The 57,671-nt window shown below is 37.0% G+C and carries 42 protein-coding genes, 1 tRNA gene and 1 pseudogene (2 of these 44 cut by a window edge); 26 read left to right on the plus strand and 18 right to left on the minus strand.

All coding sequences use genetic code 11. The features are described 5' to 3' along the window. Both V3565_RS04575 and V3565_RS04580 read right to left on the minus strand, forming a co-directional pair. Positions 1 to 179, minus strand: partial view of a DUF2087 domain-containing protein gene (locus V3565_RS04575; RefSeq protein WP_455478022.1) — the start only. It extends 721 nt beyond the left edge of the window; 179 of the gene's 900 nt are visible here — the first part of the coding sequence; its start codon is at positions 177 to 179; its stop codon lies beyond the left edge, outside the window. Positions 180 to 434: 255 nt separating this feature from the next. Beyond that, positions 435 to 1,523, minus strand: a complete 1,089-nt coding sequence (locus V3565_RS04580; RefSeq protein WP_455478023.1) for a DUF3792 domain-containing protein — start codon at positions 1,521 to 1,523, stop codon at positions 435 to 437. A 549-nt stretch (positions 1,524 to 2,072) separates the two neighbouring features. Between V3565_RS04580 and pyrF the strand changes: the two genes are divergently transcribed. After that, positions 2,073 to 2,930, plus strand: coding sequence for an orotidine-5'-phosphate decarboxylase (gene pyrF, locus V3565_RS04585; RefSeq protein ID WP_455478024.1), 858 nt, complete (start codon positions 2,073 to 2,075; stop codon positions 2,928 to 2,930). A gap of 253 nt (positions 2,931 to 3,183) precedes the next feature. After that, on the plus strand, positions 3,184 to 4,680 hold the full coding sequence (gene hisS / locus V3565_RS04590) for a histidine--tRNA ligase (protein WP_455478025.1): 1,497 nt from the start codon (positions 3,184 to 3,186) through the stop codon (positions 4,678 to 4,680). 131 nt (positions 4,681 to 4,811) lie between these two features. On the opposite strand, the pseudogene V3565_RS04595 reads toward hisS, so the two are convergent. Next, positions 4,812 to 5,335, minus strand: a pseudogene (locus tag V3565_RS04595) (redoxin family protein). Between the two features lie 189 nt (positions 5,336 to 5,524). On the opposite strand from V3565_RS04595, the gene V3565_RS04600 reads away from it, so the two are divergent. Beyond that, a complete protein-coding gene (locus tag V3565_RS04600; RefSeq protein ID WP_455478026.1) occupies positions 5,525 to 5,683 on the plus strand; it encodes a hypothetical protein in 159 nt (52 codons plus the stop codon). A gap of 31 nt (positions 5,684 to 5,714) precedes the next feature. On the opposite strand, the gene fumC is transcribed toward V3565_RS04600, so the two are convergent. Next, positions 5,715 to 7,112 (minus strand): class II fumarate hydratase, encoded by a 1,398-nt coding sequence (gene fumC / locus V3565_RS04605; protein WP_455478027.1) that lies wholly within the window; start codon positions 7,110 to 7,112, stop codon positions 5,715 to 5,717. A 225-nt stretch (positions 7,113 to 7,337) separates the two neighbouring features. Here fumC and groES point away from each other — a divergent pair, with 225 nt between their 5' ends. The 3 genes from groES (at position 7,338) to V3565_RS04620 (ending at position 10,023) form a co-directional block, all read left to right on the plus strand. Continuing rightward, positions 7,338 to 7,634, plus strand: a complete 297-nt coding sequence (gene groES / locus V3565_RS04610; RefSeq protein ID WP_455478028.1) for a co-chaperone GroES — start codon at positions 7,338 to 7,340, stop codon at positions 7,632 to 7,634. Between the two features lie 59 nt (positions 7,635 to 7,693). Further along, the gene (groL, locus tag V3565_RS04615) at positions 7,694 to 9,337 is read left to right on the plus strand and encodes a chaperonin GroEL (RefSeq protein ID WP_455478029.1); all 1,644 of its coding nucleotides are present in this window, start codon (positions 7,694 to 7,696) and stop codon (positions 9,335 to 9,337) included. A 350-nt stretch (positions 9,338 to 9,687) separates the two neighbouring features. Continuing rightward, complete coding sequence (locus V3565_RS04620; protein WP_455478030.1) at positions 9,688 to 10,023, plus strand: zinc ribbon domain-containing protein YjdM; 336 nt, start codon at positions 9,688 to 9,690, stop codon at positions 10,021 to 10,023. A 249-nt stretch (positions 10,024 to 10,272) separates the two neighbouring features. Here the strand turns inward: V3565_RS04620 and V3565_RS04625 are convergent, their stop codons facing one another. The 4 genes from V3565_RS04625 to murJ form a co-directional block, all read right to left on the minus strand. Next, positions 10,273 to 10,851 carry a NifU family protein gene (locus tag V3565_RS04625; protein WP_455478031.1) on the minus strand — a complete coding sequence of 193 codons (579 nt, stop codon included), beginning with the start codon at positions 10,849 to 10,851 and terminating at the stop codon, positions 10,273 to 10,275. Positions 10,852 to 10,909: 58 nt separating this feature from the next. Next, on the minus strand, positions 10,910 to 11,401 hold the full coding sequence (locus V3565_RS04630; protein WP_455478032.1) for a universal stress protein: 492 nt from the start codon (positions 11,399 to 11,401) through the stop codon (positions 10,910 to 10,912). 59 nt (positions 11,402 to 11,460) lie between these two features. Further along, a complete protein-coding gene (trpS, locus tag V3565_RS04635) occupies positions 11,461 to 12,531 on the minus strand; it encodes a tryptophan--tRNA ligase (protein ID WP_455478033.1) in 1,071 nt (356 codons plus the stop codon). Between the two features lie 77 nt (positions 12,532 to 12,608). Then, positions 12,609 to 14,180, minus strand: a complete 1,572-nt coding sequence (gene murJ, locus V3565_RS04640; RefSeq protein ID WP_455478034.1) for a murein biosynthesis integral membrane protein MurJ — start codon at positions 14,178 to 14,180, stop codon at positions 12,609 to 12,611. Positions 14,181 to 14,872: 692 nt separating this feature from the next. On the opposite strand from murJ, the gene V3565_RS04645 reads away from it, so the two are divergent. Together V3565_RS04645 and V3565_RS04650 are read left to right on the plus strand one after the other, a co-directional pair. Beyond that, positions 14,873 to 15,718, plus strand: a complete 846-nt coding sequence (locus tag V3565_RS04645; RefSeq protein WP_455478035.1) for a TIGR01459 family HAD-type hydrolase — start codon at positions 14,873 to 14,875, stop codon at positions 15,716 to 15,718. Further along, complete coding sequence (locus tag V3565_RS04650; protein ID WP_455478036.1) at positions 15,718 to 16,740, plus strand: bifunctional riboflavin kinase/FAD synthetase; 1,023 nt, start codon at positions 15,718 to 15,720, stop codon at positions 16,738 to 16,740. Before V3565_RS04645 ends, V3565_RS04650 begins: the two co-directional genes overlap by 1 nt. A gap of 228 nt (positions 16,741 to 16,968) precedes the next feature. On the opposite strand, the gene V3565_RS04655 is transcribed toward V3565_RS04650, so the two are convergent. Then, positions 16,969 to 17,298: a TIGR01244 family sulfur transferase gene (locus V3565_RS04655; RefSeq protein WP_455478037.1), complete on the minus strand. Its 330-nt coding sequence runs from the start codon at positions 17,296 to 17,298 to the stop codon at positions 16,969 to 16,971. 495 nt (positions 17,299 to 17,793) lie between these two features. Then, positions 17,794 to 18,594 (minus strand): hypothetical protein, encoded by an 801-nt coding sequence (locus V3565_RS04660; protein ID WP_455478038.1) that lies wholly within the window; start codon positions 18,592 to 18,594, stop codon positions 17,794 to 17,796. 406 nt (positions 18,595 to 19,000) lie between these two features. Here V3565_RS04660 and V3565_RS04665 point away from each other — a divergent pair, with 406 nt between their 5' ends. The 17 genes from V3565_RS04665 to V3565_RS04745 all read left to right on the plus strand — a co-directional run bounded on the left by V3565_RS04665 (position 19,001) and on the right by V3565_RS04745 (position 38,720). Beyond that, positions 19,001 to 19,312 (plus strand): TrbC/VirB2 family protein, encoded by a 312-nt coding sequence (locus V3565_RS04665; RefSeq protein WP_455478039.1) that lies wholly within the window; start codon positions 19,001 to 19,003, stop codon positions 19,310 to 19,312. After that, a complete protein-coding gene (locus V3565_RS04670; protein ID WP_455478040.1) occupies positions 19,313 to 19,624 on the plus strand; it encodes a type IV secretion system protein VirB3 in 312 nt (103 codons plus the stop codon). It abuts the gene before it with no gap. A 5-nt stretch (positions 19,625 to 19,629) separates the two neighbouring features. Continuing rightward, positions 19,630 to 21,984 carry a VirB4 family type IV secretion/conjugal transfer ATPase gene (locus V3565_RS04675; protein ID WP_455478870.1) on the plus strand — a complete coding sequence of 785 codons (2,355 nt, stop codon included), beginning with the start codon at positions 19,630 to 19,632 and terminating at the stop codon, positions 21,982 to 21,984. Continuing rightward, positions 21,981 to 22,418: a type IV secretion system protein VirB5 gene (locus V3565_RS04680; RefSeq protein WP_455478041.1), complete on the plus strand. Its 438-nt coding sequence runs from the start codon at positions 21,981 to 21,983 to the stop codon at positions 22,416 to 22,418. The genes V3565_RS04675 and V3565_RS04680 overlap by 4 nt, the downstream gene beginning before the upstream one ends. Beyond that, positions 22,405 to 23,373 (plus strand): type IV secretion system protein, encoded by a 969-nt coding sequence (locus tag V3565_RS04685; RefSeq protein WP_455478042.1) that lies wholly within the window; start codon positions 22,405 to 22,407, stop codon positions 23,371 to 23,373. The genes V3565_RS04680 and V3565_RS04685 overlap by 14 nt, the downstream gene beginning before the upstream one ends. A gap of 196 nt (positions 23,374 to 23,569) precedes the next feature. Beyond that, a complete protein-coding gene (locus V3565_RS04690) occupies positions 23,570 to 23,884 on the plus strand; it encodes a type IV secretion system protein VirB7 (protein WP_455478043.1) in 315 nt (104 codons plus the stop codon). Next, positions 23,874 to 24,542: a virB8 family protein gene (locus V3565_RS04695; protein WP_455478044.1), complete on the plus strand. Its 669-nt coding sequence runs from the start codon at positions 23,874 to 23,876 to the stop codon at positions 24,540 to 24,542. Before V3565_RS04690 ends, V3565_RS04695 begins: the two co-directional genes overlap by 11 nt. Further along, positions 24,539 to 25,405: a P-type conjugative transfer protein VirB9 gene (virB9, locus tag V3565_RS04700; RefSeq protein ID WP_455478045.1), complete on the plus strand. Its 867-nt coding sequence runs from the start codon at positions 24,539 to 24,541 to the stop codon at positions 25,403 to 25,405. Before V3565_RS04695 ends, virB9 begins: the two co-directional genes overlap by 4 nt. Next, complete coding sequence (virB10, locus tag V3565_RS04705) at positions 25,398 to 26,561, plus strand: type IV secretion system protein VirB10 (RefSeq protein ID WP_455478046.1); 1,164 nt, start codon at positions 25,398 to 25,400, stop codon at positions 26,559 to 26,561. Before virB9 ends, virB10 begins: the two co-directional genes overlap by 8 nt. Next, on the plus strand, positions 26,558 to 27,628 hold the full coding sequence (gene virB11, locus V3565_RS04710; RefSeq protein ID WP_455478047.1) for a P-type DNA transfer ATPase VirB11: 1,071 nt from the start codon (positions 26,558 to 26,560) through the stop codon (positions 27,626 to 27,628). The genes virB10 and virB11 overlap by 4 nt, the downstream gene beginning before the upstream one ends. Before the next feature lie 67 nt (positions 27,629 to 27,695). Then, complete coding sequence (locus tag V3565_RS04715) at positions 27,696 to 27,902, plus strand: antitoxin VbhA family protein (protein WP_455478048.1); 207 nt, start codon at positions 27,696 to 27,698, stop codon at positions 27,900 to 27,902. A gap of 10 nt (positions 27,903 to 27,912) precedes the next feature. After that, the gene (locus V3565_RS04720; RefSeq protein WP_455478049.1) at positions 27,913 to 29,577 is read left to right on the plus strand and encodes a BID domain-containing T4SS effector; all 1,665 of its coding nucleotides are present in this window, start codon (positions 27,913 to 27,915) and stop codon (positions 29,575 to 29,577) included. A 122-nt stretch (positions 29,578 to 29,699) separates the two neighbouring features. Beyond that, positions 29,700 to 31,619, plus strand: a complete 1,920-nt coding sequence (gene traG, locus V3565_RS04725; RefSeq protein WP_455478050.1) for a Ti-type conjugative transfer system protein TraG — start codon at positions 29,700 to 29,702, stop codon at positions 31,617 to 31,619. A gap of 406 nt (positions 31,620 to 32,025) precedes the next feature. Then, positions 32,026 to 33,144, plus strand: a complete 1,119-nt coding sequence (locus V3565_RS04730) for a BID domain-containing T4SS effector (RefSeq protein ID WP_455478051.1) — start codon at positions 32,026 to 32,028, stop codon at positions 33,142 to 33,144. Positions 33,145 to 33,464: 320 nt separating this feature from the next. Further along, positions 33,465 to 34,811 carry a BID domain-containing T4SS effector gene (locus V3565_RS04735; RefSeq protein ID WP_455478052.1) on the plus strand — a complete coding sequence of 449 codons (1,347 nt, stop codon included), beginning with the start codon at positions 33,465 to 33,467 and terminating at the stop codon, positions 34,809 to 34,811. Positions 34,812 to 35,313: 502 nt separating this feature from the next. Beyond that, positions 35,314 to 37,041, plus strand: coding sequence for a BID domain-containing T4SS effector (locus V3565_RS04740; RefSeq protein WP_455478053.1), 1,728 nt, complete (start codon positions 35,314 to 35,316; stop codon positions 37,039 to 37,041). 1,268 nt (positions 37,042 to 38,309) lie between these two features. Further along, positions 38,310 to 38,720 carry a flagellar protein FlgN gene (locus tag V3565_RS04745; protein ID WP_455478054.1) on the plus strand — a complete coding sequence of 137 codons (411 nt, stop codon included), beginning with the start codon at positions 38,310 to 38,312 and terminating at the stop codon, positions 38,718 to 38,720. 589 nt (positions 38,721 to 39,309) lie between these two features. Here the strand turns inward: V3565_RS04745 and V3565_RS04750 are convergent. From V3565_RS04750 to V3565_RS04785, 8 genes are all read right to left on the minus strand, one after another. After that, the gene (locus V3565_RS04750) at positions 39,310 to 42,573 is read right to left on the minus strand and encodes an autotransporter outer membrane beta-barrel domain-containing protein (protein WP_455478055.1); all 3,264 of its coding nucleotides are present in this window, start codon (positions 42,571 to 42,573) and stop codon (positions 39,310 to 39,312) included. Positions 42,574 to 43,392: 819 nt separating this feature from the next. Further along, entirely contained in the window at positions 43,393 to 45,060 is a 1,668-nt protein-coding gene (locus V3565_RS04755; protein WP_455478056.1) for an autotransporter outer membrane beta-barrel domain-containing protein, read from the minus strand. Positions 45,061 to 45,217: 157 nt separating this feature from the next. Further along, on the minus strand, positions 45,218 to 47,509 hold the full coding sequence (locus tag V3565_RS04760) for an autotransporter outer membrane beta-barrel domain-containing protein (protein WP_455478057.1): 2,292 nt from the start codon (positions 47,507 to 47,509) through the stop codon (positions 45,218 to 45,220). Between the two features lie 1,210 nt (positions 47,510 to 48,719). Continuing rightward, a tRNA-Gln gene (locus V3565_RS04765) sits at positions 48,720 to 48,793 on the minus strand. Positions 48,794 to 48,877: 84 nt separating this feature from the next. Further along, positions 48,878 to 49,636, minus strand: a complete 759-nt coding sequence (locus tag V3565_RS04770; protein WP_455478058.1) for an iron ABC transporter ATP-binding protein — start codon at positions 49,634 to 49,636, stop codon at positions 48,878 to 48,880. Next, positions 49,633 to 50,583, minus strand: a complete 951-nt coding sequence (locus V3565_RS04775; protein ID WP_455478059.1) for an iron chelate uptake ABC transporter family permease subunit — start codon at positions 50,581 to 50,583, stop codon at positions 49,633 to 49,635. Before V3565_RS04775 ends, V3565_RS04770 begins: the two co-directional genes overlap by 4 nt. Further along, positions 50,576 to 51,532 (minus strand): ABC transporter permease, encoded by a 957-nt coding sequence (locus V3565_RS04780; RefSeq protein ID WP_455478060.1) that lies wholly within the window; start codon positions 51,530 to 51,532, stop codon positions 50,576 to 50,578. Before V3565_RS04780 ends, V3565_RS04775 begins: the two co-directional genes overlap by 8 nt. A 99-nt stretch (positions 51,533 to 51,631) precedes the next feature. Continuing rightward, positions 51,632 to 52,558 carry a siderophore ABC transporter substrate-binding protein gene (locus tag V3565_RS04785; protein ID WP_455478871.1) on the minus strand — a complete coding sequence of 309 codons (927 nt, stop codon included), beginning with the start codon at positions 52,556 to 52,558 and terminating at the stop codon, positions 51,632 to 51,634. 200 nt (positions 52,559 to 52,758) lie between these two features. Here V3565_RS04785 and V3565_RS04790 point away from each other — a divergent pair, with 200 nt between their 5' ends. Then, a protein-coding gene (locus tag V3565_RS04790) for an autotransporter outer membrane beta-barrel domain-containing protein (RefSeq protein WP_455478061.1) crosses the window boundary here: on the plus strand, positions 52,759 to 57,671 show its 5' portion. It continues 1,249 nt past the right edge of the window; only the first 4,913 of its 6,162 coding nucleotides appear in the window; its start codon is at positions 52,759 to 52,761; its stop codon lies off the right edge, out of view.

The raw sequence follows: 57,671 nt of genomic DNA on the forward strand, positions 1-57,671 counted from the left end.
TTACCATTACTGTTAACTGGTGCCAACAGCGTGGGTTCATGCAAAACTAGATAGGCGCTTTCAGATAGGTGATCCCATAGTGTTATCACAAAACGAACATCATCCGATAATGAACCAGCGTCAACCCAAGCAAAATCAATCTTGCCCCATGAACTTATCGTTTCTCTATCGAGCTTCAAAAAATTCTTCTTTACAAAAGTGATATATCTTGCATTGTTGTGCAGATCGACCAAGGGATGTAAAGTCATCAATTGTGATAAGATGAGGATGATATTTCTGCAGGTACTTTTTTGTAGTGATATTGCTATTTACGCAGTGGCTGCTTGATGTATTTGATTGGATCTGCAAGATAGATCTCAGAAAGTTTATAACCAAAAAGCTGCAATGGTTTTGCAGCTTTTTGATATGTTTGATACTTTATTAAGGCAAAGTGTTTATGGTTTGAAAGAATCTTTACGACTTTTGTACCCATAATAGCCAAAAACACTTGAAATTATAGCTCCAATCAAGCCTCCTAAGAAGCCCCACCATCCAAGATGAGATGCTGTTTTGACGGTTTTGTCTGCAATATGACGAGTGTCATTTATTGGCATGTCTAATTTTTTAGAGAGTATATTTGCTTGTTGCTCTAAGACTTTTATTGCCTGTTCAGTTTTTGCTTCTGCTGTGTGATACAGGTGAAGTGCACGGTTGGCGATTGTTTGTGCATCGGTGCGTGTCATTCCATTGTTTATGAGGCCATTGATGATGTCACTTTGATTAATTTTTGTTGTAATGCTTCGTGCATAATCAGAAAGGCGATCGCTTAGATTTTTCAAGTAGGTGCGATAGCGAGAAGGATCATTCTTGAAAGCTGTTATCGTTGTATCAATCTCTTTTAGGGCTTTTTGATAGGATTGCTTTAAACGGTCAGGATTGAGAGCAGGGATCTCACTTTTATCGAGAACATTGCGCAATTCGCTGTGTAGTTTGTTAAAATCGATTTCTTCGCCATTCTTTGTACGTAAAAAATTTTCGAAGCTTTTACTGTTTAATTTTGAGAGAAGAGGAATGGCATCTGTTTCTAGGTTAGTGATGTCTTGTTGTGTGGCAGCCATATTCTCTGAGATGGCCTTTGCTCCCAAATTTACGGAACCTGATACAAACAGGATTGTTTGGAGCGCCATGAGAAGTGTTAACAGAGCCCAAGTTAAAAAGCCGTGAAATGCTCCCGAGGCTTCTGCAAAACGTCCAGCAACAAAACTTCCCCCTGCAAGGCTGAGGAGCATAACAAGAAGGGATCCAATGCCAACGGATAGAAAGGTTCCTTCAAAAGGGGATGAAGAGTAAAAGTCAATCTGGGTTAAGCCTAAAGCAGCGACCAGAAATGATAAGCAGATCGAGCTGGCAAGGGTTGTGACAAGTCCAGCAAAGACTGCTGACCATGAAATGGGTACGTGAAAAAGGGGATACTGTTCTTCCAAAGATGGTTCTTTGAGAAAATGCGTATCAAATGATATATCTCCTGGAATACGGGTTTCCATGTGTTTATCTCCTTGAATAATGCCGGAGATACAATGTCTGAGACATCAAATTTGTTCCAAAAAGGGACAATAACACACCAAAACAGACGAAAAATTAAAAAATGTAGAAAATAAAGGAAGATCATTCTGGTCAAATTTTAGAAAGTGGAAAGCACATTGCTATAAATGGAACAACTTCAACAATCGTTTTGCTCCTCAGCCCTATAGGAGAAAGTTTTGTTAACAGACTCGTTGCAGAACAATCAGGCATATTTTTAATGCTTGATCACAAAGTATTAACATACAAAAATAGAGCAGTTTTTTGAAATCTATTCTCTTATTATAAATGTCTGATGTTTTCTCAAAAAGTTTACAGATTCCTATCTATATTCAGTGAAAATGAAAATATAACCAATGAATCCTTCTTTCTGTTATCATAAAATTTTAAAATATTTTTTATGAACCGATTATAAACTAAAACAGGTTACCCATTATTTGATAGATTAATCCTCTTTTAGTTGTGTAAGAAAATTTGTAGGAAAATTTAGAGAGACCGTTTTGGAGTATGGAATGTTTCGTTCAAATTTTTTTAAAAACCGTGAAATATATGGACCGCTTTGTATTGGTTTTGATCCTAGTCCTCAGGTTTTACAATCATGGAAGTTAAACCCTGATTATAAAGGTCTAAAAGATTTTTGTGATATTCTCTTGGAAGCAGTTGTTGGTTGTGTAGGTATTATAAAACCGCAAGCAGCATTTTTTGAATTATATGGTCCTGAAGGTCTTCAGGTTCTTAAGGAACTTATTGAAAATGCACATAAACAAGGTTTGTTAGTTATTGTTGATGCAAAAAGGGGTGATATTGGATCGACTGCTGAAGCTTATGGTCAAGCTTGGCTCGGTTCACGCAGTGCCTTCAAAGCTGATGCTATAACAGTTAATGCTTTTCTTGGTTTTGATGCTCTGATTCCTCTTATAAAGATTGCTGAGGAAACAGGAACAGGGGTTTTTGTGGTTGTTCAATCCTCTAATCAAGAAGGAAAGTGCATTCAAAACGCGCTTATCAGTGATAAAACACTCTCTGTTTATCTTGCACAGTGCATTTGTAATTATAATGCTAAGTCACAGCACATGCCTCATAATATTGGCACAGTTGGTGCAGTTATAGGAGCTACGTTGGGATGTGAATCAAAAAACACAATCGGAGAATTAAAAAATAGTTTGTTTTTAGTTCCTGGTATTGGTGTTCAAGGTGGAACAATAACAAAGCTAGTACACCAATTTCCTCAAAATTTGTGGCAAAATGTTATTCCTTCAATATCACGATCTGTTACAGATGCTGGTCGAGGTGTTGTTGATTTAAAAAAGATAATCAATCACTTTGCTGAGCAATCTAAAAGTTCTCTCATTTCCTGTGGGTCTTTGTAGGCTGGGTACACATGAAACTATAAAATAGCGATTTTAGTATTCGTATGAAGTTTACATTTTGATTTTAAATGTACAAAATATTTTATAGTAAATACCTATTAATGTTTCAACTAATGTTGAAATGCATTGTCTTTTATTCCGCAAAAGCGTGTGCATGTTTCATTACAGCCTGTCTACAAAACCTATTGCAGTGTGCTTTTCTATAAGATAGACACGAGTTATCTGTGAATGTATATTGCTGCTAGAGAAAAATATGTCATCAAAACAAGAAAAAACTAAAGCTCGTTTACCACGTGGTTTTGTCGATCGTACAAGGGCACAGTTGTATGCAACTGAAATAATGATTGCTCAGATTCGTGAAGTCTATGAATTATACGGTTTTGAAGCGCTTGAAACACCAATTTTTGAATATACAGATGTGTTAGGTAAGTTTTTACCTGATTCAGATCGTCCAAATGCAGGCGTTTTTTCTTTACAAGATGATGATGAGCAATGGATGTCTCTACGCTATGATCTTACTGCGCCCCTTGCCCGCTATTTTGCAGAAAATTTTGAAATTTTGCCAAAACCATATCGTAGTTATCGCCTTGGTTTTGTTTTTCGCAATGAAAAACCTGGCCCTGGCCGATTTCGACAATTTATGCAGTTTGATGCTGATATTGTTGGAACACCAACAGTAGCAGCGGATGCAGAAATCTGCATGATGGTAGCGGATAGTTTAGAAAAATTAGGGATCCAATCGCACGATTATGTTATTCGCCTTAATAATAGAAAAATTCTTGATGCTGTTTTGGATAAAGTTGGCTTGATGGGAAATGAACAGGCTGAAAAACGCTTAACTGTTCTCAGGGCAATTGATAAATTAGATAAATTTGGTTCTGAAGGGGTGCGTTTGCTGTTAGGGCAAGGCCGTTTGGATGAAAGTGGTGATTTCACGAAAGGAGCGGGGCTTGCAGATTCAGAGATTGATTGTATTCTTGCTTTTATTTCTGCTGGGGCTGAAACAGCGGATAAAACAATTGATACTCTTAAACAAGTAGTGGGTGATCATTATCAGGGGTGTGAGGGAATCCACGAACTTGAAGAAATGCAAATGATTTTGACAAAAAATAGCTATCAAAATCGCATCAAGATTGATCCATCGGTTGTGCGTGGATTGGAATATTATACTGGGCCTGTTTTTGAAGCTACATTGCTTTTTGATGTTTTCAACGATGATGGGCAAAAAGTTGTCTTTGGATCTGTTGGTGGTGGTGGACGCTATGATGGGTTGGTTTCACGCTTTCGTAGTGAAAATGTTCCAGCAACAGGATTTTCAATAGGCATATCGCGCTTGATATCAGCTTTGCAAAACTTAGGAAAGATGCCTGTTAGGGATATTATTGGGCCAGTTGTGGTGCTCATGATGGATAAAGAGCCAGAGGCTGTGGCACGGTATCAAAAAATGGTGATGCAGCTACGAAATGCGGGAATTCGCTCTGAACTCTATTTAGGATCTGCAGGGATTAAAGCACAAATGAAATATGCTGATCGGCGTCATGCTCCTTGTGTTATTATACAGGGAGCACAAGAACAAAAAGATGGGAAAGTACAAATCAAAGATTTAATTGAAGGTGCGCGTTTATCGCACGAAATTCAAGATAATCAAACGTGGCGTGAAAGTCGACCAGCACAAATAATGGTTGATGAAGATCAATTGGTCAAAGCGGTACAAAACATCTTAACAACCCAAAATTTACAAAAGTTTTAGTTCTTCAAATATCCGATTTATATCACCACAAGGCAAAACTATTCGGCAAGTAAAAATCTAAAAAATAGAAACGGCACAAATTTTTACTTACCAAAAAACTTGTGCCTGTTTTATATAATTTTGGTTCAGAATTAGCTTTGCAGTGTTTTTAAAACATTTTGTGGTGAAGAGACTTCATAAGGATCTGTGGTACAATTATCAGAAAATCCTTCTTCTTCAAACCATTGTTCAATGATTCCATCATTAATCACAGCTGCATAGCGCCATGATCGCATACCAAAACCGATATTATCCTTAGCAACCAGCATTCCCATTTTACGTGTAAACTCCCCCGATCCATCAGGAATTAATTTTATGTTTTTGATATTTTGGGTTTTCCCCAAGAGTTCATGACGAAGGCATCATTAACAGAAAGGCAATAAATTTCATCAATGCCAACTTTTTGAAATTCACCGTAGAGTTTTTCAAAATCAGGAAGCTGAAAGTTTGAGCAGGTAGGTGTAAAAGCTCCAGGAAGAGAAAAAAGGATAACCCGTTTTCCTTTAAAATAGTCATCGCTCGTGACACTTTGCCATCTGTAAGGATTGTCTCCACTAACTGATTCATCATGTACACGTGTATGGAAGGTTACGTTGGGAACTTTTCGTCTTATCATAGGTAGGCTCCTGCATTTTTTGAGAAATTGTGTACTAAATAAAGTTTTTTTGTTTTAACAGGAACTGGGAAAAATACAATATATTACGATAATTTTACAAGTATTTCATACAAGGGGCGAGGAAAAGCATTCATTAAAATTAATGAATGCTTTTTTTTAAATTGAACGAAATGATATGAAGGTGTGTCTATGGTTATGAGTATAGTCTTAGCAAATGGTTTTATCTTGATTAGTATGAAGGTGACTAATGCAAAGACAAACAAAACTTGCCAAAACCTGCAAAATCCTCCAATTTCTGCAGCAGATAGCTCTTTTATTATTCGATATGCACCACCAATTTGGTCGTGAATGACTTGATATTATTGCATAGGGATTTTTCTCAAGCTGTTTTTTGTGGGTGGATCATTTTTTTGGGATCAACCAGTCTATCATAATCATCTCCAGAAACACCGGCTTTTATGGCTTCAGCACGTAAGGTTGTATCGTTATTATGTGCTGCTTTTGCAATTTCAGCAGCTTTTTCATAGCCAATTTCTGGTGCAAGAGCTGTTACCAACATGAGAGAGCGTTCCATAAGAGAGTGAATGTGGACACGATTAGCACGTAATCCTTGAATGCAATGCATGTCAAAAGAACGCATACAATCACCAAGCAGAGTAATTGACTGCAGAACATTATAGCCAATTACGGGTTTATACACATTCAATTCAAAGTGTCCTTGGCTTGCAGCAAATGTTACACTGGTATGATTACCAAAGACTTGGCATGCAACCATGGTCATGGCTTCACATTGTGTAGGGTTTACTTTCCCTGGCATAATGGAAGATCCTGGTTCATTTTCTGGGAGGGTAAGTTCACCCAAGCCTGAGCGTGGCCCTGATCCCAAAAATCGAATGTCATTGGCAATTTTAAAAAGATCTGCTGCTAATGCATTCAAGCTTCCATGAAAATGCGCAAGCGCTCCATGATGCGCAAGCGCTTCAAATTTATTGCTGGCAGTTTTGAAAGCTATCCCGGTAAGATTGCTTATTGTTTCAGCAAATGCAACATCAAATCCCTGCGGTGCATTAAGACCTGTTCCAACGGCTGTACCTCCTTGAGCCAGCATCTGAACATCAATAAGAGCTGCTTCAATACGTTGGCGATTGGCTTCTAATGCTGCTCGATATCCTGAAAATTCTTGCCCTAAGGTTAGAGGTGTTGCATCCTGAGTATGGGTGCGTCCAATTTTGATGATATCAGCAAATTCTTCTTCTTTTCTTTTTAAAGTAGTAATAAGAGTTTCAAGAATTGGAAATAAGTGTTGGCGTGTTTGTAGTGTGGTGGCAATGTGAAGCGCTGTGGGGAAGGAATCATTTGATGATTGGCTCATATTGACGTGATCATTAGGGTGAACAGGTGCTTTACTGCCTAACTTACCTCCCAATAGCAGGTTAGCATGGTTTGCGATTACTTCATTGACGTTCATATTGCTTTGTGTACCAGAACCTGTCTGCCAGACAGAAAGTGGAAAATGCGTATCGAATGTACCGGAGAGTACTTCATCGGCAGCAGTAATGATTGCTTTTCCAATGTTTTGTGGGAGTTTCCCTTTGTCCATATTTACAATTGCTGCGGCTTTTTTAATAAGGCTTAAGGCATAGATGATGGTGAGAGGTTGTTTTTCTGTGCCAATATTAAAATTATGTAGAGAACGTTCAGTTTGTGCTCCCCAATAGCGGTCTTGACGTACTGAAATCGTTCCAAAGCTATCAGTTTCCTGACGTGTTTCTACCATGGTAAAATCCTTTTATGTTTACTGATTAATAAAAAAGTAGATAACGCAAAATAGAAAAAAGAGGCAAGACTTTGAAGTCTTTTTAATATAAATTATTTTACGAAGAATTCTTGACATTGGAGGGCAGCGATTTTATATCTTGGATGTTATTAGCACTCGTGCCTGATGAGTGCTAATAGGGACTTAAAGATTAATTTAGTTTATTAAGTTTTAAGGATTTTAAACATGGCTAACATACAATTCCGCCCACTTCACGACCGTGTCGTTGTTCGTCGGGTTGAATCTGAAAATAAAACTGCGGGTGGGATCATTATTCCAGATACAGCTAAAGAAAAACCTCAAGAAGGTGAGGTTCTTGCTGTTGGTAATGGTGCTCTCGATGACAACGGAAAGCGTGTGCCTTTAGAGGTTAAAACAGGAGACCGTATCTTATTTGGAAAATGGTCTGGAACCGAAGTAAAGATCAATGGTGAAGACCTCTTAATCATGAAAGAATCTGACATTATGGGAATTATGGGGTAATTCAGCCTCTTAATTCTTTCATGTTGTACTAGTTGAAGACAATTTCAAGGAGAAATTAAATGGCTGCTAAAGAAGTCAAGTTTGGCCGTGAAGCGCGTGAGCGTTTATTGCGTGGCGTTGATATCCTTGCTAACGCTGTTAAGGTAACACTCGGCCCTAAAGGTCGTAATGTGGTAATTGATAAATCGTTTGGTGCACCTCGCATCACAAAAGATGGTGTATCGGTTGCAAAAGAAATCGAACTGGAAGATAAGTTCGAAAATATGGGAGCGCAGATGCTGCGTGAGGTTGCTTCCAAAACTAATGATATTGCTGGTGATGGAACAACAACTGCTACCGTTTTAGGGCAGGCTATTGTCCAAGAAGGTGTAAAAGCTGTTGCTGCAGGCATGAACCCAATGGATCTTAAACGTGGGATTGATGCTGCTGTTGAAGAAGTGGTGGCAAATCTTTTCAAAAAAGCAAAAAAAATTCAAACTTCAGCAGAAATCGCACAGGTGGGAACAATTTCCGCTAATGGTGCTGCAGAAATTGGAAAAATGATTGCTGATGCCATGGAAAAAGTTGGTAATGAAGGTGTCATTACCGTGGAAGAAGCAAAAACTGCTGAAACAGAATTAGAAGTTGTTGAAGGAATGCAGTTCGACCGTGGGTATCTTTCACCTTATTTTGTCACAAATGCTGATAAAATGGTGGCTGATCTTGATGATCCTTACATTCTTATTCACGAAAAGAAATTGTCTAATCTGCAATCTCTACTTCCTGTTCTTGAAGCTGTTGTTCAGTCTGGAAAACCACTGCTCATTATTGCTGAAGATGTGGAAGGTGAAGCTTTGGCAACGCTCGTTGTCAACAAGTTGCGCGGTGGTTTAAAAATTGCTGCTGTGAAAGCTCCAGGATTTGGTGATCGTCGTAAAGCAATGCTTGAGGATATTGCAATCTTAACATCTGGTCAGGTTATTTCAGAAGATGTTGGTATTAAATTGGAAAATGTCACTTTGGATATGCTTGGTCGTGCGAAGAAAGTGAATATTTCTAAAGAAAACACAACAATTATTGATGGAGCTGGACAAAAAGCTGAAATTAATGCACGTGTAAACCAAATTAAGCTCCAGATCGAAGAAACAACTTCTGACTATGATCGTGAAAAATTGCAAGAAAGACTTGCTAAACTCGCTGGTGGTGTTGCTGTTATTCGTGTTGGTGGTGCAACAGAAGTTGAAGTTAAAGAAAAGAAAGATCGTGTTGATGATGCCTTGAATGCAACACGTGCTGCTGTAGAAGAAGGCATTGTGGCTGGCGGTGGAACCGCGTTGTTACGTGCTGCAAATGCTTTGACTGTTAAAGGAAGCAACCCTGATCAAGAAGCTGGTATCAGCATTGTTCGCCGTGCGCTTCAGGCACCAGCACGTCAGATTGCAACAAATGCAGGTGAAGAAGCAGCGATTATTGTTGGCAAGGTACTTGAAAATAATTCAGACACATTTGGTTACAATACTGCAACTGGTCAATTTGGTGATTTGATTTCTTTGGGAATTGTTGATCCGGTGAAGGTTGTTCGTTCTGCTCTCCAGAATGCTGCTTCAATCGCAAGTCTTCTCATTACTACAGAAGCAATGGTTGCTGAGGTACCAAAGAAAGACACTCCAATGCCTCCAATGCCTGGCGGCGGAATGGGTGGAATGGGCGGAATGGATTTTTAAGCCCTTAATAAAAGATAAAAGTAAAAAAACGGGTCAAATGGCTCGTTTTTTTATATATTTTTTCCATTGTATATAGTTGTTATATATGCCATCGCGTTAACAAATATTATTGTTTGTTTATCTGTTTTTCTCTTTTATCAATTGATTAAATGTTTTTTTGTGTGGGATATAGTATCTTTGTATTTTGTAAAATTTTATCCTTGTTCATGATGATATAGTTTTAATATCTAGAATTTTTGGAATAAAATATCGTATTTGGTAAGTATTTTTCTTTAGTAATAGACAATAAATCTTTCTTGTTTTATTACCGATCACATAAATAATTATTCTTAGAATAAAAGAAGCAAGATATGAATCAATACCCAAAATGTCCCCATTGTGGTAGCACTTATACCTATGAAGAAGGGAGCAATTTTATGTGTCCTGAATGCACGTATGAGTGGCCACAAAAAGATGAAAATCCCCTTTCTTGCGAGATTATTTACGATGCTCATGGCCATGTTTTGACGAATGGAGATAACGTTATGGTTGTGAAGGATCTTAAAGTAAAGGGTTCTACATCTGTTTTAAAGAGTGGTACTAAGGTAAAGAATATTCGCTTAGTAGATGGTGACCATAATATTGATTGTAAAATATCTGGGATTGGCCAAATCAGCTTAAAGTCAGAATTTGTTAAAAAAGTTTAATTTATTCATCGTTGATGAAGTCTTTCTTATTTGGTAAGTCCAATTTACGTATATAAGATCTGTTTTGGTAGGAGTTTTCTTCAACTTCTTTAAGGATACGTATCCGGTTTAAGAAAAAATATTTTAGCAATATATGAGTTTTTTCAACACATTGGAGTAATTTTTTGAGTTATAAGGCTCACGTGATAGAATCCAACGGCCTCCTATTCTATGTCTATACCCCTTGCTTTTGTTGCTCTTTGGTTTTGTTTATTGTGGCATGGCTTCCACACCTAAAACTTCTGGGATAAAGTGTCGTAAAAGATTTTCGATTCCATGTTTTAGTGTTGCAGTTGAAGAAGGGCATCCAGCACAAGCTCCCCGCATATTGAGGTAAACAATACCATTTTCAAATCCACGGAAAGTAATATCTCCACCATCGTTAGCAACAGCTGGGCGAATACGTGTTTCAATTAACTCTTTAATTATTTCGACGATATTTAGGTCTTTTTCATCATAAAATTCTTCGTTAAGCGCATGGATTTGTGCTTTTGTTGTTGCATGGGTGGTTATAATTGGGTCATCAGATAAAAAATGTTCCATAATTGTTCCTAAAATTGCGGGCTTGAGGTGTTGCCATTCACCTTCTTTTTTAGTCACAGTGATAAAGTCATGTCCCAAAAAAACACTACTGACATTTGGAATATTAAACAGTTTAGCAGCTAGAGGTGAGCTTTGATCAGCTTCTTCCTGCGTACGAAATTCTAGTACGCCTTCAGAAAGAACTGTGCGACCTGGTAAAAATTTAAGTGTGGCTGGGTTTGGTGTCGTTTCAGTTTGGATAAACATATACTCTCTCTTTATTGTAAAGGTTCAGACAGATAATTGAGTCTGAAATATTATTATTTTAGGCGATAGATTCAATATCTTCATCTGCAAGGTTACTAGGAATAACGGTAACAGGGATTGAAAAAGCTGTTCCCCGATTAGCGATTAGCTTAACAAGCGGTCCTGGTCCTTCTGTATGTCCACTTGCAGCTAAAACAATAAGAGTGATCCCCTTATCTTCGTCGATCAATTTAAAAATTTCATCAATTTTTTTGCCTTCACGCACAACAATTTCTACTTCAAAGGATTGCATGGTGTGTATGTTATTTGCAATTCTTTCTAGTATTCGATAAGCATTTTGTGTTGTCTCAGTTCGCATAATATCGTTTACACCGAGAAAATGTTGAAATTCGGAATTATCAACGACAGAGAGTAGCATAAGTGTTCTATTGGTGTTTTTGGCGTGTTGTGCAGCAAAGGCAACAGCACGCTGACATTCGGGTGTTTCATCGATAATGACTAAGATTTTTCGCTTTTTATTTATTTTGGGATATTTTTTCTTAAAGATCATGTGATTTCCCTGATTTTATCAGCGGTTTGACTATTCTTTAAGGTCAAAATGCTATTATTTTACGTATGATGTAAAAATCCAACAATTTCACGGATTTTTTTCATATTTTTTTCTGCCAATGCACCAGCACATTCTGCACCATAGCGTAAAACGGAGTCAATATAATCATTTTCTTTGTGAAGGCGGTGCAATTCTTGTGTTATCGGTGCAAGTTTATGGACGACAAGGTCAGCTAATGTTGTTTTAAAAAATGAAAATTGCTGTCCAGAAAATTCTGAGAGAGCTTTTTCTTTGCTTATTTCTGCAAATGCGGCATAAATACTCAGCAGATTGTTGATCTCTGGTCGTCCTTCTAAATCGGCTAGTGTATCGGGAAGAGGAATTGAATCGGTTTTGGCCTTACGAATTTTCTTTACGATAAGATCAGCATCATCTGTTAAATTAATGCGTGAAAAATCTGAAGGATCTGATTTTGACATTTTTTTTGTGCCATCGCGTAAGGACATAACACGCATAGCGGGTTCCTCAATAAGTGCTTCTGGCATTGGAAAAAAGCTTTGTTGTTTTTCATCATCCCTTTGCACAGAGACACCAAAATTTAATTCGGAAATGCGGTAAGCGTAGTCGTTGTTGAATTTTTGCGCAATATTGCGTGCTAATTCAACATGCTGTTTTTGATCTTCACCTACTGGAACATGTGTGGCACGATAGAGCAGGATATCGGCAGCCATCAGGCTTGGATATGCAAAAAGTCCAAGTGATGCTTGCTCGCGGTCTTTTCCTGCTTTATCTTTAAACTGGGTCATGCGTTGAAGCCAGCCGATACGAGCGATACAGTTAAAAATCCACGCTAATTCAGCATGTTGAAAAACCTGTGATTGGTTGAAAATGATTTGTTTTTTAGGATCAATTCCGGCAGCTAAAAAAGCTGCTGTGACCGCTCTGGTTGATTCAAGCAAGGTGAGTGGATCTGGGTTGACCGTTAGTGCATGCATATCAACAATGCAATATAGGCAATTATAGGATGTTTGCAGTTTAACCCAATGCTTGATAGCTCCGAGATAATTGCCAAGATGCAGATTGCCACTTGGTTGTACGCCAGAAAAGACAAGCGGTGTGAATGTGTCCATAGGATAGTTCTTTCTTAGTGATGTCATTCATTTCGTATTTTTTTTACAAAGCGTCTTTCGGAAAGCAAGATAAAATATTACAAGCGCCGTTTTAAATTTTTTAAGGTGAGGAAGAATGAACGGCTATCAAGCACAAAATATGCTGCAAAATGTACTGATAGTATGACAATCATGATGCCTGCCAAGGTGCTAGCTCGTATAAAAAATGATGCTTGTGAAGATAAGGGGACGGATAAGAGATTGAGCACATTAAGCGCATAGTGTAAAATTATGGCACTCAAAAGAGTAGCGATTATTAGGCATACAATTTTTCTTATTAATTGTGTATCGTATTTCCAATATCCGCGTTTGATGAGAATACACCAAAGCAACAGTGTATTGACCCATCCAGAGGTAATTTCAGCAATGACAATACCTCGTGCTGATAATATAGGAAATAATGTTAAGGCTAGACTGATATTGATGAAAACGCAAATTCCTGTAAAAATCATCGGTGTTTTTGTATCTTCACGGGCGAAGAAATTAGGAATAAAGACCTTTATCAGGACAAAAGCCGGAAGTCCTAACCCATAAAGTTCAAGCAGTTGTGCAACATGATGTGTTGATTCGCGTGTAAATTGTCCACGTTCAAAGAGTAGACTTATTATGGGGTTAGCGAGCAGTAAAAAGGCAACGGATGCGGGTAAAATTAACAATAAGGTTAATTCAATAGAGCGGTTTTGCAAATCGTGGGTTTCTTCGTATTTTTTGCTACGTAATGCTTTTGTTAATTCTGGCAAAAGGACGGTTGCAATTGCAATTGCGACTACACCCAGTGGTAATTGATAAAGACGATCAGCATAGACTAAAGAGGATACAGCTCCAGCTTGGCTTGATGCGATGTTGGTGTTGATCAATAAATTTATTTGCGTAATCCCTCCTGTAATAGCAGCAGGGAATGCTAAAGTTAAAAGCTTACGAACATTTGGGCTGAAATAGGGGAGGCGTAAAGCAATTTTCATTCCATTTTTACGTAAGGCGATTGCGATTAAGATAAGTTGAATCAATCCTGCTGCCATGACGCCCCAAGAAAGATTTAATCCGATATGCCAAACATTAAGTTGATATATCCAAGCATAAGCGAGGATGCCAATCATAATAATATTTAAAAAGAGTGGGGCAATAGCTGCAATAAAATAGTGTTGTAGAGCATTCAGCATTCCTCCCATCATTGCTGCTAGGGACATACATGCGAGATAAGGAAACATGATTGCGGTAAAATGAACCGTGGCATTAAATTTTGTTGTATCCTCAGTAAATCCAGGAGCGATAATAGTTCGTACCAAAAAAGGCATGCTTAATTCCATGACTATAGTTAGAAGTAAGAGCAGCGAAAAGAGAACGCCGAATACCTCTTCTGCAAATTCGCGTGCAGTTTCCACGCCATTTTCGGTAATTTTTTTGGAAAAAAGAGGAACAAAGGCTGCATTAAAAGCACCTTCAGCAAAAAACCGGCGAAACGTATTGGGAAAACGAAAAGCTGCGTTAAATGCATCAGAAACAGGGCCAGTACCGAGAGCTGCTGCCATCAATACTTCACGAATAAAGCCAAATACGCGGCTCATTAAGGTTCCAGAAGCAACAGTTGCAAATTTTTTAATCAGGCTCATAAAGATATATCGTGTTTGTTGTAAAAAAAGAGATAAACAGAAGCCATTTTAGATCATAAAAATCTGACTATCGCGTTAATATAATACTATTTTGTATGATTGTGTTTATCTTTATGTCAACAAGAGAATTTCAAGAGTAGTTATCCATTATTGTATTATTATTGTAGTTTTTTATACAAAACAATCTGATACTCTTTATTTTAATTGTATATGAAATGATGCAATTTGTTTTGTAATTTCTGATTATACACGTCGATCACTTAACAGTTATTTATAAAATGTTTTAAGCCGCGAGATATGACAGTACACAATGGTTTAGTTTGGTATCTGTAATGATAATTTATAACGTGGAAACCAATATATTGCTGTAACAACACAGTTTTTTATGGAGTTGCGTAATTTGGTCAATATATTTAAAGAGCAAAATAAAAAACAAATTATCGTTATCTTGTAGAGAAGATAATCTCAGTTTAAAGTTTTGTGGCTTTGGTTAAATTATCTTCATAGAAATAAGAAACTCACTGATAAACTCTATAATACTCAATTATTAAGTGCTGGGTTTTGCATGATTTTGAGATAACAATAAAAAATCTTGTATAGAGAAAGTGGATGACAGAAGAGTTATCTTCCGATAATTAATTCTACGATAAAATAGGTTTTAATAAATGGTAAATATATAAATTAGGTACAATATGAATGAACTTACCCATATCGATACTGTTATAGATCATTATGACGCAGTTTTTTGTGATGTTTGGGGTGTTGTACATAATGGTGTGCATGTTTTTGAACCGGCATTAAAAGTATTGCATAAAATTCGACAGATGGGAAAAAATGTTATTTTTCTGACTAATTCACCTCGACCACGAGAAGAGGTCATTGCCCAATTGCAAAGCATGAATGTTGATAGCGATTATTATGATGCTATCATTACTTCAGGTGATGTAACGCGTGATCTTATTAATACTGCACCGCGTAAAGTTTTTTTTATTGGTCAGCAACGGGATCTTAGCTTATTTGAAGGGCTAGATTGCGAGTTGGTTGAAGAATGGGAAGCATCTGCAGTGGTTTGCAGTGGTTTTCTTGAAGAGCTTGATGAAACGCCAGATGCTTATGAGGATATGTTGCGTCGTATACGGATGCGGAATTTGCCTTTTATTTGTGCTAATCCTGATATTATTGTACATTATGGTGATCAGGAATTTTGGTGTGCTGGTGCATTAGCGCGTCTTTATCAACAATTAGGAGGTGAAGTGCGTATTGCTGGAAAACCCCATGCACCTATTTATGATTGTGCTTTTGAAAAACTACAGGAAATCCGTGGAACAGTGAAAAAAGGTCAGGTTCTGGCTATCGGTGATGGACTCTTGACAGATGTTAAAGGTGCGGTTCACTTTGGTCTTGATGTGATTTATATTATGAGTGGAATTCATCGTTATGATTATATGCAAAACGGTAAGATAGATAAAAAAGCTTTGCATGCTTTTATTGAACGTTATGGCTATAAGCCACAGGCAATAATGTGGGCTCTTCAGTAATGTCTGATTTTTTGCGTCTTCAGGGGTCTAATATACTTCCTTTAGCTTGGCGTGAGGTGGTGCTGGCGCTTGGAAATTTTGATGGTGTGCATTGTGGTCATCAAGCAGTACTCCAAAAAGCACTTGATATAGCACGGATAAGAAATAAGCCTGCTGTTGTGTTAACATTTGAACCACATCCAAGAAGTTTTTTTCAACGATCCACTCCTATTGATCGCTTAACAGAGGCTGCTGAAAAGGCTGAAATTTTAGAAATTCTTGGCTTTAATGGTGTTGTTGAACAACCTTTTGATGCACATTTTGCTGCTCTTTCTGCCGATGAATTTATCAATGCTATTTTAAAACAAGTATTTGATGTTTCAGTTGTGGTAACAGGCGCAAATTTTCAATTTGGGCATCAAAAAATTGGCAATGCAAACCTTCTTTCTAAAAGAGGAGAAGAGTATGGATTTGAAGTTGTTCAGATTCCTTGCTTGTGTAATTCGCAAGATTCACAACAGCATACAATTTCTTCTAGCTTTATTCGTCAACTGCTTTCACAAGGACAAGTAGGAAAAGCAGCGCATTTATTGGGGTACCATTATCGGGTGCGCTCAAATGTTATACAAGGTGAACAACTGGGGCGTCTTTTGGGTTTTCCTACGGCTAACCAAATATTACCTCCTCAAACGAGTTTGGCTCATGGTGTTTATGCTGTCAAATTGCGTCGTGCTAATGGTGTTTTGTATGATGGTGTTGCCAGTTTTGGATGTCGTCCAACAGTTGTTAAGGATGGATCTCCACTTCTAGAAACCTATTTATTTGATTTTAATGATGATCTTTATGGAGAAAATTGCATTGTTTCTTTCTTACAATTTTTACGAGGGCAAGAAAAATTTGACGGGCTCGAGCCTTTGATTGCACAAATGCAATGTGATGAAAAAGCAGCAAGAGAAACTTTGAGGACAATACAACCATTGTCACAACTGGATAGATTGCTCACTTTTAAAAATACATTTTCACATGATTTAAAAGAGACATAAGAGAAGCAAATGTAGCGCTCAAGCTAACTATAATTACGAGCATATATTCTAAAATATTGCGGGATATATGGAATTTTCGTTGATGAGTTAAGAAATCAAATTTTTGAAAACCTGATTTAATCATTGTCTTGCCCTTTGCCTTTGTGTACAATGCTACGAAATTCTAAGGCTTTCGTTGTTGTTCAAAAGTCTACTATTTATTTCTTTCTGATTAGTTAAGACACGTGATTAAAGACATGCTAAACGATAAAGATGCATCGAGCGTGTTCCGTGATGGCAATAGGCGAGAAGAGGTAGGGATGCTGTTTTTAAAATTTTCTGCATAGTTTCAACATCTGATTGTTCTATAGTGGGTGGTGCAATGGGGATGTGATAAGTCTTTATTCCATATTTTTGAGCTGCGGCTTTAATGATGGAAAAATCTGGTTGATGAGGATCTTCGTGATCAGGGCGGTTGCAGATAATTGTTTTAAACCCTGCTTTTGCTAATGTTTTGATATTTTCGACATTGATTTGGGCGCTGATGAAAATACCAGATTCGATTTGTTGCAAATTCATTTTTGTGTGTTCCCAATAAAGCACATTCTTGATGAGTTTTTTTGTTTGATAAGCTAAAAAACATTATGAAGGTAAGATTTTCTAGATGCTACTTTAGCAACAATGCTTCTTTTTTGTCGAGAGAAATCGTTAAGTTAAAACAGAAAGAATTATGTTATGTAGGGTATATTATGGATGAGACAGTATTGGGGATTGTTTTCGGTTTAATGTGTAAGCACGTAGCTTAAAATATATACTCAACTCACTCGCTTATGTATATCCCACAAATGGTTTTATATTATATTTTTCAGTGATTGTTTTTATTTGAAAAAAATCATGTCCTTTTTTATAAAATATAAAAGGAAAATCGTATAATTTAGTCTGAGCTTTTCTGTATTTTGGAAATGGAAGCATAATTTATATGAAAAAGGGGATGGTTAAAATTCTCTGTAGTTCATTTCAATTTTATTTGAGAGGTCTCTAAGATAAATATGAGCAAACTATCAGAGAAGTGTATCATAAATTTTCAAAGGGATTGTACGATCCATTATCTCTCCGCCACTGTAAAGGTTCAGTAAAATCACTTGACCAAAGACCAACTTTGTTGTTGCGAGCCGTTTCTTCAGCACTCAGATACTGCATTGGGATGGGATTTTTATTATCTTTTGATATCAGCAACATACCTTCTGCAAGACCTGCCTCAGCTAAATCAACTCCTTGAACAAAACATTGAGCATAGTGAATATTATTGCGCATAATAGCCTGTTTGCACGATAAATTCCGACCAAGTGTTTTGGTAACTAACCAAGCTGTTGTAACTGCACCACATGGCCATTCCTGACCATTTAATTTTGCTTTTTGGCGGGGTGCACATGTATCTACACCATATAAGTGAATATTGCGTGTAATATGTGTGCGCCAAGATTCTGCAACAGGGGTTGCTAATTTAAATGTTACACCACTGGTAATAGATGCTGTTCCATTCAAAACAGGTGCATTATTAAGTAAAAAATGACTTTTCAGATTTAGAGCTGTTGTATTTTTTGCTAATTTTTGTTTGGCAATAGGTTTGGCTTTCTGTCTGACAATGGCTTCAGCGTTTGGGGCTTCAGCGTTTGGGGCTTCAGCGTTTGGCTTTTTGTCTTTGAAATTCTTATCAACAATATCTCGGATATCTTGCATCTTAAATATTTCGAGGATGCTCGTATCTATTTCATCTTTGTACTGACTTACTCCCCACACTGCAGAACCCACAATATAAGCAACAATGAGTAATTTAAACGGTACTCTCTTGGCGCATTCACTAAAAAAATTCATTATTTTTATGTTCCTTAAAATTTTTTATAAAAAATCTTATCGCTTTTAAAGAAAAGATTTTAAACAGGATCTGTTGCATATTAGCAACATTTGTAAAGAAAAAATACTGTTTTTGCATGGTTTAGATATTATCATTTTGATAAAAATACGCAACTTAAAATTGTTTTATTAAATGACACAACTTTGCCTTATAAAAATGACACAACTGAAATCCTCTGTTTCCTAAAAAGAGGTTTTTGGGAGTGTGCAAGGTTGACTGTCAAGACTCTTATGCAATTAGGGATAACTGAAGAAGTTTAGGCTGTAGGTCTAAGATAACATGGATTTTTTGCCTTTAGAGGCGGAAAGATATCGATACAGAAAGATATCGATACATAAGTAAATATTCTTTTTGAAGAGAGGTAAAATGATAGATAATACATTCAAAAACAGCAATTTTGTCGTTATGGTGCTGCTTTTTATGGTGCTCATTGCATTAAGTCCTGCTTATGCATCTTCTGGTAGCGGGTTGGGGAATGTTGACGGTGTTTTAAAGAATATTGTTGATATGATGACGGGTACGACGGCAAGGCTCATTGCAACTATCTGTGTTGCTGCTGTGGGTATTGGTTGGATGTCTGGCTTTATTGATTTACGTAAAGCAGCTTATTGTACTCTTGGTATTGGTATTGTTTTTGGTGCGTCCAGTCTCGTTACTAAATTAATGGGAACGCAATAAATGAATGAAGATACCCTTTTCCTTGCTTGTACTAGACCGGCAATGTTTGCTGGTGTCACAATGGAGGCGATGGCGCTTAATGCCATGGCAACATCTATTCTCTTTATTCTGACGAGTGATTTTACAATGATTGGTCTTGGCATTGGTTTGCACTTTATCTTGCGTGAAATAACAAAGCACGATCACAATCAATTTCGTGTGTTGTTTGCTTGGCTCAATACTCGGGGAAAACAAAAGAATCTTACAAGATGGGGAGGAGGATCGACGTCTCCATTGCGTCTTATTCGCACTTATAAGGAATTGGGCAGATGAGACAGATGTCAATTATGAAACGGGAATCTTTACCAGAAGAATATATTCCTTATATGCGCCACGTCAATGAACATATCATTGCATTGAATTCGCGCTGTTTAATGATTGTTATTGCTGTTGAAGGTATAAATTTTGATACTGCAGATATAGATCAATTAAATTCCTTACATAATCAATTGAATACTTTATTAAAGAATATTGCCGATGAACGTGTTGCTTTATATTCTCATATCATTCGGCGGCGCGAGATGCTTTATCCAGAGAGTCGTTTTTCTTCATCTTTTGCAGCAACATTAGATGCAAAATACAAAAGAAAAATGATTTCGCAAGAATTGTATAGAAATGATCTTTTTATTTCTTTGTTGTGGAATCCGGCATCAGATAAAACGGAACAACTTTCTTCATTTTTTCAGAGATTAACAAAAGCTAAGAAGACGCAATCTGAGCCTGATGCTGAAGCCATTCGTAAAATTGAAGAATTGAGTCAAGATCTTATACAGGGTTTAGAGAGTTATGAGGCTCGTCTTTTGTCGGTTTATGAACATGATGGTGTTTTGTTTTCTGAACAAAGTGAATTTTTACATCAGTTAGTGGGGGGGAGACGTGAACGTGTTCCGCTCACATTTGGCACTATTGCATCAACGATTTATTCGGATCGTATCATTTTTGGAAAAGAAATTATCGAAATTCGTCATGAAAGTAATGAGCGCTTTGTTGGTATGTTTGGATGGAAAGAATATCCATCTAAAACTCGTCCTGGAATGACGGATGGTTTGCTTACTGCACCTTTTGAATTTATTTTAACGCAATCTTTTGTCTTTAAGAGCAAAATGGCTGCTGGTGTCATTATGAGCCGCAAACAAAATCAAATGATTAATTCAGCGGATCGTGCTAGCTCACAAATTGATGCGCTTGATGAAGCGCTGGATGATTTAGAGTCAAATCGTTTTGTTTTGGGGGAACATCATCTTTCTTTAGCGGTTTTTTCTGATCGCCCAAAAGCCTTGACGGAATATCTATCAAAAGCACGTTCTTATTTAACTAATGGTGGAGCAGTTATAGCCAGAGAGGATTTAGGATTGGAAGCGGCGTGGTGGGCGCAGCTGCCTGGAAATTTTAGCTATCGTGCTCGGTCTGGAGCTATTACTAGCAGAAATTTTGCGGCTTTATCACCATTCCATTCGTTTCCCGTTGGCAAACTTGAAGGCAACGTTTGGGGATCTGCTGTAGCCTTGCTGAAGACACAGGCTGGTTCACCTTATTATTTTAATTTTCATTACGGTGATCTTGGTAACACTTTTGTTTGTGGTCCATCGGGATCTGGTAAAACGGTTATTGTTAATTTTCTTCTTGCGCAAGTGCAAAAGCATAACCCAACGATAGTTTTTTTTGATAAAGATCAAGGGGCAGAGATTTTTGTGCGTGCTGGGGGTGGAAAATATAAGCCTTTGAAAAATGGTAAGCCCACAGGTATTGCTCCACTAAAGGGTATGGCATACACGCAAAAAAACAAAGTTTTTCTTCGCGATTGGATTTTAAAGCTTGTCACAGTTGAAGGTCAAATTGTGACAGAGCAAGAACGACAAGATATTGCTAGAGCCATAGATTCTTTAGAAAGTTTACCACATTCGCAACGCTCTCTTGGCGCTCTTCAGATGTTTTTTGATAATACATCACAGGAAGGGATTGCTATACGTTTACAGCGTTGGATTAAGGGAAATGCTTTAGGTTGGGTTTTTGATAATGATCAAGATGATCTTAGTTTAGATGCGCAATTCATTGGTTATGATATGACCGATTTCTTAAATAATGAAGAAATTCGGCGTCCTTTGATGATGTATCTTTTTGATCGTATTCTTGATCTGATTGATGGTCGCCGCATTATTATTGTCATTGATGAATTCTGGAAAGCGCTTGAAGATGATTCATTCAAAGCTTTTGCACAAGATCGCCTTAAGACAATTCGTAAGCAAAATGGTATGATGCTCTTTGCTACGCAAAGTCCTAAAGATGCTTTGAATTCAACAATTGCCCACACGATTATTGAGCAATGTCCTACCCAAATATTTTTTCCAAATCAAAAAGCAAATTACAAAGATTATGTTGAAGATCTTAAACTGACTGAACGTGAATTTGAATTAATTCAGTCAGAATTAAGTAGGGAATCTCGCCGTTTTCTTATCAAACAGGGGCAAAATTCTGTCGTTGCGGAACTCAATTTACGAGGAATGAACGATGAGATTGCCGTATTAAGTGGCACAACCAAAAATATTGAACTCATGAACCAAATTATGAGTGAATATGGCACAGATCCCGATAACTGGTTACCCGTATTTCATCAGAGGAGAGAAAATCAATGAAAAAATATCAACTAGCTGCACTTTTATCGTTGTCTTTCATTTCTAATGCAATGTCACAAACCGAACAAACTGCTGATGAGTATTATAAAAGTGCATTAGAAAGTACGCAGAAATTAGAAGCTGCAAAATCAGAAACAGCTGAAACCATTTTTGCATCTGCAAACAAAAATGCGAAGCAGATTGAAGAGATAAAAAGTCAACTTGAAAAAGTGAAACCAGAAGAATTACAAACATTACAAACTTTACAAGTGAAATTGGCTATTCTTCAAGCAAATCTTCAGGCAGACGCTTTGAAACTTCAGTCCTTTGCTATGATGAAGGCAAGAGATACTAAAACAAAAGAAGAAATTCGTGAAGAAGAAGAGCAAAAGAAGCATCAAGATATTGAAGAAAAATTACAAGAACAGCTTAGGAAATCTAATGCAAGACTTTAAGTTTTCTCCATTCGAAAGTATTTCTGGATATATTTTGCAACCGTTAGAAAATGTTATGGACAAGACGATTAGTGGTTTGTCTGCTGCTATTGCGACACCTCTAAATCTTACCGCAATCATTTTTATATTCCTGTATGGATATAATGTTATGACGGGTCGTGTTTCTCTTTCGATGCATAGTCTTCTTAATAATGTTGTTAAGATCGTTGTTGTAACAACAATGGCAACGAATGCAGATACGTTTAATATCTATGTCAAAGATATTTTCTTCGGTGATTTAGCCAACGCTATCGGTAATGCGCTAAATAGTAACCCTGCGGGTGCCAATGTTTTTGATTATATTTTATTAAAGACAAGTTCTTGTTATCAAAAAGCATTAGCTGCTGCTTGGTTTCTTGAAAAGATCATGGTTGGTTTGCTTGGCTGTATCATGATTTTTGCCATTATTATTTTTTGCACTGCTGGTTTTATTGTTCAGATGTTTGCTCAGGTTGCGCTGGTGATGATTATAGGGTTGGGGCCTCTTTTCATTAGCCTCTATTTGTTTGAAGTAACCAGAAAGTTTACTGATGCATGGATTGCAACATTAGCTAATTTTACCATTTTGCAGGTTCTTGTTATGATGCTTGGTACGATTATGTGTAAAATTATTCTACATGTTCTCAGTGCTTCATATGATTCTATTTATTACCTTTTCCCACCTGTTGTTGTTGTTTCAATAGTAGGGGCTATTCTCTTTCGTACACTTCCTGGTATTGCTTCGGCACTTGCGAATGGTGGGCCATACTTTAACGCTGCAACGTCTTCGGGAGGACAGATTTTCACGATGCTTTCCAGTGGTGTTAAAGCAGGTGGAGGTGCGACAAAGAATGCTGCTTCAAAAATTTCTGGTGCTGCACTCAATGCGATAAAAGGTGGAGGTCGCGGTGGAGGTGGAGGTCGTGGCGCATTTTAACACCGTACATCTGTACATCTATTAAAGTCTTTTGTCTTTGTATTGGGTGTACTTATCATGCATGCATTGCGTAAAACATTTGATATTCCTGCATTTCATAAAAGTAATCGAAATGTTGCAGTGCATGCTTTTTTTCAAATCGTTTAGTGAAAAAGCATAAATGGATTGTTTGCTAAAATATTTGTGAGTTCAAAAAATGAAACTAAGAATAACTGTTGTTGCGATCCTTGTGATAGCTCTCACTGGTTGTGCTTCTCTTCGTGGTACTAAAAAACCACCACGATGTAATGGTCGACACACCCGCATTTTAAATCAAGATAAGTGGGATTGGAATAATAAGAATGTAATTCTGCAACAAAAAGTCATCAAGCCTGTTGCGACGCCGGTCATCCTTAACACGCTGGAGCATGAAAAGCAAACAACGGGTGTGGCGTTTAATGCATCTTCTTTAAATCCAGTGAGCCATGAAAAGCTGTCTTCTAAAACTACGGAGGCTGTTCGTGAAAAGTGATGCATTTGATGAATATATAAAAGAAGCACGATCATTCGATATTGATCGTATGCATGGTATGCGGTTGCGGATGAAAATTTCGATGGCGTTGACGGTGCTTTTTGGGTTGATGACAGTTGCTTTGGCTTTGGCTGTGGCTGCGTTAACACCCTTAAAAACTATAGAACCTTTTGTTATCCGCGTTGATAATTCAACAGGCATTGTTGATGCTATTAGTGCATTAAAAGAGACGCCAAATGACTATGATGAAGCGATAACGCGTTATTTTGCTGGTAAATATGTTCGTGCACGTGAAGGTTTTCAATCATCAGAGGCGCAAAACAATTTTCGCATGGTTTCTCTTTTATCTTCACTGGAGGAGCAAAACCGTTTTGCAAGGTGGTATTCAGGTAGCAATCCGGAAAGCCCGCAGAATGTTTATCGAAATATGATAGTTCGGATCACAATAAAATCAATTTCCTTTTTAAGCAAAGATCTTATTCAAGTGCGTTACTATAAAACAGTGAGAGAACCTGCTGGAAAAGAGGATATTTCCCATTGGGTTTCAATTTTAAATTTTTCCTACATTAATGCACGTATTTCAACAGAGGATCGACTAATCAATCCTCTTGGCTTTCAAGTGTCAGAATATAGGTCTGATCCAGAGGTGATAAAATGATCAGATTTTCAAAAATAATCTTTTTAGCTTGCGTTGTTACGGTTAGCTATTACACAAGCCCGCTATTTGCGGAAACATTTCCTGTCAGTGCGCGTAAAGACAATCGTATCAGATTTGTCAATTATGATCCATATAATGTTACGAAAATTATTGGATCTATTCGCTCTTCAGTCCAAATTGAGTTTGCTGATGATGAAGAAGTTACTCATGTTGGGATTGGTAATTCCGTTGCGTGGCAAGTTGCACCAGCAGGTCATTTTGTTTTTTTAAAACCGCGTGAAGTTCAACCTATCACCAATTTACAAATTGTGACAAGTCGCCAAGATGGAACAAAACGGTCTTATCAGTTTGAATTAGAAGTGCGTGAAGGTGAGGTTTCTGCAGGTAATGATACGTATTTTTTAGTAAAGTTTCGCTATCCAGAAGATGAAGCTTTACGTAAGAAATTAGCTGAGGCAGCAAAAGCAGAACAACGTGAAGAAAATTTCGTCAATGATGTTTTAAATACACATGAAGATTTTGGGCCAAGAAACTGGGCTTATGTAGCGCAAGGTTCAACCTTAATTGAGCCAAGTTCTGTTTATGATAACGGGAAAACAACAACGTTTACTTTTTTGGGTAACATTGAAATTCCTTCCATTTATCTTGTATCGCTTGATGGACAAGAGTCACTTGTTCCAAAATCGATTAAAGGAAACAAGGTTATTGTTCATGCCATTGCTGCACAATTTACCCTTCGCCGTGGTAATGAAGTGTTATGCATCTTCAATAAAAGGTTTACACCTGAAGGGATTAATCCTGAAACAGGTACAACATCACCATCTGTACAACGTAAAGTGAGCATAGGAAACAGCTATGAGTGATAAAGTGTATGAAAATAACATTGATGATCGTGATACAATAAAAGATGGTCAGGGGAAAAAAGATCGTTCTAATACAGGTAAAGCAGCTGCTTTTCTTATTCTTTTCGGTGTTTGTAGCTATTTAGTGTATTCAATGGTTTCGACAGATAAAAAACAACCTGTTGAATTGCAAAAAGAAGGAATTATTAAACAAACAGAATTTTTCCATCCGGCACAACTCAAACCTGATCCCCTTGAGGAAGACAAACAAAATCAAGCTCTATTGCCTAAGGTTGAATTACCAACACCAAAAATAAATCAAATAAATTCTGATGATCAATTGTTAGAAGCAGCGCAGCGTGCTCCTGTATTAGCTTATTCAAATACAAATCAAGGTAAAGCGCAAACAGAAACAAATAATGGTGCTGCATCTGGCAAATTGGAGAATAAACCTGATGAGACAGCGCAACGTTTTAACCATCTTCTTAAGCCAACAACTCTTGAAGGGGTTCGTGCTTCAACACTCGGCAATCGAAACTACATTATTGCTATGGGCGCTTCCATCCCATGTATCTTAGAAACAGCGATTAGCAGTGACCAACAGGGATTTGTTAGTTGTATTGTTGCCAGAGATATTTTGTCAGACAATGGTCGTGTTGTTTTACTTGATAAAGGTACACAAATTGTTGGTGAATATCGCGCTGGATTAAAAAAAGGCCAAGATCGTCTTTTTGTATTGTGGAACAGAGCTAAAACACCAAGTGGCGTCATTATAAAATTAGCTTCGCCGGCAACGGATGCACTAGGGCGCTCTGGTATTGATGGTGATATTGATAATCATTGGTTTGAACGAATTGGATCTGCACTTCTGTTGTCAATTGTAAAAGTTGCAACACATTACGCTAGCGATAATTGGTTGCAAGGCAAAGATTCAGATGGGAAAGGTTCCGAGACGGTTTCTGCAGGACAAAATATCGCAAATATTATTGTAGAAAATTACGCAAATATTTCCCCGACGTTGAATAAAAATCAGGGTGAAATGGTCAATGTTTTTGTTGCCCGTGATTTAGATTTTTCCAGTGTTTATAAGTTGAAAGTGATTGAAAGCAAAAAACGGGTTTTTGATCGCGCTATGTCGAAAAATTTTTATAAAAACTCTATGGTAACATCAAAATGAACCAAAATTTGCAAAATATTAACGATGAAACTGTCGCAATTGTTTTAACAAAGCTTAAACCAATTGATCAATTTTTAAAAGATGAGGGTCTTTTTGAAATTGTTATCAATCGTCCCTATGAAGTGATGATTGAAGGTGTTGAGGGATGGAAAACAATAGAAGCACCAGCTCTATCGTTTAATGAGCTTATGGGTATCGCCAAAGTTGTTGCTTCCTATTCTAAGCAAAGTATATCCGATAAAAATCCAATATTATCTGCAACTTTACCCGGTAATGAGCGTATTCAGATTGTTATTCCTCCAGCTGTGGAAAAAGATACGATCAGTATGACAATTCGTAAACCATCATCACGGAATTTTTCACTCGAAGATTTAGAAAATAAAGGTTTATTTTCAGTGTGTGAACAGGTTTCATTTACACCATTGAGTGATTATCAATCTCGTTTAACTGAACTTAAAAGCATTGAGCATGATTTGGCAACCGCTTATTGTAATAAGGATTTTGTTTTCTTTTTAAATCAGGCTGTAAAGCTGCAAAAAAACATTCTTATAGCGGGAAAAACTGGCTCGGGTAAAACAACATTGTCAAAAGCATTAATTGCTAAAATTCCCTATGATGAGCGTATTATTACTCTTGAAGATACTCAAGAATTGGTTGTACCGCAACCTAATCATGTTTCCATGATCTATTCAAAAGATGGTCATGGTTTAGCTTCTGTTGGCCCAAAAGAATTGCTCGAGTCTGCTTTGCGAATGCGTCCTGATCGTATTCTTTTGCAAGAGCTTCGAGATGGTACAGCCTTTTATTATATCCGTAATGTTAATTCAGGTCATCCAGGTTCGATTACCACGGTTCATGCGTCAACAGCACTTGCTGCATTTGAACAAATGACTCTTCTGGTTAAAGAAAGTGAGGGTGGGGGTGATTTAGAGCGTGATGATATTCGGGGTCTATTGATTTCAATGATTGATATCATTGTTCAATGTAAACGGATTGAAGGAAAATTTAAGGTGACAGAAATTTATTATGACCCATTCAAGCAACGAAGCATTTTTGGAGGTCATTAAATGAAAGTTTCATATCCTTTAAAATGATTAAAAAACAAATATTTTAAAAATTTGAAAGGAAATATGCATGAAAAAGACCATAAATGATCATGCTGCATCTCTTACACCAGAAGAACTTAAAGAGCGTCGTGAATCAGTTGATATCGTCATCAATACACATGCAATTGATGGTATAGAACTTCATCCTAAAACGCTCGAAATTTTAGAAGGATATGCGAGGGGGGATTATTCACTAGAAGAATTTAATGTGCTCATGGAAAACGCCGTATTATAAAGAGGTCATTATGCGAAAATTCAGGTCAAAAGCAGCAGAGCAAACTACAAAAATAGCAACGGTATTATCTTCCGAGCCTTCCTCTCATCATTATACCTATCCCAACAGTGTCGTATTGAAAAATAAATATGGAATAACTGATTTGGCAGCTCTTGATATGCAATGTGCGCATGATACAGCGCAAGCAATCATTCGTATACGCGAAGAGCCTTTACCAGAGAATTTTGATTCCACCTATCTGAAACATATTCATAAAAGTTTATTTTCCAATGCATTTGAATGGGCTGGGCATACTCGTGATGTTTCTTTTAAATTTGAGGACGGTACTTCCGCTGTTATGCCAAATATGAAAAAAATGTCTATGGAGGCTGTTTTTGCCAGTGGTGATCAAATTAAGGATGGATTGCAGAAATTAGATACAATGCTTGCTGAGAAAAATAATTTAAGAGGTTTAACTCACAAAGAATTTGCTCATGAAGCAGCAGAAGTATTTTGTTTGCTCAACCATATGCGTCCTTTCAGAAGAGGTAATGAATGTGTACAACGGGTGTTTCTTGAAAATCTTGCTAAAGCTGCAGGTCATCAGCTTGATTTTACGCTTGTATCAAAAGAGCGCATGAGGGTTGCTAGTGTTGCGGCGATACAAGATGGTAATGTTGATCCTGTGCATCATCTATTTGAAGATATCTCCAATCCACAAAAAATACGTATTTTAAAGGAATTCATGACCCACATGAAAAATACTGGGCGTGATGATCTTAACGGTCGTTTCGTTGTGGCTGCAAATGAAGGTGAAACCTATTCAGGAATCTATCGAGGCGCTCACTCAGAGGGCTTTATGATTGATATGAAAGATTTTTATGTTGTTGGCAAAAAAGAGAGTCTACGGCCAGAGCAACTGAGAGCATTACGGCCTGGTGATCAGTTTACCTTTACTGTTCCAACGGATAAGATTCTTGAAGAAAGTCTTATCCCAGCAGAAAAAGTATCTGCTTTAACAAAAGAAGAGATATCTGAAATGCTTCTAGAAGATGCTTGTGTTCAAGTTAGCAAAGAACAAATTCAGAAATTATCAAAAATTGTCTATGGTAATCCAAAAACATTAGATGCAAAAATGAATCTTATGCTTCAAGATCCGGCTCTCGGAGAGAAGTTTTCTAATCAAATTGCAAAATATCCGACATCTGTTGCATCTCTTGCAGGTGTTGATTTATTTTGTATAAAAAGTCAGACGCGTGCAGATGCTGAAGAAAATATTTTGCTGCTCAGTTGTGCAGTTTCAAATTATGCGCATGCTTTAACATATGCTAAAAAAGAAATCCTTAAAGAACATCAAGCAGAACAAAATCGTCGTGAAAAATCAGTTGAGATGCCAAGCAAAAGTTTGCAAGATCTCCTTTTTTTGCCAAAAGCACAACAGAGAGAAGCTTTGTCTCATTCTTTTATGCTGCGAAAAGAACTACAAGTTTTTGTAGATAAATTGCATGAGCGTTTATCGCCAAGTGAACATAAAGCGATCAATACTCGTGATTATGAGAAACTTGCTGAAAGTATTGGTACATCAGTCAATAAAGCAAGGGAAATTACAGATATTGTTGCCCATACCAAAGAAGCATATCAGCAATCCAAAATCCTTAAAGTGAGTCATTCAAAAGTGATGGCTATGACTGGTTAAAAATAGGAAGCTTTGTGTTGTCATTTTGATGCTTATGGGTAGGATTTACTTTGACAATATCCCGCTCCATTAAGAAAGTACCATCTTATGATATATCTAGATAAAATTGAAGGTAAGGCATAATGAAATACACAAAAATGCAATTGGTGCTTATTTTAATGCCAATCGCGTTGGGCATTTTAACAATATTCCTTGTTCCTTATTTATTGTTGTTGATGATAGATGGGATGAAGGTTCATCAAGCTTATTGGTATTTGCGTTCAGAACCGTCATTAGTTTTGGGATTGGTTGCTATGGTGTCTTTGATTTACACTATATCGCAACAGTTACATCTGCGCAAAGCTATCACGCTTGTTTCAGCTGTTTTTTTTAGTGTCGTTTCCCTTTATTATCTTGGCTGTGAAATTAAACGTTTAAGCCCCTATATTGGCCAACAAGGAATAACTTGGAGCTATGCTCTAAAGTTCATAGATCCTATGGTGCTTTTTGGCATTGCTGCTGGCATTATTCTTTTAATTGTCCAAGTTATATTAGCTTCTCCGCGTGCAAGCAATGTCAAGCGTGCAAAAAAAGGAGTTTTTGGTGATGCATCATGGATGCGTTTAAAAGATGCAGCAAAAATTTTTCCTGCAAATGGTCAAATTGTTATTGGAGAAAGATACCGTGTGGATCAAGATAGTGTGCGTGATATTCCCTTTTCACCGGGTGATAAAACAACATGGGGTAAAGGTGGAAAGGCACCTTTGTTAGCTTTTAATCTTGATTTTGGTTCAACCCACATGATCTTTTTTGCTGGTTCTGGTGGGTATAAAACAACAAGTACAGTAGTTCCAACATGTTTGACATATCCAGGTTCTATCGTTTGTCTTGATCCTTCAACAGAAGTTGCGCCGATGGTTGAGTTTGCGCGTAAAAAGATGAGTAATAGAAACGTTATTATTCTTGATCCTAATTCGGTATTGACGAAAAATTTTAATGTACTTGATTGGCTTTTAGATGACAGCGTACCGCGCACACAACGTGAAGCAAACATTGTCAGTTTTTCCAAACTTCTTCTCACAGATAAAAAATCAGATAATTCTTCAGCAGAGTACTTTTCGACACAAGCACATAATCTTTTAACTGCTCTTCTTGCTCATGTTATATTTTCTGATGAATATAAAGACAGTGAGCGCAATTTAAAAACATTGCGCCAGATCCTTTCTCAATCAGAAACGGCTGTTATTAATCAATTACGTTATATTCAAGAAACCACCTTCTCTCCTTTTATTCGGGAAATGGTTGGTATTTTTACAGAAATGGCAGAGCAAACTTTTTCGGGTGTGTACACAACTGCATCCAAAGATACTCAGTGGCTTTCTTTGTCTAATTATGCTGATCTTGTCTGTGGCAGTGACTTTGCATCTTTGGATATAGCAAATGGGAATACAGATGTCTTCCTTAATCTTCCTGCGAGTATTTTGAATAGTTATCCAGGGATTGGTCGCGTGATTATTGGTGCATTTTTAAATGCAATGGTAACAGCTGATGGAAACTATAAAAAGCGTGTTTTATTTGTTTTGGATGAAGTGGATCTTCTTGGTTATATGAATATTTTAGAGGAAGCACGTGATCGTGGTCGTAAATACGGTATATCCTTAATGCTGTTTTATCAATCTTCTGGTCAGTTGGTTAATCACTTTGGAGAATCTGGGGCGCGGTCATGGTTTGAAAGCTGTTCATTTGTGAGCTATGCCGCTATTAAAGATTTGCAAACAGCAAAAGAAATTTCAGAACGCTGTGGTCAAATGACCGTCGAAGTGACTGGAACAAGTAAATCTAGGGGATTATCTTTTGGAAAAGGTTCTCAAAATATTAATTACCAACAAAGAGCGCTGATTTTACCCCATGAAATTATTCAAGATATGCGTCAAGATGAACAGATTATTCTGATGCAAGGACAATCTCCTTTAAGATGTGGGAGATCAGTTTATTTTAGAAGAAAAGAAATGTTAGATGCTGCAGCGAAAAACCGTTTTGCTCCGAAAGCAAAGAAGAGCTGATTTTGCCATAGAATGCTATTATAAAATTTTATTTTTTTATTTTAAGTAAATTGTTTCAAATTGATACTTTTATAGACCGAACATCTTGTCATTTTGGTCTCTTAGCACTCATCATTTTGTGTAGATTGGGCTCAAAAGAGCTGTGCAATGTTAGGAAAAATATCCATCACAATATATTTTATAATTTTATGTAATTAATTGATAAAATTGCACAAAAAAACTGCATAAAAGTCACAAACATTGGTTATGGTTCATGTGAATAGCGCGAGGTCTTTGGAGGTCATTCAAATTGATATCTTCCTTTGTATAAAAGCTATTACTGCAAAGCTAGCAAAGCATAAAGGTGGAGAGTGCACCAAAGAGTTTTTAGAGTTTTTCTAAAACAAAAGTTTGAAAGGAAACATAGATGGAAAAAGAGCAAGCTAGCCAGAGCCCTTCGGTCTCTTCTCTACGAGCAGCGTTTGATCAACGCTTGCAGATGCAGAAAGAATTAAATGAAGGCGGATCATCTCCGACAAAGCCAGCTAGAGATGAGAAATCAGAGCATATATATGCGAAAGTGGTTAAAAAACCACCTCTCGATTCTCAAACAAAAGAGAAATCGGTTGGAGGAGGGGAGCGTGAACCTGTTTACGCATCCCTTAATTTAGATCCAAAAGGGGGTGCTCGATCAAAAGAGAGAGCGGTTGGAGGAGGAGAGCGTGAACCCGTTTATGCATCCCTTGATTTAGATCCAAAAGGGGGTGCTCGATCAAAAGAGAGAGCGGTTGGAGGGGAGCGTGAACCCGTTTATGCATCTCTTGATTTAGGGAAAAAAGGGGCTTCTCACTCGAGAGGTGGAGCGGCTGTAGGGTATTCAGATGATACTATCTACACGGAAGTTAGTACACACCAACCAAGGGCTCCTCACTCGCAAGGTAGGTCAGCTGGAAGGAGTCCGGGTGATACTGTTTACGCAGAACTGAGTCCAAAACAGCCAGGAGTTTCTCAAGCGAGAGAGAGAGCGGTTAGAGGTCCTCTTTCGGATCATGAGATTTCTCAAAAGGTGGCATCACGTGAAGAGGTGCAATATGGTATGGCAGAAATTCGACATTGGTGCAAAGTTGTTTATGGTGATCCGAATATTTTGCAGAGTAGAGTTGAGCAATCTGTTGGACATCCTGCTGTGGCAGAGGCTCTGTCATGGCAAATTGCAGAATCTTCAGAAACTATTCATCCGCTTGCTGGTAGTAAAAAGCTTGGTATAAAAAGTGGTGCGCGTAAAGAGGCTGAAGAGGGTATTTGGCCTTTGTGTCAAGCTCTTGACAGATATGTGGATGCTGTAAAACAAGCACACAAGGACGTTCATCGGGAACATCGCGCACAACAACAAAAGGACATGGGTGAACCTGAAAATCGATCACCGAAGGCGGCAAAAGATGTAGAGCACCATGGTCATCATCATCGCGGTCATCACCATCGGCATGATCATGATCATTCGCCTAAAGCTGGGCGTGCAAAAGGAGGGTTTGCTATGACTGGCTGAGGCTTTAAGCCTTATTCTTTGGATACTCTCTTGGCGCAAATTGTTTTATATGATTTGTGCCTTGAGATTTTGGCGAAGTATTACGACACATACAGTAGATATGCTGCATAAATTTTGTGTAACTTATTGATAAAATTCATAATAATATCGCATAAAAGTCATAAATATTAGTTATGATTGGGGCGAATAGCGTGAAGTCTGAAATCTCTGGAGGTCATTCAAGTTAGCATTCTGTCCTGAGTGATCAGGGTATAAAAATGAAGAGTGCACCAAAGAGCTTTTCTAAAACAAGTTTCGAAAAAGTCTGAAAGGAAATATAGATGGAAAAAGAGCGAATCAGCCCTAGCCCTTCGGTCTCTTCTCTACGAGCGATGTTCGATCAAAATTCACAGATACAGCGAGAATTAAATAAAAGCAAAGTGCCTCCTCCAAAACCACCAAGAAGCAAAAAACAGGATTCTCCAAAACAGGATCATTTATATGCAAAAGTGAATAAACAACCAACTGTCAGTTCTCAAGCAAGAGGTAGATTTACTAAAGATTCTCGGGTGGAGTCTGTTTATGCAACAGTTGATCCGCAGACAGTATCTGCTCAAATGCAAGATAGATTTTCTGGTATAGATCCAGAAGATCATATTTATGCAACAATTGATTCACCTGATGAAGTTATCAATCCGCTTTATGTAAAAGTCTCTCAAGTACAAGATAGATCTACTGGAAATCCTGGGATAGAGACTGTTTACGCAACAGTTGATCCGCAGACAGTATCTGCTCAAACGCAAGATAGATTTTCTGGTATAGATCCAGAAGATCATATTTATGAAACAATTGATTCAATCTATACAGGAGCCTCACACGCAAGGGATAGATCTACTGGAAATTCTAAGGTAGAGACTGTTTATGCAACAATTGATCCGCAGACAGTATCTGCTCAAGCGCAAGGTAGATTTTCTGGTATAGATCCAGAAGATCATATTTATGAAACAATTGATTCAATCTATACAGGAGCCTCACACGCAAGGGATAGATCTACTGGAAATTCTAAGGTAGAGACTGTTTATGCAACAATTGATCCAAGACGTACAGGAGCTTCTCAAGTAAGAGATAGATCTACTGGAGATTCTGGGGTAGAGACTGTTTACGCAACAGCAAATGCTCCACAGAATACAGATCATCTTCCAAGAAAGGGGCTTCTTCAAAGGGTGGAAGAAGACACAATAGTTCAATATAGTGCAGCAGCAGTAAAGCATTGGGCTAAAGCTGTTTATGGTGATTCAGGTGTTTTGCAGAATCAAATGGCGAAAATTGCTGCACTTCCTAGCTTAGGATCTGAACTTTCATGGGAAATTACGGAATCTCCCACGTCTGTTCATAGGCTTGCTGGTATTAATGTGTTTGGTATAAAAAATAGTACGCGTAAAACAGCTGAAGCAAGTATTGCACCCTTGTGTCGAGCTATTGAACATTATGTGGATGCTGTAAAAGGCGCATATGAGAAAATTCGTCATGAGCAACAAAAAGATGTTTCTAGATCAGAAGATCGATCATCAAAGATGACGGCAGGTATCAAGCAGGAACAAGATCTACAACAACGCAAAGATCATCAGCGGGGTCTGCATGCGGATAGAGTTGAGCGTCCAAAAATGTTGGCTGCAGCAATGATGTGAATGTTAAAAGTAAGCGTACACTGACATTCATCAAGAGTATAGCGCGCAGCAAAAAGATATTGGTTGATCATCAAAGATGATAGCGAATATCAAGCAGGAAAAAGATCTGCAATGCAAAGATCATTAGCGGGGGGGATGTATGCGCGTCAAGTTTTGCGTCTGGGGATGTTGTCTATGGTTTGCTAAAATGACATCAGTTTTATTTTTGAAATAGTCTATTGGCGCGAATTGTTCTGTATAATTTGCGCCAAAATAATTTTGTGTAATGTTATGGTATATGCATGAGGCATATTTCATAAATTTATGTAACTCATTGATAAAATTCATAATAATATCGTATAAAAGTCATAAATATTGGTTACATTCAGCGTGAATAGCGTGAAATTTGAAATTGTTAAAAGTCATTCAAAACATTTTCTCCTGAATGAAAACCTATCAAGGTATAAAGATGGAGAATGCGACAAAGAGGCTTTCTAAAAACAAAGCTTGAAAGGGAATGTGGATGAAAACAACCCAAACTGACCATTCTGTATCGCTCACGCCAGAAGAATTAAATGAAAACCAAGAAGGGATTGACGCCAGCATCTTTGCAGAGATTAGGGTAGCGTCACAAAATTTTTATTATTCCGATAGCAGAGTTCTCAAAAATAAATATCGTATCACAGAGTCACCAATATTAAATAAAGAATGTGCCCATGATGTAGCGCAAGAAATGATCAATTTTCGCAAAGAACCTCTGCCAGATACAATTGATTCTTCTTATTTACGGCATATTCATAAACGTTTATTTCGGCACACTTTTGAATGGGCCGGACATACTCGTGATAAACCATTCATGTTTGCAGATGGCAGTGTTGCCTTAATGCCTATTTTGAAAAAAAAGGAATTCACCACTCCTTTTGCTGTTGGCGAGAAGATAGAAGAAGGGCTTAATAATTTAGATAAAATGCTTGCTGAGAAAAATTATTTACGAGGTTCAACTCGCGAAGAATTTGTTGAATGTGTAGCTGAAATGATGACAAATTTGCATAATACGCATCCTTTTAGAGCAGGCAATAAGCGCACACAACGAATGTTTTTTGAAAAGCTTGCTGAATCTGTAGGCCATAAGTTAGATTTTTCTCTTGTGACGAGAAGGCGCAATATATCAGTAAATACTGCAGCGATGGAACATGGCGATTCAGAACCTATGAGGCATTTGCTTGAGGATATATCTCATCCAGAAAAAGCACTTATTTTAAATGAATTCATCAGCTCCATGAAAGATATTGGGCTTAGTGAGAGAAATTATCGTCCCACTGTTGTAGCACAGGATGGTTGTACCTATAATGGCACATATCAAGGTGGTGGGGCAAATGGTTTTATGATCGATGTTGGTGGTACTGCTGTTCTAGGAAATAAAAAAGATCTTACACCAGAGCAGCTAAAGACATTGAAAGTTGGTGATCGCATTTCTTTTACAGCTCCGGTGGGTAAAGATTTAAAACAATCACTGATTCCAGAAGAAAGAATAGCACCTCTTACAAAAGAAGAGATAGCTTTGAAGGTTCAAGAGGATGCGTTGGTTCAAGAAAGCATAAAAAGAATTGAACTTTTGTCTCAGGTTGTTTACGGCAAGACACATATTGTGAAAGATAAAATTCCAGAGATTAAAATTCCAGTAACCAGTGAAAATATTGTTGCAGGAGAGAAGTTTGCACGGGAAATTGGATCATTTCCTCAGTCTATTTCTAGACTTGCTGGTGTTGGTATGTTTTGTATAAAAAGTGGTGCACGCGCACTTGCTGAAGAAAATATTCTGCCTCTAAGTCATGCCGTTTATGATTATGTATATGCTATAAAACAGGCAGAAAAGGACATTTTGCATAATCATCATATGGAGCAAAAACGCTGTGGACGGTCGGTAGAAATGCCAAGTAAGTGGCTAAAAAATCTGTTGTCTTTGCCAAAAGAACAACAAGAAGAGGTTTTATTGAATTCTCCTGAATTGAAAGAACAAGTAGATGCTTATGTCCAAAAAATCAGTGATCGCTTATCCGCACGGGAGCATAAAGCTTTACGGGAGAATAAGTACGAGAAACTTGCGAAGAGTATTGGTACATCAGCACGTAAAGCAGAGGAAATCGCTAAAATCTTTAAGCAGACAAAAGAAGTACAACAAAATGTTCAGCATCGGAGTGTGTGCTCACATAAAGTTGAGCGTCCAAAAGCAGTTGCTATGACTGGATAATCTTATCAGTTCTTTTTTTCCTCTTAGCGCAAATCATACAAAATGATTTGCGCTAGGGTTAGTGGTATACGGTGTTATTTATAAGAAGATATTTTATCATTTTATATCACTGTTCGGAAATATTGTTAATTAAGTCAATTTATCAATGAGACACTCATTTATGGTAAAGGTATCAAAATTATCATAAAGGGAAGCTTTAAGGGTACGATTTTATATTGCTTATAATCAAGAATTAATTAAAAAGCGGCGAGAGAATCTTGATTTAAAATCAGATATCTAGTTTAGTGCTTATGTTGTTATATCAGCAAGTAAGCTACATTGTTACAACATATGATTTGTAAAACAGAAGATATAGAGCATCAATTGATGGTTAAAAATTTTATATATCTTTAACTTATTATTACCTAATAATCTTTTTATATCAATTTGTTAAGATGTTTATTGTTTTTAATAACACTTAGCATCAATAGTGGATTGTAAGTTATTGCATGATGGTAATAAGTTTGTATTGCAAACAAAATAACGATAACGTAAGCCTGATATAAGTTGGATAGTGTGTAGTATTTAAGGTTTCAGAAGAAAAATTTCCGGAATTTCTGAAAGAAAGAAAAAAATCTTACATTATAATCTGTTTGTTGCAAAGAAAAGCAAATGATAGTCATCTGTAACAGGTCTATAGCTGTTCAGCTGGCTGTTTTTTTGTATTTGTGTGTCTCTGATTCACAAAAATGTGTTCTTTTGTTGACAAATATTATATTTGTGCAAAATATTATGCGTGTGTAATTTATCGTATTTGAAGGAAGTAAATCTTTTAAAATTAGCGCAGCTTATTTTTGGGATGCTAATCATATGCATATAAATTCAAAGCTTGTGGAGGATAAAAATGCAAAAATTTTTAGAAAATTTCAATCTTCATAGTTCGAAAATAGTCCAAAAATTTGTCTAAACATGCTTTTGTGATTCATGCGATATGAGTTCTTATTGAAGATAGGTAGGATAAATTAGAAGTTATGATTTCTACCGTAATGAGTAAAGATTGGTTAGATAATTTGTATTATTTTATAAACTTACTACAGAACTAATGATGATTTTTAAACAAGAAGGGGAAAAGTTTTTTAATAAATTGAATGAGTACAAACTGTAAAGATCTTTACGTAATGATCCATCTGATAAACTCAATCTAAAGAGTAAGCGTCGTTTTTGATTTTCACGACCATCTATGAGTTTAGACTCAGGATTGAGCAACACTGTTGAAGGGGAAATAAAAAATGTCTGTAGCACAATATAGTGATGATAATGTCGAAACAAAGGCAAAAGTTCTTGATAATGATCTCATCGATCGTGGCTGGGCTATGACAAAATTTGTTGCTGCTGTTAAGGGACTGGCACAGGTAATTGATTATGAGAGTAATATGCTTGAGAGTAGTGGTGTTCCAGATTATGAAGAAATAAGTTTATGTAAGACACGTGGCTTACGGGATCTTAATAAGTCTATGAGTGATATAAAACGTTACATGAACCAAGATGTAGAGAATGAAGTAGAAAGCTTATTGACAGATTTACAGGAAAAATTGCGTCGTAATAGCGAATTGCTTCAAATTCATTTGGATGCAGTTAACAGTCTTGCACATGCTTTACAAACAACTGCTCGGACAAAGTTAACAGATGGAAGTTTGTAACAAAATTTTATTTTTATGTTTGGCGTCTGAAGTGATTAAAATAGATTCCAGTCTCGTATGGATTGATTGAGTGGATTTTTGCGTTGTTGAGTATCAAAATATGTGTGACCGTGGTTGCTAGTATTGTGAAGAATCTACTTCCTACTGTAATGAGAAATTAGTTCTGTATTTGTAAAGTTTTTTGCATTTATGTAAGAGGCTTTTTTTGAAGGGGATGAATTCTTGCTTTGTTTTTAGGTGAAGATAAGGATCCCTTAGCTGTTGGGAGGCCTTCTTTTTTGTTTTTAATATTTTGGGTATTTTGTACAAAATATTATTTATGGGGTGTGTCTTAAGGTTTTGTACTTTGGCGCATGGCAGAGTCAATTTTTAAGTTAAATTCAAAAATAGTAGGGGATCACAGGGAAATACTTATTAAGTATTACGCGTGCGCTTTGATCAACGTATGTAATCCGATCAATATCGATCTCAAACCATATACTATTTTCACTATATACTTTATTACTAAATTAAATAAAGATCGATATTTTATAAATTAAAAGGCAGCATAACATGCTGCCTTTTATTGAATTCATATACTAACTTTGCTTTAGAAACGATAGCGGATTCCACCAGAAAAATTAGTTCCAGATATACCATTTTTTTGGAGCTTATGCTGGTAGCTAATACCACCATGTAGTACAATATTTTTAGATAAGTCGGCGTTAACACCAATTCCGCCCTCAATTGATGATCCAGTTTGGTTCAAATGAAAAGTATCGGCAATTTTTACTTTTCCAGCATCACCAAAAGCCTTAATTATATTCAATTTACCGTGGAAAGAAACAGTGCTGCCTTTTTCAGCAATTGTAACTGTTTTTGTTAAACGTCCGCCAACACGTACCAACCATTGATTAGGATTGCCCATATCAACTTTAAAACCATCAGCATCTGAAATAACATCAAACATTAGATTCTGATACATCAATTGTGCTTGTGGTTCAAACACCAGATCTTTAGCTCCAGTTTCTAATTTTTGACCAACGGTAGCAGATGCACTCAAGGCCTTAGTACCATCCAATTTCGCTGCGTTTCCAATAAGAGCTGTGGTAATATTTCCTTTTAGTGATCCATAAGAAAGAAGTGCATTCACATACATACCACTGTTGTGCTGGGCACCTCCGTAAGCCGTGACCGACCACTTATCAAGTTCTGTTTTTTCAGAATCTTCCATATCTTTTGGAGTAAAGGTAAGTTTTCCGTATGTACCTAAAAGACCCAAATGCGCGGTTATGTCTTTTTCTTCCATCGCAGCCAATACGGTACCTGCTTGTACAGCAGCATAGTTTACATCAGCATCGTAGCCATACTGTAGCCGATTACGATCTGAAGACAGGGTAATTTCTTCACCATATGCAGACAAGAAGATTCTTGTATTTTCATCATTTTCTGATCCAAACATCGTTGACCGCATATTATCTATCATAACATTTTGGTGAGTTACATCAGAAATTCCAGAAGAAAACAAAGCGCTTGGCATAACTAAATAGTTTGCTACTTGTGGCAAAAGAGCTCTTATTTTTTTATCACCATCAATGTAGGCATTCTGCAATCGGAAATCCCAAAAATCACGACTATTGCTACCAAATAAATTTTGGTTAGCGTCAGATTTTCCAGGTGCATAAGCAGTGAGGACATACTTGTAAGGTAAGCCATTCATTGTGAGGTATTTATTCATTAATTTAAAGGAATTTTTATCAGCCTTTCCGGAAACTTGAATGACTGAAACCCCATGTGTTTCTACAGGAGTAGATACCATGTTTTTTCCCCACACAGAATCGCTGTTAGCGATTTTTTTATCTTTGTCATGGAGATTAATATGAACCATGGTAGTACCTGAAACATTACCAGCAATAATAACGCGGTCAGTTTTTTGCTTATTTACTGGAGAATTGCTGCTCCATTTAGAGTTTAAATGAATCTCTGCTTTACCTGCTGCACTGTAAACTGTTGTGGTATTAGAGGGGTTATTTTCTTGCTGCAGCTTAGATCCCACATACAAAGCTTGATAATTGTCTTCCGCGGGTTTCTCAAACAGAACAACACTATCTTTGAGATGAAGTGCGGAAAGGTTAGAGTATGACTTACCATCAACACCAAATGATGTGTATTCAGCTTCGTTTTTGTCATTATTTTCTGTATTCTTATTCGCTTTTAGGAACCATTTCGTGCTGTTTGTTAGATTAAAGATCGTTTTACTATCGTCTAATACTCTTACCCGACCTTCTAAAAGAGAATGATCTGCATTTAATGTGAAAGTATGCGCAGAAGTTCCATTCTTTTTTTCATGTATTGATAAAACATCGGAACGGATTTCTGAGTCTTTAAGATTAGCTTCACCGTTTGTGAGCATCCCGTAAATACCAACACCAACACCATTTTCAACAAACAGTTTTGTATTGGTTAGTACCACATTATTGGAAGTATTTTTTTCTTGTAGAGGAATATTTTCTTTAACACTGCGTGCACGCCGTCTTTCGGAAGCATTGTCCACACCTTGGAAAATGATACCATGAGGAATATTATTATCTGCAACATTACCCGTAACATTTACGGTTGAGTCTTTCAGATTGATTGTTCCATTTTTGTTTATCAAACCGGTTGATACTGCTGTTGTAGTAATGCCTGTGGCTTCAATACTTCCACCATCAAATGCACTCAATGCAACGACTTTTGAAGAGACTGTTCCTCCTACTATTTTTACTATCGAATTCTTTCCTTTGGCATTCACGGCTACATCATTGGATTGAACTTTAGCATCATGCTGTGTTACAGCACCACCGTCTTTAACTTCAATCTTAGCTTGTATACTTTCAATCCGTATGGGTTCTACATTTTTTACAGGGGTAGATTGTTCGGATACAGGTTTTGCAGATGCAGTCTGTGTAGTTGCAAGTTTTGCAGATTCAGCCTGTGTAGTTGCAGGTTGTTCCAATGTAGATTTTTCAGATTGAGCACGCTCCGATTTAGCTGGATCAGATTTTGCAGGTGTGGATTTCGGAAGCGTAGGCTGTTCTAATGCAACTCTTGCGACCTGTTCTTTTTCAGATTTTGTCGAAGATTCAACCTGTGTGGAGTTTGTCTCTGTAGTAGGTTGAGCAGGTTTAACTACTGCAGATTGCATAGGTTGAGATGTCACAGGTTTTGCAGCTGTAGGTTCTGCATCTGGGCGTTTTCTAGATTTTGGTGTGCTTGAAGTTGTAGATTTTTCTAGAATTGTAGATGCGCTAGATGTATCAGATGCGCTGGGTACACTAGACGTGCTGGTTATAGTACTAGATGTATTAGATGCGCTAGGTACACTAGATGTGCTAGTTATAGTATTAGATGTATTAGATATACTAGGTGTACTAGGTGTACTAGGTGAATGTGTTGTAGATATGCTGCTGACGATGGTAGATTCTGATTGTATTGCTGTAGTTGCAGGTTCTGCAGTTGAGGTTGTTGTAGATTCTACAGTTGGTGATTGTGTGCGCGCAGCTGGGATAGGAAAATTTATGGGTTTATTATAAACTTTAACTTTTTCAAGAGTACTCCCCACGGTAGGTCTATTTTGAACAAGTCTCGCGAGATTTTTAGACTTCACTGGCTTTGCATGGCTATATGTTTTGTACACAATATTTGTGGGTGCACCATTCTTACCTTTAATTACATATGCAGAGTTTGAAAATGCAAGGTCTTTAAAATTAAAGTCTTCAAGTTTAAGCTTCTCAGTTAACAATGGTGCAGCAGTTTCATTTGACGCATAAGACAAACTAGGATGAGAATAAAGTAAGATTCCAGAAACTGTGTATAGTAAAAGGCTTTTTTTCATAGAGATATATTCCTCACATTCATTACCCCTCTCTAATAAAGAATCTAGCGAGGTTTAATCCATTGTGTCTTTTTTGTAAAGAACAAAACATATTATTAATATAGTATTCTTTATACTCTAGAAATTGTGAAAAAATGATAATTGTAAATCAATGAAAAACAGATTTCAGAAAACCTTATTCGAAAGTGATGGTCATAGACAAAACTATAGAATGCTGTGAGGTAGGAAATAAGGTGTATTTATTATACAAAATGTTATATAGTTAACTTTTATTTCACCTGTCGGAGAAATTTTTTATTGATTTTATTAACTATGAAATGTATTTTATACATTAATCAACAGTTTTTTCTTTATGCTTAATGATCGAAAGATTATTCTTCTTTGTTAACAATGTCTGCATATTCCAATTTTTTTGCTGCTTTTACAACAGATTTCTGGATATAATTTTCATTTGCAACCAATGGTTATAGATACTTAGTCGATTCCAAAATCCCTAATATGAACTTTATCATTAAAAGTAAATTATAAAATTTCCTTGCTATCAATTGTCCTAAGGTGTTTTAACTCTGTTGTTTAGGTTACTTATGGAACCAGTAATTGAGATTCTCAAGTATTTGGCGTAGCTGAACTTCAGATCAGAGACAACGCTTGCATAAAATAAGAAAACAATAGAATATAAACTTATGTACATAAAAATTCTTTTTATGAACGAAATGGTTCTTATATTTAAAATACGTTATATATTTCAAATACACAAAAAGAAGCAGCACTGTTGATATTTGAGTGCTGCGAAGATTGCAAAAATGTAAATAACAATATTCAGAAACGGTAGCGCATTCCACCGGAGAAGGTAATGCCAGATACACCAAATTTTTGCAATTTTTGTCGATAGCTGACATCAGCATGAATCGCAATATTTTGAGATAATTGTGCATTAGCACCAAGACCACCTTCAATAGAAGATCCTATAGTATCCAGATGAAAAGTATTATCGTTAATCTTTATTGTGTGTTTGTCAGAAAAAGCTTTGATAACATTCAGCTTCCCATAAAATGAAACAGAATCACCTTCATTTTTTGTTAAACGTCCACCAATTCGTCCTAACCATTGGTGAGGATTCTTCATGTCCACTTCGAAATCATCAATATCTGACAAATCTTCTAGGATTAGATGTTGATAAATAAGTTGTGCCTGTGGTTCAAACACCAATCCTTTCACATCGGTTGCTAACTTATGACCAATTGTTGCAGATGCACCCAATGCCTTTGTATCATTTATATTTACATTGTTTTTCATGAAAGTCGTGATAACATTTCCTTTGAAGATTCCGTAAGAGAGAAATGTATTTAGATATGTACCACCGTCATGCTGGATGTTCACATAGGTGGTGAGTGATAATTTATCAAGCTCGTTCTTTTCAGCAATTTCGGTATTCTTTGAAAAAGTTAGCTTCCCATATGTGCCTAAAAGACCAAAATCTGTATTGACATTTTGCCCTTCCATTGCGATCATTGTAACTCCTGCTTGCAATGCAGTATAGTGAATATCAGCATTGTAAGTATATTTTAAAGGGGTATCGGATGATAACGTGATCCCATTGTTGTGGGTAAGCCTATTCCCATAAGAAGATAAGAAAATCCCTCTCTCTTTATCATCCTTTGGTTCAAACATTGTTATCCGCATATTGTCTAGTAGTGCGCTTTGATTGCTTATATCAGCAACTCCGGTAAAGAATAGAGCATGAGGCATAACTAAATAGTTCGCCGCTTCTCGTGTAAAAATTTGTCTTTGTTCTTCAAGATTAAGAGAATCATTAGATAAAATGATGTCTTCATTATTAATTTCAGAATTAGATGATTTTTCATCATTAACTGGCTTTGGTACAGCAGTATCAACCTTTGAGGGGACACGTAGATTAACTTCTGGCAAGGTATTAAGAGTCGTTTTGGATGCTGAAGAAGCAGCATTGCGTGGTACTGAATCAACATCGATACGAGATTGTGAATTCACATCCTCTTTATGCTGTGGAACAATTGCACGGTTAGTTATTGGGGATAAATTAACTGTTTTTGTTGGAGTGGACTCTTTAGATGTATCTTGTATATCCTTAGAGCGTAGGTTAGCCATAATTACAGAATTTTTGGTATTAATTGGATGAGTGAGCTTATCTTGAACATTATTACGTTGCTCTTTCCATTTTTGGATATCAGCTTCACGCAATTCCCGATCATAATAATTATAACTGGATCCAATTTGTTTAGATATCTGATTAGATATTGGTGCACTTGTAGCAGTAAGTTTTGTAACTACTCCATTAGCTATTTTATTAGAAATTAGAATAATATCATTCCTATAGTGACTATTTTTCTGCATTTTTGTAGTGTCAGAAAAAGCTTTATAAGACATCATGTTAAGCGCATAAGATATGCTGGAATGAGAATAAAATAAAACTGCAGAAACTGTATATAGTAACAAGCTTTTTTTCATATCAATATACTCCTAAATATTCACTACACCTTACTATTAACAATCTAACAACATTTAAATACATTATGTTCTTTACATATAAACGAAACACACACGATCACACAGCACTGGTTGTATTTCAATGCTGTGTAAATTTCGATGGTGTAAATTAAAACATTTAGAAGCGGTAGCGTATTCCACCGGAGAAGTTTATTCCAGATACACCAGCTTTGCTCATTTTATGCTGATAACTAATATCAGCGTGAAGAGTGATAGTTTCAGATAATTTTGCATTAAGACCAAGACCACCTTCAACGGAAGATCCCATAGTATCAATGTGGAAATTATCACCAATTTTCATAGTGTGTTTATCAGCAAACGCTTTGATAACGTTCAATTTTCCATAAAAAGAAATATCATTGCCTTTTTCAGCAGGTATGACAGTTTTCGTTAAACGTCCACCAAAACGTACCAACCATTGATGAGGATCACCCATATTCACCTTAAAGCCATCAATATCTGAGAGAGTTCCAAGCATTAAATGTTGATAAACAAGCTGTACCTGTGGTTCAAATACCAACCCTTCAACATCAGTTACCAGTTTTTGTCCAACGGTGGCAGACGCACTCAACGTTTTCGCTTGTTCTAATTTTGCAGTGCTTTCGATGTGAGCTGTTGTAATATTTCCTGTCAACATTCCATAAGAGACGAGCGCATTTAAATATATGCCATTATCATGCTGAATGCTACTGTATGCAGTGAGTAACCATTTATCAAGCATGCTCTTTTTAGAATCTTTTACGTCCTTTGGAGTGAAAGACAGTTTTCCATATGTTCCTAAAAGACCAAAATTTGTGGTGATGCTTTCCTTTTCTAACGTAACTAATGCACTTCCTGCTTGTATGGCAGCATAATGAACGTCAGCACTGTAACCATATTGTAGTGAATTGCGTCCAGAAGATAATGTGACCATATCGCCGTAAGGAGACAGGAAAAAACCTTTCTTTTTATTATCTTTTGATCCAAATTCCGTTGCTTTCATATTGTCCAGTAGAATATTTTGATTATTCACATCAGCAAATCCAGTGGAAAATAAAGCATTAGGCATAACCAAATAGCTTGCTACTTGTGGTACAATATCCTTAATTCCTGCTTCAGGATCAAGGTAAGCATTTTGCAGACGGAAATCCCAAAAATTATCATTTTCTTCTAAAAGGCTTTGTTGAGCATTAGCTTTGCCACGGCTTGCTGTTGGCCCATAGGCGTTTAGCGTATATTTGTAAGGTAAGCCATGCATCGTTGCATAGCCATTTACTAGCTTGAATGAATCTTCATTGGCTTTTCCAGATACCTGGACAAGAGAAAGGCCACGCGTACTAAAAAGAGCAGAATCTTTTGCTTCTTGACCTTCATTTTTTAAAATGCTGTTTAAATGAATTGTGGTCGTCCCTGATACATCACCATGAATTAGAAGACGATCAGTTTTTTGTTGCTCTTTTTCAGCACCATCACTCCATTGCAGGTTGAAATAAATCTTTGCATCACCTGTTGCATTGTAAACTGCTGTTGCAGCAGATCCCTTATCTTTTTGTGATCTTTGTTCTTGATCCTTTTGTTGCTGGCTCCCTATACGCAAAATTTGATAATAACCGTTTTTCGGTTCATTAAATACGATAGAGCTATTGTTTAAATTTAGTTTTGAAACATTAGAATGTGATCTTTGATCAATACCGAGTAGTGAGTAATTAAAAGGATTCTGATCATTGTCTGGTTCATTTTCACTAATCTTTAAGAACCACTTGCTGCTATTGTTAAGAGTAAAAACCGTTTCGTTATTTTGTAATGTCTTCGCTCTACCTTCTAAAATTGAACGATCGGCGGTTAAAGTAAGAATGATGGGGGATTTATCTTTTACCTCTTTATTTTTCAATAATACATCGGCACGAATTTCTGAATTTTTAAGTTTAATATCACCATTTACCAACGGCCCTAAAATGCCGACACCATCATTAACAAGGAGTTTTGTATTGTTCAGTATTGCTTCACTGGCTGTTTGTGTTGTGCCTTTTTGAAAGACAACACCGTAACCTTCATGATTGCCTTTAACAGCTATAACTGAATCTGTAAGATTGATTACACTATTTGCGATTTGCAAACCTGTTATCATTGATTTTGCATTAATTTCTTGAGCATTGACACGTACACCATCTCTTGCACTAAATGAAACAAATTCTGAAGTAATGGTGCCTTTTTTTATAGTAAGCACGGAATTTTCACCACTGGCATCCACTGCGTACATTCTGTTACGAACATTAACATTACTAAATGTTTCATTTCCCTTGGTAATCTTAATTTGAGAATGCTCAATAGGGGCTGTATTTGCATAAGCTGAACTGAGATGAGAAAAGACCAAAGATCCAAAAATTGTACACAATAAAAAATTCTTTTTATACATAGATGTGCCCTTCATATAAACATTCCTTCAATGCTCATTCCATCCTTATGATGGCGCAAGTACTGAGCCGGTTTATACTATTATGTATTTATTGTAAAGAACGAAACATATTATTTATATGAACTCTAAACATTTTGCTTTTAGAATAAATAATAAATAAAAACAATAAGATATATAAAAATATAATCAAAATAAATAAAATTCATTTTGATTATATAATTACTTATAGAGAAAAAAACATGAATTACGATCTTCTGAAAGATTGCGCATCAACAAAGTTTGTTGTCATTAAAAATTGGCACAGAAAAGAAAGGCGTACAGAAGTAAAGTGTAAAACATCGTTCATCTCAGCTTTTATTAGAATATTAGAATCACTAAAGTTAAAAAGTCTATTATAACACAGAATATTCTGCTTTTCTGTTCTTGTTTCTCGAAAAATTATTGAAATAACCCGTTGTAAGATTTAATACATCATAATGAATAGAAAATTGATTAGTTCTATTATTTTTTCAGGCATGTCACTTCATTGTAAGATTTAGGTAAATTTCTGTATAAGCCGTTATATCATAGATTTTTATTTTATATTATTTCTGATAGTGCTTGATATGTATTTTTGGTTTTGCTAAATAATACGCTATGTTCGGGATTAGGCATAAATTTAATTTGGTTTCTTTAGTGAATGATTTGTACTGTACTTAAAAGTAGGTCGATTTTAAATGTATGCTATTTCTGTTTACTATTCAAAATAGTAATCTGTTGCAAAGAATAGTGCCCTAAAGAAAAGTCTTTAGTTTGATGAAATTGTGACATAATTATTTTTTTTTAAATTTTTAACATAATATGAACATAAGATATCCTTTTTAATCACACTCTTATAAATTTACGGATCCCATTAATAAAAATTTTCATATTTCAGATGAATGTTTTATACGATTTTTTTTTGAGGTAGTTGTAATGTATGCAGTTGGATACGGCAGGTGGTGCAGTATTTATTTATGCAAGGGTAGTGTGGTGAGGAATTCTCTAAAAAAAATTTTGTTAATTTATTATCGTGTAGTAAAACACTCAGCTAATGCAGAAACTAAGTTCTACAAATGAAAGTGTTTCCGAATTGAGTTAAAGTAACGTATGCGGTTGCAGATTTAAATAATTGATAAAGACTGATTGGCCACAAAGCTATCAAAGTAGCACAATCAAAAGCTTTAAAATTCTTATTCATGAAAACTGGCTGGGGAACCTGGATTCGAACCAAGATTAACGGAGTCAGAGTCCGCTGTTCTACCATTAAACTATTCCCCAATGAACGGGTGCTGTTATTTTTAGCAGATTTTATTACGTACGCAAGCTCAAAAAAGATTATTTGTGATTGATAATAATAGGAACTTATTGATAATACAGGGCAATTGGTACACCATTTATTGTTTGGATTTGAATATCCACATCGTAGATTTCTTGTAGAATTTCTGGTTGCATGATTTCTTGAGGGGTTCCACAATAGGCTGCTTTTCCATTTTTTAGTGCAACGATCATATCTGAATAAGATGATGCAAAATTAATATCGTGCATGACAATGAGAATGGTTTTCTTAAGCTCATCTGCTGTACGGCGCAATTGCTTCATCATGGAAACAGAATGTTTCATGTCAAGATTATTCAATGGCTCATCTAATAGCAAGTAATCGGTATCTTGACAAATTACCATTGCAATGAAAGCTCTCTGGCGCTGTCCTCCAGAAAGTTCATCCAAAAAGCGGTTTTTTAGATCTTGTAAGCCGAGATATCGGAGTGCACTGTCAATGAATTGTTTATCTTCATTATTATATCGGCCTTTGGAATAAGGATAGCGTCCGAAACTAACTAAATCATGTACGGTTAAACGAATGGATAAAGGATTATCTTGACGCAATAGTGAAAGTTTTTGGGCTAAGATATTGTCTGGTATTGTATAAATATCAAACCCATCGATATTTATCGTGCCTTCATGACCTGATAAAAGGCGTCTTATCATCATTAAAAGAGTTGATTTTCCTGAACCATTTGGGCCGATAAGAGAAATAATACCTCCTTTTGGGAGGTGGAGGCATAAATTATCAATAATCAATCTAGCTCCGTAAGCTTTGGAAAGATGATCGATCTCTATCATTTGAGTTTTCCCTTCATTAACAAAATTAAGAAGACGGTTCCGCCACAAAATTCAATAATAAAGCTCAATCGTCCTGCCATATTAAAAATTTGCTCTAAAATGAATTGTCCACCAACTAAACAAATAATAGCTAATAATATTGCTATTGGTACAATAACACAGTGTTTTGCCTGAGGAGAAAGTTCATAGGAAAGGTTGGCAACTAACAATCCAAAAAAAGTTACTGGTCCGACAAGTGCTGTAGAGATAGATACAAGAATAGAAACCAAAATAATAATAGCTGTAGTACTTTTGTGATAATTAACTCCAAGATTGAGAGCAGTTTCTCTACCAAGTGCAAGAATATCAAGTAGGTAATGTAAGCGCCAAGAAACCAAACTAATGATGAAGATAATAATTGTAGCAAGACCTATTAATGATGTATTAAATTTGTTAAAATTTGCAAACATGATATCAGTTAAATTTATCATTTGGTCTGGATTTAGTTGTAATTGCATAAACATGCGTAAGCTGAAAAAAAAACCGCCTAAAATAACACCAATCAATAGCGTCAAATGAATCCCTTTTAGATTGCCTGAAAACAGCCAGCGAAAAAGGCCTATCGAAAAGATGATGAGAATAAGAGATTCAAGAATTAATTGTTCTTGTTCATTCAAAAAAGGTAAAGAAAGAGATCCAATAAAATACATTATGGTAGTTTTGATTAAAATATAAAGCTGATCGAATCCCATAATAGAGGGGGTAAGAAGGCGATTATTTACAACTGTTTGGAATAATATGGTAGAAACGGTAATTGCATAAGAAATAAGAAGAAGAGAAACGAGTTTTGTTAAACGGAATTTCCACGTATAAATATTGACATTCCATGTCATATAAAACCCGATAACGGTACACGCCATTATGATAAGTGATATCATTATGAGAGGGGTTATTGTCTTTTTACCCAAGACGTTTTCTCCAGCGTAAAAGAAGTGTGATAAAAATGAAGCTACCGATAATCCCCATTATGGTGCTGATGGGAATTTCGAGGGAACGATGAATTATCCGTCCTAAAAGATCACAGATTAATACTAATCCTGCTCCGCTAATTGCTACCCAAGGAGCAGTACGACGCATGTTATCACCCATAAAATTTGAAACAAGGTTTGGAATAATTAGTCCGACAAATGGAATTCTTCCAACTGTGCAGACTACGACAGCAGTGATTGATGCAACGATAAAAAGACCAAAGAACATAACGGTACGATAATTAAGTCCAAGATTATTGGTTAAATCCTCTCCAAGGCCGGCTACCGTGAAGCGATCAGCGGTTAAATAGGCAAGAATGCATAAAGGAAGAGATAACCATAGAAGTTCGTATTTTCCATGAAGAATCATCGCGAAACTACCGAATAAATAGGCTTGAAGAGAGGGAAGTAGCATTTCATAATCAGCAATTGCGTTTGTCAAAGAACCAATAACATATCCTAGCATAATTCCTGTAAGTGGTACAATCAGGGGGGATTTTAGAGGAATTTTGTGTAATAGAAACATAAAAAGCGATGCGCCGATCATGGCAAAAATTGCAGCAATGACCATTTTCCCTAGAACTGGTATATCGGGGAGAAAAATCATAACAAAAAGGATGCCAAGAGATGCAGATTCAACAGTTCCTGCAGTTGATGGCTCAACGAAACGATTGCGTGCAAGTAATTGCATAATCAAGCCAGAGAGTGCAAGTGCTGCGCCTACTAGGGATATTGCAACTGTGCGAGGAAGGCGTGTTTGCCAGAAAATAAGCAACGCGTGTGAATCACCGGATAATAGGTCGTAGGGTGTTACATCAGAATAACCAATAAAAATACTGAAGACAGACAGCAGGACAAGAACTATTATAGCTGTCCAGTAATTTCTCACGTTTTAATCTCTTTCTAATAGAAAAAAGAGCAGAAGCCTTTTCATAAACAACCTCCACTCTTAATTTTTTATTTTATGCTAAGCAAGTTATTTATGCGGTCATTTTCCTTTTGCTTTCATGAAGGCCTCATTTATTTGTTGAGTTGCTTCATTAAGTCCGGTTAAACCACCGCCTGCTCTGTACCAGTTCCAAGAGTCTAGATAAATAATTTGGTTTTGCTTTCCAGCTGTTGTCCGTTTAACAAGTTCATTGTCGAGAAGTTGTGCTGCAGATTGCCCTTCTCGTTCAATAGCAGCATCCCGATCAATGACTAATAGCCAGTCAGGATTTGTTTCGAGAATGAATTCAGGAGAAATGAGTTGTCCATGTCTTTCCACGGTTAATTTATCGGTTGCGGGAGTGATGCCAAATTTAGAATGAAGGATATCAAAGCGTGATTGAGGACCAAAAGCACTTATTTTTCCACCGGAAGTCATCAGTATCAGTCCTGTTCCTTTTTCTTTAGTGCTGTTGCGAACTTTTTCTAAGTTAGCATTGAGGTTTTCAATTTCCTTCTGAGCTTCTTTTTCTTTACCAAAAATTTTTCCAATGATTGTTACATTACGTTCAATATCTTCAAGAGGGGTTTGGTTTCCGACTGTTAGATCAATGGTTGGAGCAATTTTAGATAAGTCCTCATATTTGGATTTGGTTCTTGCAGAAATGACGATGAGATCAGGTTGAAGGGTAGCAATTTTTTCATAATCGGGTTCAAAAACCGTACCAATTTTTTCGTATTTAGCATCATCAAATTGTTTTAGATATACGGGTTTTTTTCCTTCTGGAACGCCGACAACAGTTGTGACACCAAGGCGGTTCATGTTGTCAAGCGATGCAAGATCAAACACAATAACTTTTTTAGGAGAGGTGGGAACAGAGGTTGTTCCTGAAGAATGATTAATAGTCACATTTGCCCACGCAAATGTTGTAAGGCTCACAGCAACTGCCAAGATGGAAGTTACCCATTTTAGATATTTTTTTATCATCATTTCATCCTTATTATTTGAAATTAGAAGAGTTTATCCACTTCAAAAATTTAAACTAGGCATTTTTATGCACAATATGATAATTTAATAAACAACATTATGTTGTAAAATTGTTTAACATATGTTACAAACTGTCCGAATTATTATTGTGTTTATTTTAGCGATTTTGCAAGATTTATTTTTTTAGAAAGTTTGGGCATATGGTTAATGTGTTTAAAAGACGTACACATTTGTGTGTCGTTACAACAGGTGTTTTTCTCTTTTTACAAGGTATGGGTGTTTGCTCGGGGGCAAATAGTGTAAGTATTGTTGGCGCTCAAGATGTGGATAGGCCGGCTGTAGGAAATGATTTGAATATTAATTTGATGCATGACGTGGATGCAAAGAAACCTAGTAATTTTTTGAAGAATAGAAATGTTCAACAAATCAGTCCGGAGGTTATCTTAAAAAGATCCCAGTTGAAAATTGAAAATGCTGATAGATGTAATGTGGAAAAAGGGCGTGGGTACTTTTGTAATGAGGTGGGCGAGCACAAAATAACACATCGTGTTATTACGGTCACTGATCCTCGCGATCATGCTATACACGTGCAGGGATCGGAGCCGGTGATGGTGGGGGATGATTCTTTTGCTTATCCTGTGTATGTTCTCGCGAAAGATGTGACTGTAGTTGGTCCAAGTTTTGTTAATATGGGTATTGGTAAGGGGGAGCAGTTCGATGATTCTGTAAGTGCTGTGCTTGTGGAGGGTAGTGCAAATGTTTATTTTGGAGATATTAGTAGCACAAATTCAGCGCGGGGAGTGAATTCAGCACAGGGGGCGAATCCAGTTAGGGAAAAAAAGACATATACTTCATTTATTAGTCATTTTTCCACTGGACTTGAAGTTCGGAATGGTGGGGAAATTGATATGATTGATGGAGAAATTAGCACTTTATCTCGAGGTGTTATTGTTGATTCCGATTCGAATTCAAGCGTTTCTTTAAAAAATGTAAAAGTTGATGTTAGGGGGCAGGATTCTGTCATTGGTTTAGAAAATCACGGTGGTAAATTGGCGATGAAATCTGGGATTCTTAGCTTCATGCAAGGGGTAGGAATTCTAGCAGAGAAGAAGGGACAGGTTCAATTAGAAAAAGTTTCGATTTTCGGGAAAGGGGTAGGGGATAGTGTTGTGCGTGGTTCCCAAGGGTCATTGGGCTCTGTGCAGGGATTTAAGGAGGCTGCTTTTTGGTTAAATGGTGGTAGTATTAGTTTTTCCAATGGGGTGATTGATTTAGTGAATACTCACGGTGTGTTGTTCAATGATGATGATACCGTGTTTGATAATCTGCGTCCTGTGGCTGTATCTACCAACTCTCGGGATGATCGGGAGTTTTTGAGTTCTTCGGTGATAAATCAAGTTGGTATTGATCGTTCAACTGTTTTGGTGCAAGGTGAGGGGGCTCATGGTATATATTTTGATGGGTCTCGATCAGATTTCTATAATATGGTTGCAGAAAGAGTTGTAGAAGCAAGAAGTTTGGACAAAGTTGCTGATAGGTCTCAGGTTGTGGCTGAGAGATCTTTTAGAGTTTCATCCAAAAAATCTGTAAGTAAAAAGAGTATTGTATTGGATACAACTGATTTTCATGTTCCTAATGGCGTGGCTGTTTATGCTGATGGTTCCGGCGGTGAGGTCTCTTTGAAGCGTAAAGCAACTCTGGTGGGTGATTCGTTGCTTGTGGCTAAGGGCGAGTCCAAAGTATCGCTTTTTGTTGATGATTCAGCAATTGTAGGAGGGGCTTTCGTAGAAAAGGGATCTTCTGCTAGATTTAGTTTATCTAAGGGGTCGCAGTGGTTTTTAACAAAAAGTGGTTATGGATATAAGCAGGATACAGGCTTAAATTGTTCAGGTTTGTGTATTTCATCTATGAGTCTTGATAATAGTGGTATTAAATTTTCTGGTTCTTCTTCTAATGCTGCTGGTTATCAAACACTCCGTATTGGTAATGGGAAGGGAGAGGTTTATACAGCGAAAGGCGATGCTTGGATTCGTTTTAATGTCTCTAATGAAACTCCAAGTCGTGGCGGTTCTAGCAATTCTCAGATGAATGATAGACTTTTAATTTATGGTGGTGTTTCTGGGACAACCTTGGTGGATGTGCAAGATTCTACGAGTGTTTTAAGTTCAGCGTTGTTTTTTGTTCCAAGGGTTGAAAGAAGTAAAAATCCTGTTCAAAGTATTTCGCTTATTCAGGTGCATGGAAAGGCAGCAGGAGATTCGTTTAAATTAAATGGTGATTATGTCACATTGGGGGGTGCTCCTTACCAGTATGTTCTTCGTGCGTATGGTCCATCTATTCCTCCGCGTCAGGAATTTTTTGATACAAAACTGATGCAGTTAAGTAATTCTTTTTGGGATTTTCGTCTAGAGAGTAAGAGTATTGTTCCTGATGTGAAAACGCATATTTCTGTTGCTAAGGCAAAGGCTCTTCCGGAGCGTTCTTTCCCTAAGAATCTTTCCCCTATTGTTCGCACTTCTCTTAAACGTGCTGATCACCATGCGAGTGGTAATTTTGGTGGTACTGTTCTTGCTCGTTCTGGTGGTGGTCGTAATGGGGATAATTATGTATCTGGTGCGTTTCCTCCGGTTCCAACATCAGCGCCTGTTGATATCAATATTGTCTCTGTATCTTCAGAGCCCGTAACGTCTTCCTCTGTATCTGCTGGACGTGTTTCACGTGATCCGTCTTCACGTAAATTATCTAGGTCATCGGTTCAATCCGCTCCATCTGCTTCTGAAAATTCGTCTATTACAGTTAACGGGGTAACTTTGACTCCTACTGGTAAAACGGGTCCCAATGGCAATAACGGGTATCTAGAATATATTCCTCAAGATTTGACGAAATATGGTGATCGTCCTACGAGATATTATAAGCGGGATGATGGTACTTGGATTCGGTACACAATATTATCTAATGGAGATGTTCAAGTAGATTCTCAAGCTAAGCCTGGCGTGATTGCTGAGCCGTTTAGTAAAGAAAGTATACCTGATGATTTTATAACAGGTTATGTATCTTCTGATGAAACGTATAATTTGTCCAAAGTGCCGTTGCAGGGTGGGGGTATCCGTTTCACATACCACGCTAAGTCTAAGATAGCTAAAGCAATTACTGCTGAATTTACTGGATCAGGATCAGCGTCTAATGGAGCTGTTGTTTCGTCAGATTCATCAGAAGGGTCTTCTACATCATCTACATCTACATCATCTACATCTACATCTTCATCAGAAGAGTCTTCTACATCTGTGGCACGTGTTTTACCTAGCGCACCTAGAAATTCATCTGATGCAGCTAAAACTGATGCAGTTGAAGTATCTAGGAATTTTAGGCCTATTCCACGCATTTTATCTGCTGCATCTGAAAGGTCACCTGCTGTTGCATCTGTCACGCGTCCTAGCGCATCAGGTACTTCCTCTAAGTGTGAAGTCAACGGGGAGAGGAAAGCATATGTTTCTTATCAGTGTTATGATGGTCAGTCACGCACAATAGAAAATCAGACACTTCAGGTAAATGCTGACAATGAATATCCTTTGCACGTAATGGGAAAAGGATCAAAGATTACCACTAAGAATACAACTATAATTGGTAAAGCTCCTAATAATAAGGGTAGTGCTGATTTGAATCAGTCACAATTCGTGAGTGCTGTGCTTGCAGATGAAACTGCAGAGATTGTTTTAGAACAGAAATCAAAAATTAAGTCTTCGTTGATTGGACTTGAGGCTCAGACTCATGGAAAGATCCAAATGGATGATGGGGAAATCAGTGCCAATTATATAGGTGTTTTAGCGGGTTCTGGGGGAAAGGTTTATTTAGGGAATACAAAGGTTCTTGCGAACGGTCCTCTAGCTACAGCTGGTTTGGCTGGTAATGGTGGTATGATATCAATGGATTCTGGGTCAATTATCTCTACAAATGGAGTAGGAGTTAGGTCAGAATCGGGGGGGCATATTAAGCTAAATAACGTTAGCATTACTGCGAAAAAAACACAGTCAAAGCCAGATTCTGAGGATATGCCTAAGCGTGCAGCTTTTTTAGTAGGTAATAATGGTTTCATTGATTTTGCCGCTGGGAATGTTGTAACTGATGGTACTGGTTTGTGGATGAAGAATCTTGGTGATGCCGTTGAAGTAGGTGCTTCTAGAAGCAGGAGACATGCTGAGGTTCGTCCTTCTGTTAAGGGTGATCATCGTCATGCTCACATTGAATCTTCATCTGTTACAGTAGAGGGTAATAAATCCTATGGTATACATTTTGATGGATCAAAGTGGGGAGAGATCAGAGCGCAAGATGAAAGTAAGATTCAGGAGCCAATTGAGGTTAGATCATTAAATGTGCCTGCTGGAGGTGCGAGTTCTATTGAGAAAAAAATAGTAGCTAAGCGGAGTGTGGATCTTCCAATTAAGCAATCTTCTGAAGCACAACTAAAGCAAAAATCTGCGAATACAACATGGGTAGTTTCACTGAAGAAAACTGATTTTGAGGTTAAAAGTGGTACGGCTATTTATGGTCAAAATGCTCATGGTCGTATTTCTTTAGAAGATAAGACAGTTCTTTCTGGTGATTTATTATTAAGATCTGAAAATGGTTCTGATATATTGGTTTTAGCTGATAATTCTACGATTTTAGGTGGTGCTCATGTTGATAAGAGTTCTCACGCTCGGTTCGAGTTATCTAATGAATCGCAATGGTTCCTAAACAAGGGTGCGCATAAGAATCAGCAAGTTTTATCATCGGATTGTATAGATTCATGTGTTTCATCTGTAAGTCTTGCGAATAATAGTTCTATTGCATTTTTGCCTGTGACATCTGGAAAATCTGGATATCAAACACTTCAGATTGGAAAAGGAGCAGGGAGAATAGAAGATGTTTATAAATCAGATGGCAGTGCTGTGATTTATCTCAATGCGCGTTTGAATCCTAATGATACTAGTGATGCTCAAGCGACCGATCGTCTTATAATTCATGGTAATGTTTCTGGAAAAACTGTGGTGGATGTGCAAGCTTCTGCAGGAAATACAGGAAAAGACAATAGCAGTTATAAAAAAGCTCACAATGTCTCGATTATTCAGGTTTA

This window comes from Bartonella sp. B10 (assembly GCF_053794435.1).

What these genes read in the sequence shown, in the direction of transcription:
- V3565_RS04580 (WP_455478023.1), bottom strand. Translation starts at nt 1,523, where the DNA reads ATGGAAACCCGTATTCCAGGAGATATATCATTTGATACGCATTTTCTC.
- pyrF (WP_455478024.1), top strand. Translation starts at nt 2,073, where the DNA reads ATGTTTCGTTCAAATTTTTTTAAAAACCGTGAAATATATGGACCGCTT.
- hisS (WP_455478025.1), top strand. Translation starts at nt 3,184, where the DNA reads ATGTCATCAAAACAAGAAAAAACTAAAGCTCGTTTACCACGTGGTTTT.
- V3565_RS04600 (WP_455478026.1), top strand. Translation starts at nt 5,525, where the DNA reads ATGGTTATGAGTATAGTCTTAGCAAATGGTTTTATCTTGATTAGTATG.
- fumC (WP_455478027.1), bottom strand. Translation starts at nt 7,112, where the DNA reads ATGGTAGAAACACGTCAGGAAACTGATAGCTTTGGAACGATTTCAGTA.
- groES (WP_455478028.1), top strand. Translation starts at nt 7,338, where the DNA reads ATGGCTAACATACAATTCCGCCCACTTCACGACCGTGTCGTTGTTCGT.
- groL (WP_455478029.1), top strand. Translation starts at nt 7,694, where the DNA reads ATGGCTGCTAAAGAAGTCAAGTTTGGCCGTGAAGCGCGTGAGCGTTTA.
- V3565_RS04620 (WP_455478030.1), top strand. Translation starts at nt 9,688, where the DNA reads ATGAATCAATACCCAAAATGTCCCCATTGTGGTAGCACTTATACCTAT.
- V3565_RS04625 (WP_455478031.1), bottom strand. Translation starts at nt 10,851, where the DNA reads ATGTTTATCCAAACTGAAACGACACCAAACCCAGCCACACTTAAATTT.
- V3565_RS04630 (WP_455478032.1), bottom strand. Translation starts at nt 11,401, where the DNA reads ATGATCTTTAAGAAAAAATATCCCAAAATAAATAAAAAGCGAAAAATC.
- trpS (WP_455478033.1), bottom strand. Translation starts at nt 12,531, where the DNA reads ATGGACACATTCACACCGCTTGTCTTTTCTGGCGTACAACCAAGTGGC.
- murJ (WP_455478034.1), bottom strand. Translation starts at nt 14,180, where the DNA reads ATGAGCCTGATTAAAAAATTTGCAACTGTTGCTTCTGGAACCTTAATG.
- V3565_RS04645 (WP_455478035.1), top strand. Translation starts at nt 14,873, where the DNA reads ATGAATGAACTTACCCATATCGATACTGTTATAGATCATTATGACGCA.
- V3565_RS04650 (WP_455478036.1), top strand. Translation starts at nt 15,718, where the DNA reads ATGTCTGATTTTTTGCGTCTTCAGGGGTCTAATATACTTCCTTTAGCT.
- V3565_RS04655 (WP_455478037.1), bottom strand. Translation starts at nt 17,298, where the DNA reads ATGAATTTGCAACAAATCGAATCTGGTATTTTCATCAGCGCCCAAATC.
- V3565_RS04660 (WP_455478038.1), bottom strand. Translation starts at nt 18,594, where the DNA reads ATGAATTTTTTTAGTGAATGCGCCAAGAGAGTACCGTTTAAATTACTC.
- V3565_RS04665 (WP_455478039.1), top strand. Translation starts at nt 19,001, where the DNA reads ATGATAGATAATACATTCAAAAACAGCAATTTTGTCGTTATGGTGCTG.
- V3565_RS04670 (WP_455478040.1), top strand. Translation starts at nt 19,313, where the DNA reads ATGAATGAAGATACCCTTTTCCTTGCTTGTACTAGACCGGCAATGTTT.
- V3565_RS04675 (WP_455478870.1), top strand. Translation starts at nt 19,630, where the DNA reads ATGTCAATTATGAAACGGGAATCTTTACCAGAAGAATATATTCCTTAT.
- V3565_RS04680 (WP_455478041.1), top strand. Translation starts at nt 21,981, where the DNA reads ATGAAAAAATATCAACTAGCTGCACTTTTATCGTTGTCTTTCATTTCT.
- V3565_RS04685 (WP_455478042.1), top strand. Translation starts at nt 22,405, where the DNA reads ATGCAAGACTTTAAGTTTTCTCCATTCGAAAGTATTTCTGGATATATT.
- V3565_RS04690 (WP_455478043.1), top strand. Translation starts at nt 23,570, where the DNA reads ATGAAACTAAGAATAACTGTTGTTGCGATCCTTGTGATAGCTCTCACT.
- virB9 (WP_455478045.1), top strand. Translation starts at nt 24,539, where the DNA reads ATGATCAGATTTTCAAAAATAATCTTTTTAGCTTGCGTTGTTACGGTT.
- virB10 (WP_455478046.1), top strand. Translation starts at nt 25,398, where the DNA reads ATGAGTGATAAAGTGTATGAAAATAACATTGATGATCGTGATACAATA.
- virB11 (WP_455478047.1), top strand. Translation starts at nt 26,558, where the DNA reads ATGAACCAAAATTTGCAAAATATTAACGATGAAACTGTCGCAATTGTT.
- V3565_RS04715 (WP_455478048.1), top strand. Translation starts at nt 27,696, where the DNA reads ATGAAAAAGACCATAAATGATCATGCTGCATCTCTTACACCAGAAGAA.
- V3565_RS04720 (WP_455478049.1), top strand. Translation starts at nt 27,913, where the DNA reads ATGCGAAAATTCAGGTCAAAAGCAGCAGAGCAAACTACAAAAATAGCA.
- traG (WP_455478050.1), top strand. Translation starts at nt 29,700, where the DNA reads ATGAAATACACAAAAATGCAATTGGTGCTTATTTTAATGCCAATCGCG.
- V3565_RS04730 (WP_455478051.1), top strand. Translation starts at nt 32,026, where the DNA reads ATGGAAAAAGAGCAAGCTAGCCAGAGCCCTTCGGTCTCTTCTCTACGA.
- V3565_RS04735 (WP_455478052.1), top strand. Translation starts at nt 33,465, where the DNA reads ATGGAAAAAGAGCGAATCAGCCCTAGCCCTTCGGTCTCTTCTCTACGA.
- V3565_RS04740 (WP_455478053.1), top strand. Translation starts at nt 35,314, where the DNA reads ATGAAAACAACCCAAACTGACCATTCTGTATCGCTCACGCCAGAAGAA.
- V3565_RS04745 (WP_455478054.1), top strand. Translation starts at nt 38,310, where the DNA reads ATGTCTGTAGCACAATATAGTGATGATAATGTCGAAACAAAGGCAAAA.
- V3565_RS04750 (WP_455478055.1), bottom strand. Translation starts at nt 42,573, where the DNA reads ATGAAAAAAAGCCTTTTACTATACACAGTTTCTGGAATCTTACTTTAT.
- V3565_RS04755 (WP_455478056.1), bottom strand. Translation starts at nt 45,060, where the DNA reads ATGAAAAAAAGCTTGTTACTATATACAGTTTCTGCAGTTTTATTTTAT.
- V3565_RS04760 (WP_455478057.1), bottom strand. Translation starts at nt 47,509, where the DNA reads ATGAAGGGCACATCTATGTATAAAAAGAATTTTTTATTGTGTACAATT.
- V3565_RS04770 (WP_455478058.1), bottom strand. Translation starts at nt 49,636, where the DNA reads ATGATAGAGATCGATCATCTTTCCAAAGCTTACGGAGCTAGATTGATT.
- V3565_RS04785 (WP_455478871.1), bottom strand. Translation starts at nt 52,558, where the DNA reads ATGATAAAAAAATATCTAAAATGGGTAACTTCCATCTTGGCAGTTGCT.